Raw genomic sequence first — 57,308 nt, forward strand, 5'->3', positions numbered from 1 at the left:
TGGGGCCGGAAGGGCTGGGGAGCGCGAGCGCGCCGCTGGCCGACGCGGTGCGCGCGGCCGGGGCGCCGGGGATGATCCCGGTGGTGCGGGTGGGGGCCGCCGTGGCGGCGCTGGGGTCACTGCTGGCGCTGATCCTGGGCGTCTCGCGCACCACGCTGGCCATGGCCCGGGACGGGCACCTGCCCCGTCCTCTCGCCACCGTGCATCCGCGTTTCCAGGTGCCGCACCGGGCGGAGTTGACCGTGGGTGCGGTGGTCGCGGTCCTGGCCGCCACGGTGGACGTCCGGGGCGCGATCGGTTTCTCCTCCTTCGGTGTGCTGGCGTACTACGCGGTGGCCAACGCCTCCGCCTGGACCCTCGACGCCGCTCCGGTCCGGCGGGTCGTGCCGGCGCTGGGTCTGGTCGGGTGCGTGGTGCTGGCGTTCGCGCTGCCGTGGATCTCCGTGGTCGTGGGCGCGGCGGTGCTGGCGGTGGGCGTGGCCGCGTACGGCGTACGGCGGTGGGTGACGGCGGCGCGGTAGACGGGCGCGCGAGTCCGGGTTCGGTGGCCGTGCGCTCGGGCGTCGGTGCCGCGGTCGCTGTGGCTCGGGTGCGGTGCGGGTGCGGTGCGGGTGCGGTGGCCGTGCGCTCTGCGGGGCGGGCTCAGGACGTCCGGGCGGGCCCCGTGCGTATGCGGAAGTCGGGCCAGGGGGCCATCTCCGGCTCCTCGTTCATCTCCTCGTACCAGCCCGTGCCGTCGACCCAGGTGTGCAGCCAGTCGGCGAGGCTGGGGGCGTCGACGAACCAGGCGTGGTCGGGGTCGCCCGGGTTCGGCTCGAAGAGCAGCACGGTGGCTTCCGGGGCCCGGCAGTCCACGCACGCGTACATGGCGCAGCCCCAGTGGGATATCGGCAGCACGCCCTCGGGCCAGGGCCACTCCGGGTCCCTGCGTCCGGATTCACGCTGAGACAGGTAGTGCGGGACGGCGGCGGGTTCACCGGCCGGCGGGCTGTCGAGCAGGGGCAACAGCCCGTACTCGGGGCCGAATCCGCCGTCTCCTACGCGTAGGTAGAGCTGGGCGAGCAGCGGGGGCAGGCGGAACCCCAGCGCGGCCTCGGCCCGGGCCAGCGTGGCGGTGTCCACAGGGGCGGGAAGCGAAGTCCAGCCGTACGGACGGGTGTCGCGGGCCTTGGCCTCCACCCGTGTCAGCAACTGCTCGTGCGCGGTCATGGGTTCATGATGCAGGCCGCCACCGACAGTCGGGCGGACCTGTGGACAACCGGCGCGATGTGGACAACCGGGTCAGCCCGTCAGCGGGTCGGCCCATCAGCGCGTCGCGAACGGCTCGTCGGTGCGGACGATCTCGCGGCCCAGCGGGAACAGGGAGACCGGAATCAGCTTCAAGTTTCCGATGCCGAAAGGGATGCCGATGACCGTGAGGCACAGGGCGATGCCCGTGGTGATGGGAGTGAGCGCCGGCCACCAGCCCGCGAGGACCAGCCACAGGAAGTTGCCGATGCACGAGGAGCGCCCGCGTCGCGTCGCTCGACCGTGGTGTACCGAAAGGGCCAGAGGGCGTAGACGCCGATCCGGGAGGCCGCGAGGCCGAACGGGATCGTCTCCGAACGTTCCCGATCACGCTACAACGGCGCTGCGGTTCCGCCTGAACGCGTGAACAGCTGATACTTGTGTCAGCAGGGAGTGCCGGCGGAGCGACCTGGAGAGGTGCCGATCATGAAGCTGTTCAACCTGCTGCTCAACATCCTGTGGCTGGTCTTCTGCGGCATCTGGATGGCGATCGGCTACCTGATCGCCGCGCTGATCTGCTTCATCTTGATCATCACCATCCCGTTCGGCATTGCGTCGCTGCGTATCGCCGGCTTCGTACTGTGGCCCTTCGGCCGCACCACTGTGGAGCGGCGGGACGCCGGGGCGGGATCGTTCATCGGCAACGTGATCTGGGTGATCTTCGCAGGCTGGTGGTTGGCTCTGGGCCACCTGATCACGAGCATCCCGCTGTTCCTGTCGATCATCGGCATCCCCTTTGGATGGGCCAACCTGAAGCTCATCCCGATCTCGCTCATGCCGCTCGGGCGTGAGGTGGTCGCGACCGATCTGGAGTTCGGCGGGCGCTGAGGTGGCCCCACTCTGCGGTAGCACCTGCACGCGCTCGGAGGGGAGGCGATGTACTCGGGCTGGTGATCGAGGCCTTGCAGGAAGCGAGTGACGACGAGGTGACCGCTGGAGTGGCTGTTACCCGCCGTCCAACGCCTGGCCCGCCATGTCCTGCTCCAGTGCCAGCCGGATGAGGTCAGCCCTGCGGCGAGATCCGGTCTTCCTGCCCAGCCGGTCAAGATGTGAGTGAACGGTGTGCTCACTGATGTTCAGCTTGGACGCGATTTCACGGTCGGTGGCGCCATTCGCGACGAGCACCAAGACCTGTCTCTCCCGTTCGGTGATGTGGCCAGAGTGCACGGGTGGACTCTGATTTTTGAAGCTCGTGGAGAAATAGCTGCGCCCGGAAGCTACGGTACGAACTGCTTTCAGCAGCTCCGATTCTCCGATTTGCTGGCTGAGGTAACCCCGGGCACCGGCCTCAATCGATGAGAAGAGCTCATTCTGCGCCTCAGAAGGCGACAGCACCACAACCGCATGCCCCCGCCGATGCAATCGAGTGATCAGATCGGCTGTGCTCCCGATGGAGACCTGCAGGTTGAGAAGGGCGATGTCTGCACCGTCCATCTGGTAGTCATACTCACAGATGCGCCTGACGGAGGTAACTCTGCGCAGGTCCGGCGCGGCATCGATCACGTTCTCGAGGCCACGCCGAAGAAGCGGGCAGTCGGAGAGAACTGCTACATGCGTCGGTTGTGAGCTCATCGAAATCCCATGGTAGACGGGACACCAGCCACGCGGCGGGCGTAGGACCAGACGACCGGGGGGAAGCGACCGCATCAGCCCCAGAATCGCCGCGTTGCCACCTGTAGGCATCCTGACCTAGCCCGTTTGGGATGAGGAGCCTCGACTGCGAGCCCTGCCAGTCCAGGTGACCCAGTCCGCCGACCGGTGAACGCTGGGCCCGAGGTTCCATTCGCTGTTCGTCGGTCGCGGCTGTGCGACCAGAGCCGCTGCGTTCGGCCCGGGGCGGTGACGCCCACCCGTCACTGCGACGACGGACTGCGTCCAAGGCCCCCTGCGATGACCAAGAGGCGCTTGCCGTCATGGAGCGGCGCGAAGTCCCGCGCCTCGAAGTGCGCTCGGGGGCCTGGCCCAGGGACTGGCCAGCAGATATATGCGGCGGGGTCGGGGTTGACGTGTTTGCATCAGATGGCACAGGCCGTCGAACCGTGACTGGCGGCGATCTTCCAGTCGAGGCGAAGGAGCAGTGCTCCGTTGTTTGACTGGTGCGCCACTGGTGCAGAGCACAGTCCGATGACCACGCCGGTAACTCCTTCCCCATTACGGTCGGTAATTGACGGGCTCGGCCTTTTTCTGGGCCGTCGGGACTGTGGCCGCCACAACTCGCCTCCGGGGCACTGTGCACGCCAAGCGGTCGCCCGCCCACCGCAGAAAGGCGGTTGGGAGGAAGACCGCGTCCGCGGCGATCATCACCAATGCGAAGAAGGGCAGGCCAAGCAGAATCCCGATGCCCGCATGCAAGGACATCATGACGGTGACCATCACGGTCCTCACTCGGCTGTTGAAAAGCGTGAACGGAAAGGCGACCTCGACGATCACCGTGCCGTAGGTGAGCAGCAAGACCAGCAGGCTGCTGCTTGCGACAGCGTTGGACAGAGCGGGCCACGGGGTGAAGACCGCGACGTGCAGCGGGTAGTACAGTGCCGTGCCGTCCTGCCAGACGGAACCCTGAATCTTGTACCAACCGGCGGTCGCGTAGATCAGGCACACCTCGACCACGATCACGAACATCGCGCCCGCGTGCACCACGTTGCCGACCGCCTCCATGACGGTACGAGGCTCCCCGGGTGCGTAGCGCCGTACGAGCCACCACGCAACCTGTGCGAAGAGGAAGCCCCAGAGCAGCAACGCCCAGCCTGTGCTCAGTCTGCCCATCCCGGTGACAATTGCCAGCAAGGCGGCAGAGAACACCCACATGACGACCCCGACCGTGTCCCGGCCGGCGTCGCTGCCGCGCGCGGCACGCCGCGCGTCCAACGACCACACCTGGCCGCACCGAGTGAACACCAGGTATATCGCCATGACGTGCATGACATTGTCGCCACCGTCCCCCACGAAGGGACTACGGTTCAGGAGCGCCAGCGCACCGATCATGAAAAACAGGGAGGCGGTACGCGTCCGCCACCCGAGGAGCAGCATCACCGACGCAGCGATCGCCGCAGCGTAGACGATCTCGAACCACAGTCGACCGTCATTCCACATGAGCACGGTGAAGGCATGGTCGTTGGCGATCAGCTCACGGGCCATGGACCAGCTCCAGGGGCTGTCCGGCCCGTAGAGCTCATTGCGGTGCACCCGCTCGCGCAGCAGAAAGGCGAGCCAGGTGAACGAGAAGCCGATGCGTATGACGGCCGCTTGGTACGGCGCGATGGCACCGCTGGTGATACGCGCGAGGTCTCGCCTGATCGCCGCAACGACGCGCTGCCACAGACCGGCGAGAGGCGGTGGCTCGGATTCCCTGCCGAGCGTGGCCCGGGTCACTTGAAGTCCTCCGCCTGGACAACCCACCACGGCTGAACCAGATAGCTGGTCCTGGTGTCGGTTTTCTGATTGCTCCACGGGGGCGCCCCCACCGGGTTGGTAGCCGTGCGCACCTGGACGACGATTACGGTGCCGCCGTCAATGTTCTGTCCGAGACGATGGGCGACGATGCGCAACAGGTACTTCTGCGTCAGGTTTCCGATTGATCCGATCGGGCGACCCTGACCATCACGCGTGTCGACGAAATTGGCCCAGCCAAGCCGAAGTTCGTTCTGTTCTACGTGACTGGGGAAAGGGTTGTGCAGGACCTTCTTCTGATCCCTTGCGGTCAAGTCCACCCAATCGGTGTCTCTGAGACTTCCGTCAGGCATCAGGACCTTCGCGCGCGCCTGAACCTGGGTATTTTGTGCCGGTACGTTGGGGGCGAAGAGCCTCCAGCCCTGTGTGAACTCGGGCACAACGTAATTGTTGATACCTGCGGCGTGACGCTGCGAGAAGGCGTTCGCGGGGGCGATGCTGAGGAAGAGTATCGCTAAATGCACGACAGCTCCAACCATGACGCCCACCACCGCGAGCGCGATAACGCTCACCGATATCGGCGAGAGGCCTGATACCCCACTCAGCCTGCCGACGTGATTCGGCGGCGATCCGCCGCCTCGCAACGCGCCGTCCGGAGTTTCTCCGGCCGGCGCGTTCCCGTCATTCCCAGTCCGCATGCCTCACCCCGCGTTCCCCTGGACGTTGCCCTGGGCGTTGCCCTGGGCGTTGCCCTGTGCATTGCCCTGTGCATTGCCCTGAGCGTTGCCCTGAGCGTTGCCCTGTGCATTGCCCTGCACGTTGCCCTGCACGTTGCCCTGGGCATTGCCCTGAGCGTTGCCCTGAGCATTGCCCTGCACGTTGCCCTGTGCATTGCCCTGTGCATTGCCCTGTGCATTGCCCTGTGCATTGCCCTGCACGTTCCCCTGCACGTTGCCCTGAGCATTCCCCTGCGCATTCCCCTGCGCATTCCCCTGCACGTTGCCCTGGGCGTTGCCCTGGGCGTTGCCCTGCACGTTCCCCTGCACGTTGCCCTGAGCATTCCCCTGCGCATTCCCCTGCGCATTGCCCTGCACGTTGCCCTGTGCATTGCCCTGCACGTTCCCCTGCACGTTGCCCTGGGCATTGCCCTGCACGTTCCCCTGCACGTTGCCCTGGGTATTGCCCTGCACGTTCCCCTGCACGTTGCCCTGGGCGTTGCCCTGCACGTTCCCCTGGACATTACCCTGCACGTTGCCAGGCCCTATGGGCTTTCCGCGAGGAACAACAACGAAGCGGACGGGGTTTGGCGCGCCGATGGTTCGCGTGGCGAAGCAGTTCTCCACCTTCTGTGCCACCCCTGGCCTAATGAAGCACAGGAGACGATTCGGAAGCCCCGAGCGGGCAGCACCATGGACGTTGCTCTGCGCTGCAGTTTCGGCGCGGACAGTCTGTGGTGGGCCGCTGGAGTAGGCGGCTGTGACACCATATGTGCTTGCCGCCAAGCAAGCTGCCGATGCGACACCGATACTCTGCCATAGCCTCTTCTTCATGGTAATCCCCACGAAAATTTGGTGATCTTGAGTGGGAAGTCGCCCAGCTTCGTGATCAACGGCTGAACACCGGTGACGAGAAGCTTCCGCCTGAGCGCCCCAGTAGCGTGACCTCTACGCCACGCAATATGCCGTCGGCGCTTTTTCGCGCCGTCATTACACAATGCTTACCTCATCCCCTTGGGGGATCAAGGGGCAGAATGGCTGCACCCTATGGGTAGAACTCCCCCAAGGAATAATACATTTCAACTTTTGTCGTGAAGCCTGACTCTTTCCGGCCGCCCTCGCACGCAACCTCGTCAGCGCCGCCGCCACCCCTGCCCGCCACCTTCCATACCAGGGCCCGCAGCGGAACCATCCGCCGCCACCTCATGGCCGTCCCGGCCCGTCTGGCCGCACCCACGGCACGGAGGACCTTCTACGACCCGCCGCCGGTGCGGAGCTGACCCGTCGCGGGGAGAACGCGCTGTTTCGCCGGGCCTCCGTGCCGATAAACGTGCGAGTGGCCGGGGGGAGTGGCTGCCCAAGGCTCGTAGGGAACGTGCCGTGTCACGTTGGCTGACGGGTGATGGATCCCTTGGCGACTCGAATAGCGTGCCCTGCGCGGCTCCTGACGGCAGATCGACGCGACGTTCAAGAGGTATCCGAAATGGCTCTTCATCGGGGTCACCGACGAGGACTCGACACCCCGCCGCTTCCGGCAACTGAGTCGCTTTCCACGGTCTGGTGGGAGGTCTGGAGGCGGCTTTGCCGGATACCGGCCAGGGCCGGGTTGACCAGCCGTTACCTGGATCAGGGCGGAGACAGACACGGGCAACGGCACGCGGGCGCCGACCGTCTCGGTCCGGGACAGCTCGTGTCCGTCTTGAGCGAGCAGCCAGTAAACGGCGGCTGGACGCTTGCACGGCTCCTGCGCGCGTCCCGGTACCTGGGTCGATGAGAGTCGGTTGCAGCCCAACAGGTCTTTTTCCGAGCCGGGTTGGAGAAGTCAGTCACCCGGTGGCACCGTGGTTCGGGCGTGGTAGGTGCCAGTGGTCATCGTAGGGAGAGTCGCCCGGAGCGGGATGCTGCACGTAGCGGAAGTATCCCGAACGGGATGCCGATGACGGTGAGGCACAGCAGCACGCCCGCCGGGAGCTAGCGGAGGAAACAGCCGGAAGCCGCTGAGGATCAGCTAGACGACGTTGCGGAGTGTCTTCACTGTTGGCGACCTGCCATCTGTTCGAGTCGGGCGATGCGCTCCGCCATCGGCGGGTGGGTGGAGAACATCCTGGAAAGCCCCTGCCCCGGGCGGAACGGGTTCGCGATCATCATGTGGCTCGCGGTCTCGATGCGCGGCTCCGGGGGCAGCGGCAGCTGCTGGGTGCCGATCTCCAGCTTGCGCAGGGCGCCCGCGAGGGCGAGGGGGTCGCCGGTGATCCGGGCGCCGGAGGCGTCCGCCTCGTACTCCCGGGAGCGGCTGATGGCCAGTTGGATGAGTGAGGCCGCGAGGGGCCCGAGAATCATGATCAGCAGCAGGCCGAGGAGGCCGGGGCCGTCGTCGTCGTCCGAGCGGCCCACGGGGATGAGCCAGGCGAAGTTGACCAGGAACATGATCACGGAGGCCAGGGCGCCGGCGACGGACGAGATCAGGATGTCGCGGTTGTAGACGTGACTGAGCTCGTGGCCGATGACCCCGCGCAGTTCGCGCTCGTCGAGCAGGCGCAGGATGCCCTCCGTGCAGCACACGGCGGCGTTGCGCGGGTTGCGGCCGGTGGCGAAGGCGTTCGGTGCCTCCGTCGGGGAGATGTACAGGCGGGGCATGGGCTGGCGGGCCTGGGTGGAGAGTTCGCGGACCATCCGGTACAGGGCCGGGGCCTCGAACTCGCTGACCGGGCGGGCGCGCATGGCGCGGAGTGCGAGCTTGTCGCTGTTCCAGTACGCGTACGCGTTGGTGCCGATGGCGACGAGGACCGCGACGATCAGGCCCGTACGGCCGAAGAGGCTGCCGATGACGATGATGAGTGCGGACAGTCCCCCGAGGAGTACTGCGGTCCTGAGCCCGTTGTGCCGGCGGTGCACGGTACGCCCTCCAAGTGGTGCGGCAGGGGAACCCTTCGCTTGCTGTGCTGCGGTGCCCCTGGTGCCGTGGTGTCACGTCCAGTGGACCCTTCCGTACTGGTCAACGCCAGGCGGGGGCCGCTGGTTCCCTAGTGCGTGCGTCGGCGCGCGGGCCGTCCGGGTGAGTGGGACACCGGTCGGCACGCGCGCGTGGAGGGTGAGTGCCCCGTGGGCGCGTGCCGACGCCCGGGTGCCGAGCCGGGTCATGGGCTTCCGGTGCCGGGCGGGGCCCCGGCATCGGCCAGGGGCTCAGAACAGGGTCGTACCGGCGAAGCGGAGCACGAGCTGGGGGGCGCCGGACAGGGCGATGCCGAGGACGGCCGTGAGGGTGATCGCGGCCGTGAGGGGTGCTGGGAGGCGGTGCGCGGCCGGCTCGCCCTCGGGGGCGCGGAACAGCAGGGCCGTCCACTGGAGGTAGTAGAACAGCGCGACGACGACGTTGACGGCCATGACGACGGCGAGCCAGCCGAGTCCGGCGTCGACGGCCGCGGAGAAGACCGTGACCTTGGCGAAGAGGCCGATGACGCCCGGCGGGAGCCCGGCGAGGCACAGCAGGAAGAAGGCCAGGAGGAGTGCGGTCAGCGGGTTGGTGGCGTACAGGCCGCGGTAGTCGGTGAGGCGGTTGCGGGTCCTGGTGCGGCCGACGAGCGCGGCGACCGCGAAGGCGCCGAGGTTCACTGCGGTGTACATGAGGGCGTACGCGACGGTGGAGCCGATCGTCTTCTGGGGGTCCTTCGCGTAGCCGGCGGCGGCGATCGGGACCAGGAGGTACCCGGCCTGGCCGACGGAGGACCAGGCGAGCAGCCGTACCGCGCTGTACGCGCGCGTGGCCTGCTGTCGCAGGGCACCGACGTTGCCGACGGTCATGGTGAGCGCGGCGAGGACCGCGAGGGCCGGGCCCCAGACGTCCGCGTACGACGGGAAGGCGACGACCGTGACGAGGATCAGGCCGGTGAAGCCGACCGCTTTACCGACGACCGACAGGTAGGCGGCGATCGGCAGGGGTGCGCCGACGTAGGTGTCGGGGACCCAGAAGTGGAAGGGGACGGCGGCCGTCTTGAAGGCGAAGCCGACGAGGGTGAGGACGACGCCGGTCTGGGCGAGTGTGTGGAGCTGTCCGTCGACGTGCTGGATGCGGTCGGCCACCTGTGTGAGGTAGAGGGTGCCGGTCGAGGCGTAGACGAAGCTGATGCCCATGAGGCTGACGGCGGTGGCGGTGACCGACGACAGGAAGAACTTCAGGGCGGCGTCGGAGGACCTGCGGTCGCCCTGCCGGATGCCCACGAGCGCGAAGGCGGGCAGGGAGGCGACCTCCAGGGCGACGATCAGGGTGGCCAGGTCGCGGGACGCGGGCAGCAGCGCGGCGCCCGCGGCCGAGGACAGCAGCAGGAACCAGTACTCGCCTTCGGGGAGCGCCGTGCGGGCGTCCTTGAGGGTGGTGACCGACAGCAGGGCCACGAGGAGGGCGCCGCCGAGGACGAGGAACTGGATGACGAGGGTGAAGCGGTCGGCGCTGTAGCTGCAGAGGTCGGCGTGGCCGGTCAGGCAGAAGGTGGTGCGGTCACCGTGGAGCAGGGGCAGCAGGAGCAGCGTGGAGGTCGCGAGGCCGGCGACCGAGGTCCAGCCGAGGAGCGGCTTGCGCGCGTCGGGGACGAAGAGGTCGGCGACGAGGACGACGAGGGCGGCCACCGCGGCGAGGGTGGGGGGCGCGATGGCGAGCCAGTCGACGGACTGGACCGCCGATTCGGCCAGGGGCTGGGCCACGGCCTGCGCGGTGTGCTGGGCCAGGGCGCTCATCGGGTCCCTCCTGCGAGGAGTTGTTGCACGGCCGGGTCGGTCAGGCCGAGCAGGGCCTTCGGCCAGAGGCCGGCGACGACGGTGAGGGCGACGAGCGGGGTCCAGGCCGCGAACTCGTAGGTGTGGACGTCGGCGAGTCGCGGTGCCTGTTCGGGGACGGCGCCCATGCAGACGCGGCGGACCACCACGAGCATGTACGCGGCTGTCAGCAGGGTGCCGAACGCGCCGATCGCCATGAAGGTGAGGAAGGCGGGCCGGCTGAGGCCGGCGGCGGGCTCGAACGCGCCGAACAGGGCCAGCATCTCGCCCCAGAAGCCGGCCAGGCCCGGCAGTCCGAGCGAGGCGACCGCGCCGAAGGCGAGCAGACCGCCGAGGCGCGGGGCCTTGCCGTACAGCGCGGCGCCGGTGTCCTCGGCGATGGTGTCGAGGTCGGTGCTGCCGGTGCGGTCCTTCAGCCCGCCGACCAGGAAGAAGAGCAGGCCGGTGATGAGGCCGTGGGCGATGTTGGCGAACAGCGCGCCGTTCACGCCGGTCGGGGTCATGGTGGCGATGCCGAGCAGCACGAAGCCCATGTGGCCGACGGACGAGTAGGCGATGAGCCGCTTCAGGTCGCCCTTGGCGCCCCGCTTGGCCAGGGCGAGACAGGCCAGGGATCCGTAGATGATCCCGACGACGGCGAGGGCGGCCAGGTAGGGCGCGAAGGTGCGGAAGCCGTCGGGCGCGACCGGCAGCAGAATCCGGACGAACCCGTACGTACCCATCTTCAGCAGTACACCGGCCAGCAGGACCGAGCCGACGGTCGGAGCGGCGGTGTGGGCGTCCGGCAGCCAGCTGTGCAGGGGCCACATCGGGGTTTTGACCGCGAGCCCGATCCCGATCGCCAGAACGGCGATGACCTGCACGGATGTGGTCAGCGACCGGCCGTTGTCAGTGGCGAGTGCCACCATGTCGAACGTGCCCGCCTTGATTCCGATCAGGAGCAGGCCGAGCAGCATGACGACCGAACCGAGCAGGGTGTAGAGGATGAACCGCCAGGCGGCGGCCTGCCGGGCCTCTCCGCCCCAGCGGGCGATGAGGAAGTACATCGGGACGAGCACCGTCTCGAACGCGAGGAAGAACAGCAGCAGGTCGAGGACGGTGAAGGTCGCGAGGGTGCCGGACTCGAGGACGAGCACCAGCGCGACGAAGGCCTTCGGGGTGGGTCCCGAAGGCATCTTGAAGTAGCTGTACAGCGCGCAGAGGAAGGTCAGCAGCGCGGTCAGGACGACGAGGGGGAGGGAGATGCCGTCGATGCCGAGGTGGATGCGCACGTGGAGTGCGGGGATCCAGCTGATGTCGGTCGTGGCCTGCATCTTCGACGGGTGGTCGTGGTCGAAGCCGAGCGCCAGGGCGATCGCGGCGAGAAGGACCGCGCCGGTCACGGTGACGCCGTGCCGCAGCACGGCCTGCTCGGGCGACTTCCCCTTCAGCCCGGGCGGGGCCGGCAGGAGAGCGGCGAGCGCGCCGAGGAGCGGTGCGACGACGACGAATGCCAGAAGGAACTGCATCACGGACTCGCTGATATCGATCACGCCTGCTCACGCTCCCGTGGCGACGAGGACGGCGGCGACCGCGAGGACGACGGTGCCGGCGAGCAGCGCGCTCACATAGGTCTGCACATTGCCGGTCTGGGCGCGCCGTACGGCGGCCCCGAGCAGCCGGGGTAGGGCCCCGGCACCGCGTACGTAGGTCTCGACGACCTCGCGGTCCAGGAACCGGACGAGACTCGCTCCGGCGAGGACCGGCCGGACGAAGAGGGCCGCGTACACGGCGTCGAGGTGGAAGCCGACGGCGGCGTGGCGGTGCAGCGGGCCGAGCAGCAGCCGTCCGGGGTCCGCGGGGTCGGGCGCGTAGGCGATGTCGCCGTAGGCGGGCGCGTGGCTGGCGATGGCCTCGGCCTCGACGACTCCGGCGTCGGCCTCCGGGTGGGCGGCGACCGCACCGAGGGGGACGCGGGCGGCGAGGGCGGTGGTGTGCCGCCAGGCGCCGTAGGTGACGATCCCACCGGTCAGGGCCAGGCCGGTGCCGAGCACGGAGGTGGTGAGGGTCGGGGTGAGGTCGCCACCGCCGAACCAGTCGGGCAGCAGCCGGAAGGCGAGGCCGCCGAAGGCGAGGGAGGGCACGGCGAGCACCCACAGCACGGCATTCATGACCAGGGGCTGCCTGCCGTGGTCGGGGGCCTCGGCGCCCCGGCCGCGGAAGGCCAGCAGCCACAGGCGCATCGCGTAGGCGGCGGTCAGCAGGGCCGTGAACAGCGCGGAGACGAGGACGACCCAGCCCGCCGCGCCGGGGGCGCGGCCGGAGTGGCCGGTGGCGACCTGTTCGGCGGCGCCGAGGACGGACTCCTTGGAGAAGAAGCCGCTGAACGGCGGGACCGCGGCGAGCGCGAGCAGCGCCACGGTCATCGTCCAGTAGGCGTCGGGGACGCGGTCGCGCAGGTGGCTCATGCGGGACATGGCGGCCAGCGAGTTGGTGCCGGCGGCGTGGATGATCACGCCGGCGGCGAGGAACAGCAGCGCCTTGAAAGCGCCGTGGGACAGGAGGTGGAAGACGGCGGCACCGCGGTCGCCGACGGCGAGCGCGCCGGTCATGTACCCGAGCTGGCCGATCGTCGAGTAGGCGAGGACCCGCTTGATGTCGTCCTGTGCGAGTGCGGCGACGGCGGAGCCGGCCATCGTGACCGCGGCCATGACGGCGAGGACGACCATCGCGGCCGAGGAGGCCTGGAAGACGGGGAGGAGACGTGCGACGAAGTAGACACCGGCGGCGACCATCGTCGCGGCGTGGATCAGCGCGGAGACGGGGGTCGGGCCCGCCATGGCGTCGGGGAGCCAGGTGTGCAGCGGGAACTGGGCCGACTTGCCCGCCACGCCGGCGAGGAGCAGCAGGGCGACGAGGGTCGGGTGGTGCAGCCCGCCGCCGGCGACGGTGCCGAGGATCTTGGTGATCCGGAAGGAGCCGGCGTCGGTGCCGAGCGCGAACAGCCCGATCAGGAAGGGCACGTCGCCGAGCTTGGTGACCAGGAAGGCCTTGAGGGAGGCGGCGCGGGCCTCCGGGGTTTCCCAGTAGTGACCGACGAGGAAGTAGGAGCAGATGCCCATGACTTCCCAGCCGACCAGCAGCACGATCAGGTCGCCCGAGTAGACGACGAGCAGCATCGCGGAGGTGAAGAGGGAGACGAGAGCGGCGTACGAGGAGTAGCGCGGGTCGTCGCGCAGGTAGCCCGTCGAGTAGATCTGAACGCAGCCGCCGACCAGGCCGACCAGGACGGCGACGAGCGCGGCGAAGCCGTCGATGTGCAGGGCCAGGTAGATCGGGACCGAGCCGGTGGGGGTGAGTTCGGTGGCGGCGTCGATGGCCGGGCCGCCGCCCTGCTGGGCGGCGACCAGCACGGCGAGCGTGAAGGAGGCGAGGACCGGCAGGACGGCGAGCGGGCGGACGAACCCGGGGGCGGTGCGGCCGAGCAGCAGGCCGGCGACGGCGCCCAGGAACGGAAGGAGGGGGACGAGGACGGCGAGGGTGGTCGTGGTCACGCGGTGGCCTCAGCCTTCTTCGCGGCCGTCGTGGGGGCGTCACTGTCGGGGCCGTCGTCGTGGCCTTCGGCGGCGTCGCGGAGGCGGTCGATGTCCGAGGTGCCGCGGTTGCGGTAGACGGCGAGGACGATCGCCAGGCCGATGCCGATCTCGGCGGCGGCGATGGCGATGGTGAACAGGGTCAGGGCCTGGCCGGAGTGCAGGGTCTCCGCGGCGGTCCTGCTGAGCCAGACGTCGAAGGCGACGAGGTTGAGGTTGACGGCGTTGAGCATCAGCTCGACCGACATCAGGACCAGGATCGCGTTGCGGCGGGCGAGGACGCCGTACAGGCCCGTGCAGAAGAGGAGGGCGGAGAGCACGGCGGGATAGGCGAGGTGCATCAGCGGACACCTTCCTGGGCGGCCCGGTCACCGGGGGCGCCCGGGGACTCCGGAGCACCCGCGGACCCGGAGGCCGAGGCGTCCAAGGGTTCCGGGGCTGTGGCGTCCCCCTTCGCCCTGCGGGAGAGCACGATCGCGCCGACCAGCGCGGCGAGGAGGAGGACGGAGAGGGCCTCGAAGGGCAGGACCCAGTTCTGGAAGAGGCTCTCGCCGGTGACCCTGGTCGACCCGGCGGGGGCGCCGTCCAGGTCGATCCAGGTGGTGCGGAAGGCGTCGACGACGACCCAGACCAGAGCGGCCGCGGCGGCGACGGCCACGGTGAGGGCAGCCCAGCGGTTGCCGGAGTCGGCGTCCGGGGAGCGGCCGATGGGGGCCCTGGTGAGCATCAGGCCGAACAGGAGGAGGACGACCACGGAACCGACGTAGATGAGGACCTGCACCCAGGCGATGAACTCGGCGCTGAGCAGGAGGTACTCGACGGCCAGGCCGCCGAGGGTCACCACCAGCCACAGGGCGGCGTGCACCAGCTGGCGGGTGGTGACGGTGACGAGCGCGGCGCCGAAGGTGACCAGGCCGACCAGGAGGAAGGCGATCTCGACACCGGTCGGGGAGAGGAAGCCGTGGCCCGGGGCGGCGGCGGTGGTCGTGACGTGGGCCGTCGCGGCGGCTGCGGAGAGGATCACGCGTCTCCCTCCTGGGGCTCGGCCTGTGCCGCGGCGAGCTTCTCGGCGGTCTTGCGAGCGGCGGCGATCTCCTTGGGCTCCTCCGCGCCGGGGTCCAGGGCGGGCGGGGCCGGGACGGTCCACATCCACTCGCGCAGCTTGTCGCGCTCGTGGGTGAGGTCGCGGATGTCGGTCTCGGCGTACTCGAACTCCGGGGACCAGAACAGGGCGTCGAAAGGACAGACCTCGATGCAGATACCGCAGTACATGCACAGGGAGAAGTCGATGGCGAAGCGGTCGAGGACGTTGCGGCTGCGTTCACGGCCGCCGGGGGTCGCCGCCGGGACGGTCTCCTTGTGCGAGTCGATGTAGATGCACCAGTCCGGGCACTCGCGGGCGCACAGCATGCAGACCGTGCAGTTCTCCTCGAACAGGCCGATCACCCCGCGGGTGCGGGGCGGCAGGTCCGGCTGGACGTCCGGGTACTGCTCGGTGACGGTCTTCTTCGTCATCGTGCGCAGGGTGACGGCCAGGCCCTTGGCGAGGCCGGAGCCGGGGAAGGGCGACATCAGGAGATCACCACCTTGACGATGCCGGTGAGGGCGATCTGGGCGAGGGAGAGAGGGACCAGGAGGGTCCAGGAGAGCTTCTGGAGCTGGTCCTCGCGCAGGCGGGGGTAGGTCACGCGGAGCCAGATGACGACGAAGGCGAGGACGGCCGTCTTCAGCAGGGTCCACACCCAGCCGAGGCCCTCGGCGCCCCACGGCCCGTGCCAGCCGCCCAGGAAGAGGACCGTGGTCAGGCCGCACAGGACGACGATCCCGGCGTACTCGGCGAGGAGGAACAGGGCGAAGCGCAGGCCGGTGTACTCGGTGTACGCGCCGAAGATGATCTCCGAGTCGGCGACGGGCATGTCGAACGGCGGGCGCTGCAGTTCGGCGAGGCCGGCGACGAAGAACACGATCGCGCCGACGATCTGCCAGGGCAGCCACCACCAGTGGAAGGCGTGGACGATGCCGGGGAGGGACACCGTGCCCGCCGCCATCGCCACGGAGGCGGCGGTGAGCAGCATCGGGAGCTCGTAGGCGAGGAGCTGGGCGGCGGTGCGCAGGCCGCCGAGGAGGGAGAACTTGTTGGCGGAGGCCCAGCCGGCCATGAGGGAGCCGAGAACGCCGACGCCCATGACGGCCAGCACGAAGAACACACCGGCGTCCAGGACCTGCCCGACCGCGCCCTCGCCGGGGCCGATCGGGATGGCGAGCAGCACCAGGAGGTACGGCAGCAGGGCGACGGCGGGGGCGAGCTGGAAGATGCGGCGGTCCGCGCCCGCCGGGACCACGTCCTCCTTCTGCGCGAACTTCACGCCGTCCGCGACGAGCTGGGCCCAGCCGTGGAAGCCGCCGGCGTACATCGGGCCGAGGCGGCCCTGCATGTGCGCCATCACCTTGTGCTCGGTCTGGCCGACGATCAGCGGGAAGGTGAGGAAGACGACGAAGACGACCAGGAGTCGCAGGGCGACGTCGACCGCGTCGTTCACTGCGGGCCTCCTTCGGGGGCGTCGGGGGTCGGGGTGTCCGTGGGGTCGTTCGGCCGGTCGCGGTCGCTGGTCCGGGCATCGGTCCGGTCGTTCGTTCGATCGCCGGTCCGGTCATCCACCCGGTCATCCACCCGATCGTCCGTCCGGTCGCCCTGGGGCTGCTCGGGCGCGTCGCCGCCGGGCCGGTCGGGCTCCTTGGCGTGCCGCTCCGGCTCGGGGGCGGGCTCCGGCCGCGCCTCGGCGCTCTGCTCCGGCTCGGGCTCGTCGAACGCCGGACGGGCGTGGTGCCAGGGGGCGTCCGAGCTGCGGGGGGCCGCGGGGGCCCGCGGCGGGGTGGGAGCCTCCGGCCGCGACCGCTGGGAGGCCGAGCCCTCGCTCACGCTGCGGGCGCGGCGGGGTCCGGAGGTGCCGGGGCTGCCGGAGGTGCCGGGGGTGCCCGCGCGTTGGGAGGCCGAGCCCTCGGACGCGCCGCGGGCGCGGCGTGGGCCGGCCGGGGCACCGGAGGCCGGTCCCCCTGGCGGAGAGGCCGCGTCCGCGGAGGCCGGAGGCGGCGCGGTGGTGCCGGCGCCTGTGCCGGTCTCCGTACCGGCGCCGGTGCCGGTGTCAGTGTCGCCGTCCGTCGTCGCGGGCGGGCTGACCGGCTCGCGGGCCGCCGAGTCCTCCGCCGCGGGGCCTTCCGCCACGGCGGGTCCCTCCGCGGCCGGGGCCCGCGTCGACGCGCCCTCGGCCGCCGACCGCCCGGCCGACCGCTTCTCACCGGCCTGCTGTTCTGCTGTCGGCCCCTCTGCCGTCTGCCCCTCTGCCGTCTGCCGCTCCGCCGTCCGCTGCTCTGCCGTCTGGCTGGCCGAGCCCTCCGCCGCCGTGCGCATGCGCCGCGCCGGACGCTCCCCGGCCGCGCGCACGGGACGGTCGCCCCCCGCGGTCGCGGTGCCCTCGGCTGCTCCGCGTGCCGCACGGGCCGGACGTTCGCCCGCGGCGCGGGCCGGGCGCTCTCCTGCCGCGCGGGCGCCACGGGCCGGGCGGGCCGGGGCGGGTGGGAGCTGGCCCTTCTGAGGGCCCCACTCGTTGGGGTCGGGCACGCCCGGGGGCAGCATCTGGCGGCGCTTGGGGCCGCCGTGGTCCGACTCCCCCGGCTCCTTCGCGCCCGGCCACGCCTTGGCGACGCGGGCCGCGAGGACGAAGTCCTTGCGGAGAGGGTTGCCCTCGAAGCTCTCCGGGAGGAGAAGGTGGTCCAGGGCCGGGTGGCCCTCGAAGACGACGCCGAACATCTCGTGCGTCTCGCGCTCGTGCCAGGCCGCGCCCGCGTAGACGTCGACGGCCGTGGCGAGGGCCGGCGCCTCGTGGGGGACCGTGGTGCGCAGGAGCAGCCGGCGTACCGGGGCGAGGGCGACGACGTGGGCGGAGACGCGGAAGCCGGTGCCCGGTTCGTCGACCGCGCTCAGCCAGTCGAAGTAGGTGCAGCCCAGTTCGTCACGGGCGGTCCGCAGCGCGGAGACCCAGGACGCCGGCGGTACGTCGACGGTGAGGACCTCGTAGGACTCCTCGGCCGTGGCGTCGGGGCCGAACAGTTCCTCGGCGGTGGCGGGCAGCCATCCCACGGCGGTCATCGTCCCTCCTCGGCGGCGGGGGCGGGCGGTCGCATGAGTCCGCTCCGCAGCGCGGCCGTCGAGGGACGTGCGGTCCCGGTCGCGTACCGCTCCCCCAGCGACTCGCGCGCGATCTTCTCCTGGAGCTTGAGGATGCCCTGGAGCAGCGCCTCGGGACGCGGCGGGCAGCCGGGGACGTAGACGTCCACCGGGATGATCTGGTCGACGCCCTTGGTGACGGAGTAGGAGTCCCAGTACGGACCGCCGCAGTTGGAGCAGGCGCCGAAGGAGATGACGTACTTCGGCTCGGGCATCTGCTCGTACAGGCGTTTGACCGCCGGGGCCATCTTGTCGGTCACCGTGCCGGAGACGACCATCAGGTCGGCCTGGCGCGGACCCGGCGCGAAGGGGATCACGCCGAGGCGGATGAAGTCGTGCCGGGCCATCGACGCGGCGATGAACTCGATCGCGCAGCAGGCGAGGCCGAAGTTGAAGACCCAGAGCGAGTAGCGGCGGCCCCAGTTCAGGACGACCTTCATCGGCTCGGGGGCGAGGCGCGCGAGGGCGCCCAGCCGCTTCGGCTCCGGAAGGAGCACGGGACCGGGAGCGGCGGCCTCGGAAGCGGCAGGAGGGACGGACTCGGAGACCGAGGCGGACTCGGGAGCCGAGACGGGCCCGGAGGCCGAGGGGGTCTCGGGGGCCGAGGGGTTCACGTCCATGCCAGGACGCCCTTCTTGTATGCGTACAGCAGGCCCACGGCCAGGAAGCCGAGGAAGATGAACATCTCCACGAGCGTCGCCGCGCCGTAGCCGGGGGCGGCGAAGACCGTCGCCCAGGGGAACAGGAAGATCGAGTCGACGGCGAAGATGACGTACAGGAACGCGTAGACGTAGTAGCGGACCTGGGTGTGGGCCCAGCCCTCGCCGACCGGGTCGACGCCGCACTCGTACGTCAGGAGTTTCTCCGGGGTGGGCACGACCGGGCGCAGCAGGCGGCCCGCGCCGAAGGCGACCGCGACGAAGAGCACGCCGACGACGGCGAGCAGTCCGACGACCGCATAGGACTGGAAGTAGTCGGCCGCGATGACGACGGTCGACCCCCGCAACGTCTCCCGCACCGTCCGTTCCTCGCTCCCTGTCCTCGAGACCCGGACGACCTTCGTGGTCTCCGTGGCCTTCGTGGTCCTGTCCGTGGCTTTCGTGGTCTTCGTGACCGCCGCGTACCGTCGTGAACCCTGTGTTCGACGATCTGTACGCACGGGAGTCTAGGCCCTGATAAAGGCGCGGTAAGAAGCCAGTACACGCCTTGGGACGCGGGGTGGGGTTTTCCCCCGTCGACCGGGGCGGCCGACCTCATGGCGCGGGGCCGCGCCGCACGGCACGCTGACCCCCATGACCGCACCCACCCCCGCCGCCGGTCCGGCGGCGCCCGGCGACGAGGATCGCCCGCCCCCGGCCCGTCTCGCCTACGACCTGCCCACCTGGAAGGAGATCACGCATCTCCTGGCGAACCTGCCCGTGTCACTGCTCGGGTTCGTCTACGTCGTGGTCGTGCTCACCACCGGCGCCGGGCTGACGCTCACCGTCGTCGGGCTGCCGCTGCTCGCGGCCGGGCTGCTGGGGGCGCGGCAGTTGGGCCGGCTGGAGCGCGCCCGGCTCCGGTCCCTGCTCGCCCTGCGGATCGACGAGCCGAGTCCGCTGCCGCTGCACCGGACGAAGGGGTGGTTCAACCGGCTGTGGTTGACGCTGGGAGACCCGGTGGCCTGGCGCACGGCCCTGTACGAGGTCATACGGCTGCCGTGGGGCGTCCTCACCTTCGCCGTGACCCTGACCTCGCTGTTCGTGCTGTGGCCGGTGCTGCCGTTCATCGCGCGGGCGCTGACGAACGCGGACCGGGCCATGGCACGCGCGCTGCTGTCGCCGTCCGACGAGCTGGAGCGGAGGATCGCCGAACTGGAGTCCGACCGGGGTGTGGTGGTCGACACCGCGGCCGCCGACCTGCGGCGCATCGAGCGGGACCTGCACGACGGGGCACAGGCCCGGCTGGTCAATCTGGCCATGGGGCTGGGGCTGGCCAAGGAGAAGCTGCTCGAGGACCCCGACTCCGCCGCCTTGATGGTCGAGGAGGCGCACGGCGAGGTGAAACTCGCCCTGCAGGAGCTGCGCGACCTGGCCCGCGGCATCCATCCCGCGGTGCTGACCGACCGGGGCCTGGACGCGGCCCTCTCCTCGGTCGCCTCGCGCTGCACGGTTCCGGTGAAGGTGACCGCCGACCTGGACGAACGCCCGGCCGCGGCCATCGAGGGCATCGCCTACTTCACCGTCTCCGAGCTGCTGCAGAACGTCAGCAAGCACAGCGGGGCGCGGTCCGCCTCCGTCGACGTGTGGCGGACCGACGGCCGGCTGCTCATCCAGGTGTGGGACGACGGCCGCGGCGGAGCGCGCCTGGACGGCGGCACGGGGATGCGGGGACTGGCCGAGCGGCTGGACGCCGTCGACGGCCTGTTCGTGGTCGAGTCTCCGCCGGGCGGCCCCACGACCGTCACGGCCGAGCTGCCCTGGCGGGACCGGACCGAGGTCCCCGGCCGGCGGTAGGTGGGGAAAACCCCCCGGCCGGGACGCCGACGCGCTCCATGGTCCCGTGGCCCGGACCCGAGCAGGCTGGAGACCGCACACAGAGCGCACGCACCGCAGGCCGCGGCTCGCAGACGGCGACTCGCAGACGGCAGACGGCAGTGCAGACGACAGACGGCGCGGACCGCGGACCGCGGAACGCACACCACAGACCGCCTGGCGCGGACCTCAGGACGGACGAGGGGAACGGGACGAGACCGATGGCCACCGGATACGGACAGGGGTACGGACAGACCTCGGGAACGGGTGCGAGCGCACGGACGGACCGGCGCACGGACCCATGGACCGGCACGGGGGCCGGCCCCGGGCGGCACCGCCTGCCCGCCGGACTTCGGGCGCCCTTCGAGGGCCGCAGCCTGCGCGAGTTCGGGTACGTCCTGCTCGGCCTGCCGATCGGCATCCTGCTGTTCACCTACACCGTCACGATGGTGTCGCTGGGCGCCGGCCTGCTGGTCACCTTCCTCGGCGTACCCGTGCTGGCGGCGGGTCTGACGGGCTGCCGCGGCTTCGGCGCGATGGAGCGGGCGCGGGCGCGCGGGCTGCTCGGCCTGGAGGTGGGCGAGCCGCAGCCGTTGCGTCCACGGGACCGGGGCCCGGCGGCCTGGATGGGGGCCGTCCTGAAGAGCGGCACGTCGTGGCGGGCGATGCTGTACGCGGTGCTGCACTTCCCGTGGGCGGTCTTCTCCTTCACGGTGGCCGTGACCGTCTGGACGCTGGGCTGGTCGCTGCTGACGTATCCGCTGTGGTTCTGGGTGTTCCCGATGTGGGCCGGACAGGGCGGCCTTCAGCTCTACGGCGACGAGCACCACCGCGTCTTTCTCGACAACCCGTTCGAGATCACGGTGACCGCGCTCGTCGGGATGCTGTTCACGCTGGCCGCGCCGTGGATCGTGCGGGCGCTGACGACGGTGGACCGGCTGCTGGTGCTCGGGCTGCTCGGACCGTCGCGGCTGTCGGCGCGGGTGGTGGAGCTGGAGTCCGACCGGGGGGTCGTCGTCGACACGGCCGCCGCGGACCTGCGGCGCATCGAGCGGGACCTGCACGACGGGGCGCAGGCCCGGCTGGTGGCGCTGGCGATGGATCTGGGGCTGGCGAAGGAGAAGCTGGCGGAGGATCCGCGGGCGGCCGCGCGGATGGTGGGCGAGGCGCACGGCGAAGTGAAGACGGCACTGCAGGAGCTGCGGGACCTGGCGCGCGGGATCCATCCGGCGGTGCTGACGGACCGCGGGCTGGACGCCGCGCTCTCCGCGGTCGCCTCCCGGTGCACGGTTCCGGTGCGGGTGGAGGTGGACCTGGCCGAGCGGCCGGCCCCGGCGATCGAGGGGATCGCGTACTTCACCGTCTCCGAGCTGCTGCAGAACATCAGCAAGCACAGCGGGGCGCGCTCGGCCTCCGTGGACGTGTGGCGCGCGGAGGACCGGCTGCTGCTGCAGGTGACGGACGACGGGGTCGGGGGCGCCGACACGTCCGGGGGCTCGGGGCTGGCCGGGCTGGCGGAGCGGCTGGACGCGGTGGACGGGATCCTGGTCGTCGACTCCCCGGCGGGCGGGCCCACCCGGGTGACCGCGGAGCTGCCCTGGCGGCGCTGAACGGCGTCTCTCTCCCCGGTTCACCTCTCACTCGCCCCTCGCGGCCGGCTCTCACTCCCCGCCCGCCCGCCTCCTCTCGACCTCCCCTCTCGACCTCCCCTCTCGCCCGCCCGCCTCTCGACCTCCCCCTCTCGCCCTCCCTGTATCAGCTCACCCTCTCGCCCTCCCTCGATCAGCTCACCCCTCGCGAACAGGCCACCGAACGGCCGGAATCCGCACCACTGTTCCCCCGATCTCCCGGCTCGGGCGCGCCCGGGCCCGAGTACTGGAATGCTGGACCATGTCGTAGTCGAAGCCGCGGCCGCAGGGACGGGCGTGGCACGAGGCGGGGGGCCGGCGAAGGTGGAGGACAGGGTGCGGGTGGTCATCGCCGAGGACTCGGTGCTGCTCAGGGAGGGCCTGACCCGGTTGCTGACCGACCGCGGGCACGACGTGGTGGCCGGTGTCGGCGACGCGGACGCGCTGATCAAGACCGTCACCGCGCTGCACGAGGAGGGCGCGCTGCCGGACGTCGTCGTGGCGGACGTGCGGATGCCGCCGACGCACACCGACGAGGGGGTGCGGGCCGCGGTGCGGCTGCGGAAGACGCACCCGGATCTGGGCGTGCTCGTGCTGTCTCAGTACGTGGAGGAGCGGTACGCCACCGAACTGCTGGCCGGTTCCAGTCGCGGGGTCGGCTATCTGCTCAAGGACCGCGTGGCCGAGGTGAGGGAGTTCGTGGACGCGGTGGTCCGGGTGGCCCAGGGGGGTACGGCGCTCGACCCCGAGGTGGTCGCGCAGCTGCTCGGGCGCAGCCGCAAGCAGGACGTCCTCGCGGGGCTGACCCCGCGGGAGCGCGAGGTGCTGGGGCTGATGGCCGAGGGGCGGACGAACTCGGCGGTCGCCCGGCAGCTGGTGGTGAGCGACGGCGCGGTCGAGAAGCACGTCAGCAACATCTTCATGAAGCTCGGTCTGTCTCCGAGCGACGGGGACCACCGGCGTGTTCTGGCCGTGCTCACCTATCTGAACTCGTGAGGGGCCGACACTGGTCGGACACCGGGATCGAGCGAGATACGAACGCGGCGAGAGGCGGAGGGACGAGCCTAGAACCGTACAGCCGAGGGAGGGCGTCTCCCTACGTGCGCAGAGGGGCACGGAAGATGGACACATCAGGGCATCGGGGCGTCTCATGAGTGCGTCCACGATGCGAACGGCACAAGGAAGGCGACCCTCACGGTCGTAGGGTTGATTTTGGGAAGGTCTTCGGGAAGGCCGCTCCCGCACAGCCGCCTCGAAGGAGGTCCAGTTCAGTGACCAGCCAGGTCAGCAGTCCAGCGGAGCAGGCCGACGGAGCCGTCGTGGGAGAGCAGCGCGGGGCGGCCGGGACGAAGGACGTCCGGCGTCTGGACCGGGTGATCATCCGGTTCGCGGGCGACTCGGGCGACGGTATGCAGCTCACGGGTGACCGTTTCACCTCCGAGACCGCGTCCTTCGGGAACGACCTGTCGACGCTGCCGAACTTCCCGGCCGAGATCCGGGCGCCCGCCGGCACCCTGCCGGGCGTGTCGTCCTTCCAGCTGCACTTCGCCGACCACGACATCCTCACCCCGGGCGACGCGCCGAACGTGCTGGTCGCGATGAACCCGGCCGCCCTGAAGGCCAACATCGGCGACCTGCCGCGCGGCGCGGAGATCATCGTCAACACCGACGAGTTCACCAAGCGCGCGATGCAGAAGGTCGGCTACGCCGCCTCCCCTCTGGAGGACGGCTCGCTCGACGGCTACCACCTCCATCCGGTGCCGCTGACCACGCTGACGGTCGAGGCGCTGAAGGAGTTCGAGCTCAGCCGCAAGGAGGCCGAGCGCAGCAAGAACATGTTCGCGCTGGGCCTGCTGAGCTGGATGTACCACCGGCCAACCGAGGGCACCGAGAAGTTCCTGAAGTCGAAGTTCGCCAAGAAGCCGGACATCGCGGCCGCCAACATCGCCGCCTTCCGCGCGGGCTGGAACTTCGGCGAGACGACGGAGGACTTCGCGGTCTCCTACGAGGTCGCCCCAGCCGCCCAGGCCTTCCCGGTCGGCACCTACCGCAACATCTCCGGCAACCTGGCCCTGGCCTACGGTCTGGTCGCCGCCTCCCGCCAGGCGGACCTGCCGCTGTTCCTGGGCTCGTACCCGATCACCCCGGCCTCGGACATCCTGCACGAGCTGTCCAAGCACAAGAACTTCGGTGTGCGGACCTTCCAGGCCGAGGACGAGATCGCCGGCATCGGCGCGGCGCTGGGCGCGGCCTTCGGCGGTTCGCTGGCGGTGACGACCACGTCCGGGCCGGGTGTCGCGCTGAAGAGCGAGACGATCGGCCTCGCGGTGTCGCTGGAGCTGCCGCTGCTGGTGATCGACATCCAGCGCGGCGGGCCGTCGACGGGCCTGCCCACCAAGACCGAGCAGGCGGACCTGCTGCAGGCGATGTACGGCCGCAACGGCGAGGCCCCGGTCCCGGTGGTCGCCCCGCGCACCCCGGCCGACTGCTTCGACGCGGCGCTGGAGGCGGCCCGGATCGCGCTGACCTACCGCACCCCGGTCATGCTGCTGTCCGACGGCTACCTGGCCAACGGCTCCGAGCCGTGGCGCATCCCCGAGCTGGACGAGCTGCCCGACCTGCGGGTGCAGTTCGCGCAGGGCCCGAACCACACGCTCGCCGACGGCACCGAGGTGTTCTGGCCGTACAAGCGGGACGCCAGGACGCTGGCCCGCCCGTGGGCGATCCCGGGCACCCCGGGCCTGGAGCACCGCATCGGCGGCATCGAGAAGCAGGACGGCACGGGCAACATCTCCTACGACCCGGCCAACCACGACTTCATGGTGCGCACCCGTCAGGCCAAGGTCGACGGCATCGAGGTGCCCGACGTGGAGGTCGACGACCCGCACGAGGCACGCACCCTGGTGCTGGGCTGGGGCTCGACGTACGGCCCGATCACCGCCGCCGTCCGCCGGCTGCGGGCGGCCGGGGAATCCGCCGCCCAGGCGCACCTGCGCCACCTCAACCCCTTCCCGAAGAACCTCGGCGCGGTCCTGAAGCGCTACGAGAAGGTGGTGATCCCCGAGATGAACCTCGGGCAGCTCGCCACGCTCGTGCGAGCGAAGTACCTGGTGGACGCGCACTCGTACAACCAGGTGAACGGCATGCCGTTCAAGGCGGAGCAGCTCGCCAAGGCTCTCAAGGAGGCCATCGATGGCTGAGACGTCCATGGAAGGCACGGGCACGGTCGAGGCGCTCACTCTGGTGCCCAAGGCCGAGGCCAGGCAGTCCATGAAGGACTTCAAGTCCGACCAGGAAGTGCGCTGGTGCCCGGGCTGCGGCGACTACGCGATCCTGGCGGCGGTCCAGGGCTTCATGCCGGAGCTGGGCCTGGCCAGGGAGAACGTCGTCTTCGTCTCGGGCATCGGCTGCTCCTCCCGCTTCCCGTACTACATGAACACCTACGGGATGCACTCCATCCACGGCCGCGCGCCCGCCATCGCCACGGGCCTCGCGACCTCGCGGCGCGACCTGAGCGTCTGGGTGGTCACCGGCGACGGCGACGCGCTGTCCATCGGCGGCAACCACCTCATCCACGCTCTGCGCCGTAACGTCAACCTCAAGATCCTGCTGTTCAACAACCGGATCTACGGCCTGACCAAGGGCCAGTACTCCCCGACCTCCGAGGTCGGCAAGATCACCAAGTCGACGCCGATGGGCTCGCTGGACGCGCCCTTCAACCCGGTCTCGCTGGCGATCGGCGCGGAGGCCTCCTTCGTGGCCCGCACCATCGACTCCGACCGCAAGCACCTGACCGAGGTGCTGCGCGCCGCGGCCGCGCATCCGGGCACCGCGCTGATCGAGATCTACCAGAACTGCAACATCTTCAACGACGGCGCCTTCGACGCCCTGAAGGACCGGCAGCGGGCCGAGGAGGCCCTGATCCGGCTGGAGCACGGGCAGCGGATCCGCTTCGGCGCGGACGGCGCGCGCGGTGTCGTACGGGACCGGCAGACCGGCGACCTCAAGGTCGTCACCGTCACCGCGGACAACGAGGCCGACGTCCTGGTCCACGACGCCCACGCGGACTCGCCGACCACGGCGTTCGCGCTGTCGCGGCTCGCCGACCCGGACACGCTGCACCACACCCCGATCGGCGTCTTCCGGTCCGTCGACCGGCCGGTCTACGACACGGCGATGGCCGACCAGCTGGACACGGCGGTCGAACAGCGTGGCAAGGGCGACCTGGCCGCGCTGCTGGCCGGCGGCGACACCTGGACGGTCGTCGGCTGAGCGCGTCGGCTCTCCGTCACGAGGCCCGGGCCCGAGGCGCCCGGGCCTCGTCGTATGCCCGGCGGGCCTGCTCCACGTCCGTCAGACGGTCCTCGGTCCAGCGCGCCAGCGCCCGCACGTGCTCGGCCGCCTCGCGGCCGAGATCGGTGAGGGAGTAGTCGACGCGGGGCGGGATGACGGGCTTGGCGTCCCGGTGGACCAGGCCGTCGCGCTCCAGGGTCTGAAGCGTCTGGGTCAGCATCTTCTCGCTGACGGTCCGCCCGCGTCCCCGGCCGACGGCCCGGCGCAGCTCACCGAAGCGGCGGGGGCTCTCCAGCAGCTCGATCAGGACGAGCACGCCCCAGCGGCTGGTGACGTGGTCCAGGACCAGGCGGTGGGGGCACATCGCCGCGTCGCCGTCGCGCCCGGCGCTCCTCGTCGAAGCACTTACTGTCATGCCAGTACCTTACTTCAAAGTGGGTACTTTCCAAGAGTTAGCGCCCCTTCTAGGGTGAGTGTCAGACACCCCCTTCAAGGAGATTCGTCATGAGCATCGTCGTCACCGGAGCCACCGGACACCTCGGCCGCCTCGTCGTGGAGCAGTTGCTGGAGAAGGTTCCGGCCGGACACGTCACCGCGGTCGTGCGCACCCCCGAGAAGGCCGCCGACCTCGCGGAGCGGGGCGTGCGGATCGCGGTCGCCGACTACAACGCGCCGGAGACCTTCGACGGCCTGTTCGCGGCCGGCGACAAGGTCCTGCTCGTCTCCGGCAACGAGATCACCGACGACCGGGTCCGGCAGCACCGTGTCGTCATCGACGCCGCCGAGGCGGCCGGCGTGGCGCTGCTCGCGTACACCAGCGCCCCCGGCACCCTGCGGGCCGCCCTCGCCGACGACCACCGCGGCACCGAGCAGGCGCTGAAGGCCTCGGGCCTGCCGTACTCGCTGCTGCGCAACGGCTGGTACCACGAGAACTACACCGAGCAGCTCGCCCCGGCGCTCGCGCACGGCGTCCTCGTGCACGCCGCCGGAGAGGGCCGGGTCTCCTCCGCCGCCCGCGCCGACTACGCGGCCGCCGCGGTGGCGGTGCTGACCGGCGACGGCCACGAGAACACGACGTACGAGCTGGGCGGGGACGAGGCGTGGAGCTTCGCCGAGTTCGCCGCCGAGCTGAGCCGGCAGGCCGGCCGGGAGATCGCGTACACCCCGGTCTCCGTCGCGGAGTACGAGGCCGTCCTGACCGGCGCCGGGCTGCCCGCGCCGCTCGCTGCGATCCTGGCGGGCGTGGACGCCCACATCGAGAAGGGCGAGCTGGTCGTCGGCTCCGGGGACCTGTCCCGCCTGATCGGCCGGCCGGCCACCCCGGTCGCCGAGGCGATCACCGCCGCGCTCAAGGGCTGACTCCCCGGCGGGACTCTCCGGCTCCCCTCCTCCGCCTGTCATGACCGTATGGCGATACGGGCATGACAGGCGGGGGTGTTCGGCGTTACCTTCGTCCTTGCTGCACGGGACGCAGTCACGCACGAAGGAGGGGCCCGTGTCCGAGAGGTCGAGCGGGGAGCGGCGCACAGGACTGCTGAACGGCTTCGCGGCCTACGGGATGTGGGGGCTCGTCCCCCTGTTCTGGCCCCTGCTGAAGCCGGCCGGGGCGGCGGAGATCCTCGCCCACCGGATGGTGTGGTCCCTCGCCTTCGTCGCCGTCGCGCTGCTGGCCGTACGGCGCTGGGCCTGGGCCGGCGAGCTGCTGCGGCAGCCACGCCGGCTGGCACTCGTCGTCCTGGCGGCCGGGGTGATCACCGTCAACTGGGGCGTCTACATCTGGGCCGTCAACAGCGGCCATGTCGTCGAGGCCTCCCTCGGCTACTTCATCAACCCCCTGGTCACCATCGCCATGGGCGTCCTGATCCTCAAGGAGCGGCTGCGGCCCGTGCAGTGGGCCGCGGTCGGCGTCGGCCTCGCGGCCGTGCTCACGCTCACCGTCGGGTACGGCCGTCCGCCGTGGATCTCCCTGTGCCTCGCCTTCTCCTTCGCCACCTACGGCCTGGTGAAGAAGAAGGTCGGCCTCGGCGGCGTCGAGTCGCTGGCCGCGGAGACCGCGATCCAGTTCCTGCCCGCGCTCGGCTATCTGCTGTGGCTGAGCGCCCAGGGCCACTCGACCTTCGCCGCTGAGGGCGCCGGGCACGCCGCCCTGCTCGCCTCGACCGGCTTCGTCACCGCGCTGCCGCTGGTCCTCTTCGGCGCCGCCGCGATCCGCGTGCCGCTGTCGACGCTGGGGCTGCTCCAGTACCTCGCGCCGGTCTTCCAGTTCCTGCTGGGCATCCTCTACTTCCACGAGTCCATGCCCGTCGAGCGCTGGGCCGGGTTCGCCCTGGTGTGGCTGGCGCTGTCCCTGCTGACCTTGGACGGGCTGCGCGCCGCGCGCCGGGCGGCCCGGTTCCGGGCGACGCTCGGCATCCCGCCGCGGACGGTGGCGGGCTCCGGGGCGGCCGGGTCCGGAGTGGCCTCCGGGGCGGCGGACACCCTGCCGGCTTCCGCTGTGGTGGCCGCGCAGGTCGTCCCGGGAGCGGTGGCCCCTGAGCCGGGCCTGGGAGCGGTCCCAGCCCAGGCGGGCTCGGGGGCGGTTGCCGGTGAGCCGGGTACGGGGCCGGTGGCCGGCTCGGCAGAAGCCTAGGGAGCATCTGCCCGGGCGTGCCGCTCGGCAGGAGCTGCCGTCGCAGGAGTGCGGTGTCAGGCCGGGTGGGGATTCCGGCGTTTCCCTGGTCCGCGGCTCACGCAGCCCATATGACTGGTGACATGACTCAGACGCCCGCGGCGACCCCGCTGCACTGGAAGCTCGTCATCGACGCCGCCGACCCGCACGCGCAGGCCGACTTCTGGGCCGGCGCGCTGCACTACGAGGTCGAGGACAACAGCGCGCTCGTCGAACGGCTGCTTGAACTCGGCGCGCTGCCGGGCGCGGCCACCGTGGAATTCCACGGTCGCGCCGCCTTCAGGGACCTGGTCGGCGTACGCCACCCCGACGACCCCTACGACCAGGAGCGCGGCACCGGACTGGGGCGGCGGCTGCTCTTCCAGCGCGTGCCGGAGCCCAAGAGCGGCAAGAACCGGCTCCACCTCGACCTGCACCCCGGCGAGGACCGGCGCGCGGAGGAGGTGGAGCGGCTGGAGAAGCTCGGGGCGAGCGTGCTGCGGCACGTGCGGGAGCCCGCCGGGGAGTGGGTGGTGATGGCTGATCCGGAGGGCAACGAGTTCTGCGTGTGCTGACGAATTCCGCGTGAGCCGACGAATTCCGCGTGAGCTGACGAGTCCCGTCCCCGTGAAGGGAGCCGCGGGGGCGGGGCCGGGTCAGCGCGCCGGGGGTTCCGCCCTGCCGGCCCGCTCGGCGAGACGGCCCATCCGGGCGCGGGCCGACTCCAGTTGCTCGATGTCGTCGGCGGCCGGACCGTCCTCGACGGTGAGTTCGGTCCACAGCCCGATCAGATCGCGGCCGAGCCGCAGGCCCTGCTCGGGGTCACGAACCGCGCGCCAGGCGGCGGCCGCGCTCTGCACGTTGCCGTAGGCCGCCTCCGCGTCGCCGGCGCGGCGCCGGATGCGGGCCAGGTCGAGGGACAGGCCGAACGAGCGGACCGGGTCGGTCGCCAGATAGGCGATGTACGCGGTGAGCTCGCGCAGGCGCAGCACCTCGGCGTGCTCCGGGCCGAGCGTGGCCGACGCCTCCGTGACGGTGCGCTCGGCCAGCGTCGCCGCCTCTTCGATCCGGCCCGACTTCACGGCCCCGTTGATCCGCGCCATGGGCTCGGCGAGCAGGACGGTACCGCCCTCGCCGGCCGCGGTCCTGGGATCGTCCCCGAGCACCGCTTCGGCCACGGCGTCGAAACCGCGGGCGGGAGTGGGCTTGGGATCGGGGTCGGGCTCGGAGGCGGCTGCGGGCTCGGGCTTGGAGGCGATTTCGGGCTTGGAGGCGGCTTGCGGCGCGGATGCGAGTTCGGGTGCGGGTACGCGCTCGGGCCGAGCGACGGGGGCGGGCGCCGGTTCCTGGTCGGACGGCTCGGCGGGGGGCGCGGGGGCGGCCGCGGACGTCGGTGCGGCCGCGGGGCCGGGTGCGGCGGTGGGCCGCGCGTCCATCACCGGGGGCGGCCCGAACTGCCCGGTCGGGGCGCTCACGGTGCCGGGGGTCACGGTGCCGGAGTCCGGCCGGTCGGCCGGCGTGGCGGCCGTGCCGGAGTCCGGCCGGTCGGTCGGCTCCGGTATGGCCCGCAGCGGGAAGGTCGGCGCGGGTTCGGCGGACGGCTGCGGCTCGGGCACCGCGCGCAGCGGGAAGGTCGGGGGCGTCTCGCCCCGCGGTTCCGGCACCGCCCGCAACGGGAACGTGGGGGCGGACTCCCGCACCGGCTCCGGCGCCTTCCGCAAGAGGTGCGTGCGCCGATCGGTCGACGACCGTGGCGCGTCCGTGCCGGGCTCGGACTCGGGCTCCTCGGGCGCGGGGCCGGGAGCACCGGAGGGCGCGGCGGAACCGGACGACGGCGCGGGCGGCGGGGCCCCCTCGTTCGGCGCGGCGGGTTCCGCCGAGGCTGTCGCGGAGACCGGCCTCGGCGGACGCGGGGGCTGGGGCGGGGTCGTGCGCAGTGGCTCGGCGGTGAAGTCGCTGGACCCGTCGCTCTGGACGCGCAGGGGGACGACGTAGCCGATGCGTTCGTCGGTGACCGTGGCGAGGACGGGGTGGCCGGTGGCGAGGGCGAGGCGGTGCAGGTGGTTCAGGACGGCGTGCTGGATCTCCTCGCCGGCGGCGGTACGGACCGGTACGCCTCCGACCGAGGCTCCCGCGCCGTCCGCGGGCACGTGCACGGAGATCGGTGTGGCCGCGGGTGCCGCCGCACGAGCGGCACGCTTCAGTTCCCGCTTCTTCTCGCGGCTCAGTCGAGACATCGGCTCCCTCACTCGGATGCGCGCGATCCGGTCGTACGCGTACTGTCGAGTCTCTCCGCTCGCCTGCGGTTCTCACGTCACCACGACGTCACAGACTCGCACCAGGAACTCCGCCGCCGTGTCGTCGGTAACGCGCCGAGCGTGAAGATCGTCGGGATGACGGAGGAGGGGAACGGGCATGGGGACAGTTGTGCGGCAGGGACCGGAGATCTGGATTCGCGGGCCGGTGGCCGAAGCCGACGCTCGGGAGGGTACGCCCGAACGGCCTGTCGGCGGGCCGGTCACGCCCCGGCGCTTCTCGTGGGTGGCCACCCACGGCGGCGCGGGCACGACGACGCTGGCGGCGGTGTACGGCGGTCACGACTGCGGCCGCGGCTGGCCCGGTCCCGACGCCGCCCGCTCGGTCCTGCTCGTCGCCCGGACGCACGCGGCCGGGCTGGACGCCGTGATCCGGACCCTGGAGGTGTTCCGCCGGGGCGAGGCACCGGCCGGGCTGGATCTGGACGCCGTCGTCCTGGTCGCGGACGCGCCGGGGCGGCTGCCGCGGCAGCTCGCGCAGCGTGTGAAGCCGATCGAGGCCGTCATCGACGTGTACCGCGTCCCGTGGGTACCGGCCTGGCGCGTGGGCGAGCTCGGCGGGCGGCCCCCGCGCGAGACGGAGGCGCTCACCCGCCTCACGGGAACGGTGACGCGGTGACGCGGTGACGCGATGACGCGATGACGCCCTCCGCGACGACGCCCGACGCTGTGGTGCCTAGGCGGTTATGTCCTTCGCCGTGAAGCGCGCCCAGGCCGCCGAGCCGAACACGGCCGCGTACACGGCCTGCAACTGAAGGTTCTTCACCAGGTCGTCCCAGTAGACCGGATCGCGCATCAGGTCGGCGAAGGACAGCCAGTAGTGCGGGAAGAGGTACGGCTGGATCGCGTGGAGCTGCGGGATCTGGTCGAGGATCTGCACGGTGATCAGCAGGCCCACGGTCGTCGCCATCGCCGCGATGCCGCTGTCGGTCAGTGCCGAGACGAACAGTCCGAGGGCCGCGAGGCCGGTCAGGGAGGCCGCGACGAGCAGGGCGATCAGCAGGGCACGGCCCAGTCCCTCGGCGAAGTCGATCTGGGTGCCCGAGATGGTGGTGAGGTCCCCGAGCGGGAAGAGCAGCGCACCGACGGTGAGCGCCGAGACGGCGACGACGAGCGTGGCGACCAGGCAGAAGGCCATCGTCGTGGCGTACTTGGTGAGCAGCAGGCGGGTGCGGCCGGCCGGGGCGACCAGGAGGTAGCGCAGCGTCCCCGCGTTCGCCTCGCCGGCGATCGCGTCGCCCGCGACCACGCCGACGGCCATCGGCAGGAAGAACGGCAGGGTCGCCGCCAGCGCGGTGAAGACCAGGAACAGGCCGTTGTTGGTGACCTGCGCGATGAACGCCGGGCCCTGACCGCCCCCGCGCCCGGCCGGGGCACCGTCCCTCGTCTCGATCCGGACGGCGATCCCGACCAGGACCGGTACGGCCGCCAGCACGCCCAGCAGGGCGAGGGTGCGCCAGCGACGGAAGGTGGTCACCAGCTCGCTGCGCAGCAGCCCGAGCGTCCACAGCGGGTGCGGGGCGCGGTCCCCTGCCCCGGCCGGCCCTACGGGGGTCTCAGCCGGTCCTCCGGGTTTTTCGGCCGTCTCCGGCGGTGTGTCAGCCCGCGACATCGAACCCCTCCCCCGTGAGGGCCACGAACGCGTCCTCCAGGGAGGCGCGTTCGAGGCCGAAGCCGCGGACGCGCACGCCCGCCGCGACCAGCGCCGCGTTCAGCTCGGCGAGGTCGCGGTCCGGCGGTTCACCGGTGACCCGGTCGCCGTCGACGACCACGTCGCCGACCCCCTGCTCCTTCAGCACCCGGGTCGCGTCCCCGGTGTCGGGCGTGGTCACCACGAGCCGGCCCCGCATCCCGGCGGCCAGCTCGGCCACCCGGCCCTGGGTCACCAGTCTGCCCCGGGCCATGACGGCCGCATGGGTGCACACCTGCTCGATCTCGTCCAGCAGGTGGGAGGAGAGGAAGACGGTCGTGCCGTCGCAGGCCAGTTCCCGGACCAGGGAGCGGATCTCGCGCATCCCCTGCGGGTCCAGGCCGTTGGTCGGCTCGTCCAGGACGAGCAGCTTCCGGGGCCGGAGCAGCGCGGCCGCCAGCCCGAGGCGCTGCTTCATGCCGAGGGAGTACGCCCTGGCCTTCCTGCCGGCCGGCGCCGTCAGCCCCACCCGGTCCAGGGCGGCGGCGACCCGCGCACGCCGGGTGCGCGGGTCGGCGGACGGGTCGGCGGCGTCGTAGCGCAGCAGGTTGTCCCGGCCGGAGAGGAAGCCGTACAGCGCGGGCCCCTCGATCAGGGCTCCGACGTGCGGCAGCACGGCCCGCGTCGACCGGGGCATCGGGCGGCCCAGGACGCGTGCGGTGCCGGAGGTGGGCTCGATCAGCCCCATCAGCATGCGGATGGTGGTGGTCTTGCCCGAGCCGTTCGGGCCGAGGAAGCCGAAGACGCTGCCCGCCGGGACGGTCAGGTCGAGACCGTCGACGGCGAGCTGTCCGCCGCGGTAGCGCTTGGTGAGGCCGCGGGTGTGGATGACGCTCGGCCCCGCGGCCCCCTCCTCCGCCTCCGGACCCGCGCCCGCCTCCGGCCCCACGGCCCCCGGCTCCGCGTCCGGGCCCGGGGCGGGCGGACGGGCGGCGGGGCCGGCCGGCGGGCCGGCGAGCGGCTTGGCGGACGCCTCGTCCATCGGCTCCCTCGATTCGTCGTGCCCGCGTTCCGGACGGTTACTACCCGGCGTCCGCCGCCTTCACCAGTGCGCCCTTGGTGACGGCACCGACGTAGACCTTGCCGTCGTCCGTGATCAGCGCGTTGATCAGGCGCGTGGAGAAGACCGTGCCCTTGCCGAACTTGCCGGTCACCTGGTCGCCCAGCGAGCCGAGCATGCCGCCGAGGTCTCCGCTGCCGGAGTCCGACGGGGCGCCACCCCTGCCGCCGGTGTCGAAGGTGGCGATGGAGTTCCAGCCCTTGCCGAGCACCTTCGGGCCCTCCTTGGCGAAGTCCTCCCGGCCGCCCTTGGCGAGGTCCTTCCGCGAGGGCATTCCGGGCAGGAGGCCGTGCTCGGGCGCCTTGGCGCCGTCGTGTGCAGCGTCCTTCTCGTCGGTGACCTTCGCGCCCTTGGGCGGGGTGAAGGCGAAGGTCGAGGCGGCCGGCCTGGCGAAGCTCACCTGGGTGAAGCCCGCGTCCACGACGGCGGCCCCGCCGCTCGCCGGCGTCAGCGTGAACTTCAGCGGCAGCCCGGTCTTCGCGTCCACCGCGATGCTGATCGCACCGACCGTGGTCCCGGACTGCTTCGGCTTCACGACCAGCTTGTAGGCGTCCCGGCCGGCCACCCGCGCGGTGCCGTCGACCGTCACCGACGTGGTGTCGTCGACCGACTTCAGGGCCTGGTCGGCGAAGTCCTTCGGCGTGGCGGGGACCTGGTCGTGCCGCTTGCCGCCGTCCTGGGAGGCGGTGCCGTGGTAGACCTCGTTCGACTTGCTGTCGTAGCCCCAGACGTCCTTGCCGTTGTGGATGAGGCTGTACTCGGCGGCGCGCTCGATCAGCGACACCTTCTGCCGGTCCTCGCCGTCGGACGCGACGCGCAGGGTGTGCGTGCCGGAGGCCAGCTCGGTCAGCCTGGACGTCGGATCGGCCGACGAACCGTCACCGCCCCCGGCCGCACGGGAGGCGAGGCCGCTCTCCAGGCCGCCCAGGTCCGGCAGACCGAGGTCCGTGCTGACCTTCACCGTCCCGGAGAGCTGCTGGACGTCCGACTTGGCGATTTTCTCGATGAGTTGCTGCGCGGTGATCTTCGGCAGGTCGGGGTCGCCGGAGTCCGCGAGCGCCGGGACCAGCCCGATGGTCGCCGCCGCGACCCCAACCACCGCGGCCGGTACGACGTAGCGCGCGGCCCTGCGCCGTCCCGAGCGCAGTTCGTCGGCGTCCTCGACGCCGGTGCTCTCGTCGGATTCGTACGGTGCCATCTGTGCCTTACCTCCGTCGTCGGCGGCGGCTGCTCGTCCGCGCTCTCCCCGGTGCTCCCGGCATTGCGCGAGTGGGGCGGTGCACCCACCACCCCGAGCCGCCATTCTCACCCGAATCGGTGAGGAGTGGTGTTGTCCGTGTGTTCCATCTGACCAAATCGGCCGTGAGGATGCGTCAGACCGCGGACTCAACTCCGCCTACGACTGGGGTATGACGCCGGAGGGCTGCGTCTCCCCCGCCCCGTAGGGGGTGGTACGGAGCGGCGGGGCGGGGGTCGAGGCGCCCACGGGACGGCAGGGAGCGCCGACCTGCCGGCGCTGCCTGCACCGGCCTCCCGGGACTCGTTGGACAGAGATCCCACCCGTCACTCAGGGTGAACATCGTGAACAACGCCGTACTGCGGGGACCTGCTGAGGCCACAGAGTCGCGGGGCGCGGAGCTTTGAGGTCGCGGAGCTTTGAGGTCGCGGGGTCGTGAGGTCGCGGGCCCGGCTCCGTGCGGGGGCCGTCGCTAGCCGGCCCGGTGCACCACCGCGTCGCACAGCTCCATCAGCGCCGCCTTGGCGTCGCACTCCCGCAGCGGGGCCAGCGCGGCCCGCGCGTCCTCCGCATACCGCACGGTGTCCTTGCGGGCCTGCTCCAGCGCCGGGTGGGCGCGCAGCGCCGTCAGCGCCTCCGCGAGCCGGTCGTCGTCGGTCAGGTCGGAGTCCAGCAGCTCGCACAGCGCGACGTCCTCCGCCAGACCGAGCCGCGCCGCCCGCTCCCGCAGCCGCAGCACCGGAAGCGTCGCGACCCCCTCCCGGAGGTCCGTCCCCGGCGTCTTGCCCGACTCGTGCGAGTCCGAGGCGATGTCCAGCACGTCGTCCGCCAGCTGGAAGGCGACGCCGAGCCGCTCCCCGTACTGGGTCAGCACGTCCACGACGTTCTCGTCGGCACCGGACATCATCGCCCCGAACCGGCAGGACACCGCGACCAGCGATCCGGTCTTGCCGCTCAGCACGTCCAGGTAGTGATCGACCGGGTCGCGGCCGTCCTGCGGCCCCGCCGTCTCCAGGATCTGCCCGGTGACCAGCCGCTCGAACGCCACGGCCTGCACGCGCACCGCCTCGGGACCGAGATCGGCGAGGATCTGCGAGGCCCGGGCGAACAGGAAGTCGCCGGTCAGGACGGCGACCGAGTTCCCCCAGCGGGTGTTCGCGCTGGCCACTCCACGGCGCACCGCGGCCTCGTCCATCACGTCGTCGTGGTACAGCGTCGCCAGGTGGGTGAGCTCCACGACCACGGCCGAGGGCACGATCCCCGGCGCCTCCGGGTCACCGAACTGCGCCGCGAGCATCACGAGCAGCGGCCGGAACCGCTTCCCGCCCGCCCGTACGAGGTGCTGGGCGGCCTCCGTGATGAAGGGGACCTCGCTCTTGGTGGCCTCGAGCAGCCCTTCCTCGACAGCCGCCAATCCGGCCTGGACATCGGCTTCCAGAGCCTGGTCCCGCACGCTCAGCCCGAACGGCCCGACGACGGTCACGAGGGGTCTCCTGTCTGCTGGTGTCTGCTGGCGATTACACGGTTTGTCGATAGGTCGCTGCCCTCACTCAAGTCAGCGTATCCGGTCACGTTTCGATCACCGCTAGCGCCCACCTATACAGGCCAGGCGGTATCGGATCACGCCCGGTATGCAAGTGATCCATACATATGAGCGCATAAATATTGACTCGCCCCTTCTGATCCCCACACGCCACGTTCATACACACTCGTACGTCACCCTCCCGCCGAACGACTCACAGCGCGGCACGCTCGTGGCACCCGGGTGACACGCGAGCCACCCGCCGACGGCGTCCGACAGCACCCGGGTGGACGCGTGCGGAAGGAGTCCGATTAGTCCATCTTGGGACCTCAAGTCCCCTTGGTCGCGATTGCTCTTCGCTCACTTAAACCGTGAGTTGGGTCACACCCCTTCCTCGCTCTCACTCTGGCCGCATACCCGCGCTTCCCCTTTCCTCACGGGCGAGTTGACCCTGTGCGGACGCAAAGGATCAAGCACCCTATTAGCCGCACATCAAGGTCAATAGGGACGAGCTGTGAATCGCCTACTTGTTCAGGACATGTGCTCTCGCATACGTTCCCGGCCACCGGGCGGACGCCGAATCCTGCCGCCGCCCGCGAACCCATCGAACGAACCACGCATGGCAGGAGCGGGGGACCCAGGTAAGTCGCCGGACCGGACGCCGTACGTCGCACACCGCATGTCGTACGCCGCGCCGGAACGGCTCGGGGTGAAGCCGTGCCCTCAGGGGGCACGGCCGGGCGCCTCCCCGCCCGAATCCGACAGCTCACCTCGCAGGCGACGGAGAGGAATTCACCATGCCTGCCCAGGGTCTGCTCCGCCGTCCCCGCGCCACCCGCCTCGCCCGCGCCCTCGCCGCCGTCGGCACCGGTGCCGCCGTGCTCGCCCTCCCGCTCATCGGCGCGACCAACGCGTCCGCGGCCACCGCATCCGCCCCCGCCACCGCGAGCACGCTCGGGTACCCGAACAACCTCGACGGCTGGATCCGCGCGTCGCTCGGAATCATGACCAAGAAGGGCATCCCGGGCACGTACAACGGCATCTACCGCAACGTCATGCGCGAGTCCTCCGGCAACCCGCTGGCCATCAACCTCTGGGACTCCAACGCACTCGCGGGCATCCCGTCCAAGGGCCTGCTCCAGGTCATCGACCCGACGTTCACCGCCTACCACGTGCCGGGCACGGCGTGGAACATCTACGACCCGGTCGCCAACATCACGGCGGCCTGCAAGTACGCGGCCACCCGCTACGGCTCCATCGACAACGTCTTCGGCGCCTACTGACGGACGACGGCGGGTGCTCCGACGACGGTGGGCGCCCCGGCGGCGCCCACCGGCCGACGGGGCGGCCGCCCAGCGGCACCCGAGGTGCCAATGGGTGGGCGGGCCTCCGGGAGCGCCTACCGCTCCGGGAACAACCGGTCGAGGACGACGGCGATGCCGTCGTCCTCGTTCGACAAGGTGACCTCGTCGGCGACCGCCTTGAGTTCGGGGTGGGCGTTGGCCATGGCGACACCGTGGGCGGCCCACTGGAACATGGGGATGTCGTTCGGCATGTCGCCGAAGGCGAGGGCGTGTTCGCGGCTCAGCCCCAGGTGTTCGGCGGCCATGGCCAGCCCGGTCGCCTTGGTGATGCCGCAGGGCTGGAGCTCGACGGTTCCCGGGCCCGACATGGTGACCGTCGCCAAGGAGCCGACCACCCCGCGCGCGGTGGCCGCCAACTCGTCGTCGGACAGCACGGGATGGCGCAGCAGCACCTTGCTGATGGGCGCGCTCCACAGGTCGTCGCGCCGGTCGACCCGCACCGCGGGCAGCGTCGGGTGCGGCATGAGATACCCGGGCTCGATCAGAGTCAGCCCGTCCACCCCGTCCTGGTCGACCGCCGCGTACACCTGCCCCACCTCGGCCTCGATCTTGCCGAGCGCGGTCTCGGCCGGCTCCCGGTCCAGGGTGACCGACCACAGCAGGCGGTCCGCCCCGGCGTCGTAGAGCTGCGCGCCCTGGCCGCACACCGCGAGGCCCGTGGTGCCCAGGGCGTCGAGCAGCGGCCGCACCCTCGGCGCCGGCCTCCCGGTCACCACGAGGTGCCGGGCACCGGCGGCCGCCACCCGCGCGAGCGCGGCGAGGGACCGCTCGGACGGGGTGTCGTCGCCGCGCAGCAGCGTTCCGTCCAGGTCAGTGGCGATGAGGGCATATGCGAGGGAGGCGGCCATGATCAGAGAATACGGATCCGCCGCGCCGCCGACTCGACGGGAACCGGACGACGACGGCGGCCGCCTCATTCCCGCCCGCCCCTCCTGAACTCCTTTGTACGCGGCGGTTCTTCCTCCCGTGCCGGTCGGCGCGACCGTGCGGGCGTGAGGGGGGCGCGGCAGCGGCCTGGGGCTCAGGGTGAGCGAGATCACGGCACCACTCCCCGCCCCCGCACCGCTTCCCCCGCACCGCTCACGCCCCGTGCGCTCAGCTCCGCACTCCCGCGGCGTGTGCTCAGCCGTGTGCTCCCGCCAGGTGGGCGGCCAGCCTCGGGGAGGCGAACTCCGTCCCGCACACGAAGCGCATCACCGGCCCGTAGGAGGCGGCCGCGGGCAGACCCGTGAAGCAGAGACCGGGAACCGAGGAGACGTACCCGGCGCCCAGCTTCGGGGTGCCGCGGCTCAGCGCCAGTCCGGTGCGCAGCTCGTGGCCGAGGAAGTCCATGGCGGCGATGTCGACGCGGTAGCCGGTCGCGGCTATGACGTGGTCCGCGGTGAGGTCCCGCGTACCGCCGCCGAGGGTGCGCACGGTCAGCGCCGGGCGGCCGTCCCCGGCCTCTGCGCGGACGACGGCGGCGACCTCCTGGACCGGCACCTCGCCCTCGAAGCGGTCGCGCAGCCACCACGCGCCGAGCGGCCCGAGGACGCGGCGGACCAGGTAATGGCGGGTTCGGGCCGGGAGGTGGCGGTAGGGGTGCGGGTAGTGGCTGAGGGCCCACAGGGACCAGGCGCGGCCGAAGGGCGACTCGGGGCGCAGTCGCGACTGCCGCCACGGGGGCGCGCCGAAGGCGACCTTGCCGCGGCCCCGGGACACCAGCCGCACCCGCGCGCCGGCCTCCGCCGCCAGCACCGCCGTCTCCAGCGCGGACTGGCCCGCGCCGACGACGACGAGTTCCCGGCCGGCGAACCGGGACAGGTCGTGGTGCTGGGAGCTGTGGGAGAGCGGGCCGGTCGGGGTGGGACCGTCGGGCGCCGCCCCGGCCAGCTCCGGCGGCAGGTGGGCCAGGCCCGACAGGCCGGTCGCCACCACGACCGCGCGGGCGGCGAACTGCTCCCCCGAGTCCAGCTTCAGCTCGAATCCGCCAACCGGCCGCCGGTCGGCCGAGACCACCCGCACCCGCTCCAGGTCGGGCACCAGTCGCTGCTGGAACCACTCGCCGTAGGCGATGAAGGTCTCGACCGGGATGATGTCCTCGTCCGTCACCAGCCGTCGTGTGCCGGCCGCGTCGCAGTAGTCGGCGAGGGTGTGGCCGCGCTGCGGGGCGTCGATGTTCGAGGCGGCCGGGGTCGACTTCAGCAGCATCCCGGCGGGCATGTGGTCGCGCCAGCTCACCATGGGTTCGCCGAAGACGCGGACCGGGATGCCGCGCCCCCGCAGATGCGCGGCGGTGGACAGGCCGTACGGCCCGGCACCGATGACTGCTACCGGTTGGTTCACGAAGTCCCTCCCCAGGACGGACTGTTCGTCACTTCGTGGGCCGGCCCGGGCCGCGAGCAGCGGGCAGATGGGTGAACGAGCAGGTCAGCCGCCCGAACCGGTGGTACTGCCGCGGCGGTTGGTCCGCCACAGCTGATAGAGGTGCTTCGCGCCCGGCCGCACGAAGCGCGCGAGCATCGTGAGGAACGGCAGCGGGTCGTCACCCGCGAACCAGGCCAGCTCCGTCCCGCTCGGCCGGGCCGGCGCGTGCGGCGTCGTGTAGCCACTGCGGCGGTAGGCGAGCAGGGCGGGCAGGTCGATGTTCTCCACGACGTACCGGTGGCCGGCCCGCTGTTCCCCCTCCGGAACGGCGCGCCCGGTCAGATCGAGGTGCATGGCCCGGACGACGTCCACCCCCGACTCGTTCTCGAAGAGCCGGAACTGGGCGCCCATGCGCGGGTTGAAGTCGAGGAGCTTGTACTGTCCGTCGCGCCGGTCGAAGCGCAGGTCGAGGTCGATGATGCCGCTGAAGCCGATCTGTTTGATGAAACGTGCGGCGAGGTCCGCGAGTTCCGGGTTGTCGACGACGTAGGCATTGGCGGTCATGCCCGCGTGCGGCGGCCAGGAGCGGACCTTCACGCCGGTGAACATCGCCAGCGGGGTCGAGTCCGCGCCGAAGTAGGCGTGCACGATCCAGTCCTCGGCCTCCTCCCGCGGCAGGTACTCCTGGAGGATCACCCCCGGCTCCTCGCCCCAGTCACGGGCGAGCCTCAGCAGGCCCTCGCGGGTGGTGATCCGCGTGGTGCCGCTCACGGCGGGGCGGCTGCGCCGTACGAACGCCTCACGGTTCTTGGCCACCACCGGGAAGCGGGCCTTCTCGGCGAACGCGGCGATGTCGTCGTACGACCCCGGGAAGGCGGCCGCGGGGCTCGGGATGCCGTGTTCCCCGCACAGTTCGTGCAGCCCCTGCTTGCTGGCCAGGCGGCGCGGGAGGCCGGGGGCGACGGGCGGGAAGAGGAAGTGTCCCTCGAGCTCCTCCTGGTGCTCTGCGATCAGGACGGCGGCCTCCTCGTCGGTCGGTACGAGGACGGTGGGCCGGCCGATGCGGCGGCCGATCCGCAGCAGGCCCTCGACCAGACGGTCCGGCTCCTCCGTGCCCCTGGTCGGCCAGACGAACGCGCGGGTGAGGTAGCGGGAGGAGGCGGCGGGCGTGCAGCGGTCCTCCGTGATCGCGTACATGGGGATGCCCAGGCGGCCCAGGCTGCGGATCGCTCCGACGCCTCCGTGGTGCAGCGGGTAGTCGCCGAACTTCACGATCAGGCCCGGCACATCACGGTCCGCCTCGAAAGGCACACCGGCGGCATTCCTGGCCACGGGTCCCCCCACGTGTCCCCCCTACGGAGCGGACCCACCCCGCCCGCGTCCCCCAAAGGACGCTAAGCCGGAATTGACTGCTCCGACAACCCCAAACCGGACATTGCAAACTCTTTAGGCACTGCCCAAGACGGCCGACTCGGCCGTAACGTGTGGCGCGACCACATGGAAGACGTCCCGTGCCCTGCGCGCACGAGAGAGCACGAGAGGAAGGCAAGCACTCCATGCCCCCCTTCGAGGTCCCCGAGGGCGACCCCTTCGGTCCGCACAACCTCCCCTACGGCGTCTTCTCCCGCGCCGGGTCGCAGAGTTCGCAGAACCCGCACGGTTCGCAGGCTCCGCAGAGTCCGCAGGGCTCGCGGGGCTCGCAGGAGAGGACCGTCGGCGTCCGGCTCGGCGACCACGTCCTCGACGCGGGCGCGGCGGCGCGGGCGCTCGGCTCGCCGTACGCCTCCCTGCTCGCCCAGCCCACGCTCGGCCCGCTGCTGGCGGCGGGCCGCACCGCGTGGTCGGACGTCCGGCGGGCGCTGACGGCGTGGGTGACGGTGCCGTCCCACCAGGAGGCCGTCGCGCCGTTCCTGTACCCGCTGGACTCGGTGACCCTGCACCTCCCCTTCGACGTCGCGGACTACGTCGACTTCTACGCCTCCGAGAACCACGCCCGGAACGTCGGCCAGATCTTCCGCCCCGACGCCGAGGACTCCCTCACGCCCAACTGGAAGCACCTGCCGATCGGTTACCACGGCCGCTCGGGCACGGTGGTGGTGTCGGGCACCGACGTCGTACGGCCGTCGGGCCAGCGCAAGGCCCCGTCCGACCCCGCGCCGGTCTTCGGTCCGTCCGTCCGGCTGGACATCGAGGCGGAGGTCGGTTTCGTGGTGGGCGTGCCCTCGCGGCTCGGCACGCCGGTGCCGCTCGGCGACTTCCGCGAGCACGTCTTCGGGCTGTGCCTGCTGAACGACTGGTCCGCGCGTGACGTCCAGGCCTGGGAGTACGTCCCCCTCGGCCCGTTCCTCGGCAAGTCCTTCGCCACCTCGGTGTCGGCGTGGATCACCCCGCTCGACGCGCTGGAGGACGCCCGGGTCGCACCGCCTCGGCGCACCCATCCGCTCCTGCCGTACCTCGACGACGCCGACGAGGAGCCCGGCGGCTACGACCTGCGGATCTCCGTCGCGATCAACGGGCACGTGGTGTCCGAGCCTCCCTTCTCCACCATGTACTGGACGGCGGCGCAGCAACTCGCGCACATGACGGTCAACGGCGCCTCGCTGCGCACCGGCGACCTGTACGGCTCCGGCACCGTCAGCGGCCCCGAGCCCGCCCAGCGCGGCTCCCTGCTGGAGCTGACCTGGAACGGCCGCGACCCCCTCGAACTGCCCGACGGCAAGCGCACGTTCCTGGAGGACGGCGACGTCGTGACCCTGACGGCCTGGGCACCGGGGCCGGACGGCGTCCGGGTGGGCCTGGGGGAGGTGACCGGGCGCATCGTGGCCGGATGAGCGGTCCGAACCCCCGCGCGGAGGACGGACTCGTACGCGAGGCCGGGATGTACGCGAAGCAGAGGCGCACGCGAGGTACGCAAGGCCGGGACGTGCGCGAGGCGGACACGTGGGGGCGGTGGGGTGCGGGAATCGGTTGCCGCCGAACCCTCACCCCCCGCCGCCCGACGCCGTCATACTGACGGCAGGCCGTGCGCGCACCGCGCCGGCCGCCCCCACAGCACGACCCGACACCCGCCCCCCTCCGATCAGGATGCGGAGTCCGTGGCATGACCGTCTGCCTGCTCCTGCTGAGCGTCGTCGCCCTGACGGCCGCCGTGCCGGCACCCCGCGCGCTGACCCGCGCCGCCTGGCCCGAGCGGGAACCGGTCGTCGCGCTGTGGGTGTGGCAGTGCCTGGTCGCGACCGTTCTGCTGTGCTGCCTGACCGCCCTCGTCCTGGGGGCCGCGGCCGTCTTCCACACCGTCCGCGACCGGGTCTTCGCCCCCGCGCCGCCCGCGGTGACCGCCGCCTACGACCTGTCGGCCACCCCGCTCTGGTCGGCCGCCCTCACCCTGCTGCTGGCCTGCGGCGCCGCCTGGACCGCGGCGATGCTCGCACGGGAGGTGGCCGAGGCGCGCCGGCGCCGCGGCCGGGCCCGTGCGCACCTGCGTGAACGCGCCCCCGACCTGCCCGCGGGCCTGCCGCCCGCCCGCGGCCCCCTGCTGGTGCTGGAGGACGAGTACCCCGACGCCTGGTGGATGCCCGGCCATCCGCCGCAGCTCGTGGTCACCACCGGCGCCCTGCACCGTCTCACCGGCCATCAGCTCGACGCGGTGCTCGCCCACGAACGCGGTCACGCCCGCGCCCACCACGACTGGCTGCTGCATCTGTCGACGGCCCTGGCGACCGGCTTCCCGCGTGTGCCGCTGTTCGCCCACTTCTGCGACCAGACCCACCGGCTGGTCGAACTGGCCGCGGACGACACGGCGTCACGCCGCTACGGCCATCTGACCACGGCCCTGGCCCTGATCGAGCTCAACCAGCACCGCGGGGTCCTCTCCTGCGCCTCCAGCCACCGCCTGCTCGGCGAGCGCGTGGACCGCCTCCTGGAACCCCCGCCCCGCCTGGGCCGCCGGCACCGCGCCCTGACGACGACAGCGGCGGCGCTGGTGCCCCTGCTGCCCCTGCTGATCACCTTCGCTCCCGGGCTGACGGCACTGGGCTGACGGTCCTGGACTGGCGGGGCTCGGACGCTGACGGTCCTGGACTGACAGGGCTCGGACAGAGGGGGTCGGCCGGCGCCCTCGGGCTTGCTGCGGGCGGGACGGAGAAGACGCCGTGGACGCCTCAGGCCGTCCCGGCGGTGGTCATATCCAGTCGTCCGGCCCGCCGGGCTCGCCCGGCTCCGGCTCGGACTCCGGCCAGTCCTCGTCCGCCGTCAGGGGGGACCTGCGGGCGGTTGCCCGGTCCGGACCGTCGCCGGGCGAGCCGGACTCGGGCGGGCCTTCCCCGGAGGGGCCTTCCCCGGACGGGCCGTTCAGCGACTCCAGGACTTCCAGCACCCCTTCCCCGTACGTCGCGAGCTTCTTCTCGCCGACGCCGCCGACCGAGCCCAGCTGTGCCACCGACGTGGGCCAGACCGAGACGATCTCCCGGAGCGTGGCGTCGTGGAAGATGACGTACGCCGGGACGCCCTGTTCGCGGGCCTGTTCGGCGCGCCAGGCGCGCAGGGCCTCGAAGGCGGGCAGGAGTGCCTCGGGCAGCTCGGCCGCGGCCGTCTTCGGCTTGCGGTCGGAGCGGGTGGCCGATCCCCGCGACGCGGTCAGCTTCTTCGGCTCCTTGCGCAGCGGCACCTCCCGCTCCCGCCGCAGCACCGAGGCGCTCGCGTCGGTCAGCACCAGCGTGCCGTACTCCCCCTCGACCGCGAGCAGCCCCTGCGCCAGGAGCTGACGCACCACGCCCCGCCACTCGCCCTCGGTCTGCTCCTCACCGATGCCGAACACGGACAGCTGGTCGTGGTCGAACTGGATCACCCGGCCGGTGCGCTTGCCGAGGAGGATGTCGATGATCTGGCCCGCGCCGAACTTCTGGCCCCGCTCCCGTTGCAGCCGTACCACCGTCGACAGCACCTTCTGGGCCGCGACCGTGCCGTCCCAGGTCTCCGGCGGTGTCAGGCAACTGTCGCAGTTGCCGCAGCCCGCCGGGTCCGGGTCCTGGCCGAAGTAGGCGAGCAGCTGGCCGCGACGGCACCGCACCGTCTCGCACAGCGCGAGCATCGAGTCGAGGTGGGCCGCGGCCCGGCGGCGGAACGCCTCGTCGCCCTCGCCGGACTGGATCAGCTTGCGCTGCTGGATGACGTCGTTCAGCCCGTACGCCATCCAGGCCGTGGAGGGCAGTCCGTCACGGCCGGCGCGGCCGGTCTCCTGGTAGTACCCCTCGACCGACTTCGGCAGGTCCAGGTGGGCGACGAAGCGGACGTCCGGCTTGTCGATGCCCATGCCGAAGGCGATCGTGGCGACCACGACCAGGCCGTCCTCGCGCAGGAAGCGGGACTGGTGCGCCGCGCGGGTGCCCGCGTCGAGGCCCGCGTGGTAGGGGACCGCCTCGATGCCGTTGGCGGTGAGGAACGCGGCCGTCTTGTCCACCGAGTTGCGCGACAGGCAGTACACGATGCCCGCGTCGCCCGGGTGCTCCTCGCGCAGGAAGCTCAGCAGCTGCTTCCTGGGGTCCGTCTTGCCGACGATGCGGTACTGGATGTTGGGCCGGTCGAAGCTCGCCACGAAGTGACGGGCCCGCGGCATGTTCAGCCGCTGGGTGATCTCCTCGTGCGTCGCGTGGGTGGCGGTCGCGGTGAGCGCGATCCGCGGGACGTCCGGCCAGCGCTCGCCGAGCAGCGACAGGGCGAGGTAGTCGGGGCGGAAGTCGTGGCCCCACTGGGAGACGCAGTGGGCCTCGTCGATCGCGAAGACCGCGATCTTGCCCCGGGACAGCAGATCCAGCGTGGCGTCCACGCGCAGGCGCTCCGGGGCGAGATAGAGCAGGTCGAGCTCGCCGGCCAGGAACTCCGCCTCCACCACGCGCCGCTCGTCGAAGTCCTGGGTGGAGTTGATGAACCCGGCGCGCACGCCCAGCGCCCGCAGTGCGTCCACCTGGTCCTGCATCAGCGCGATCAGCGGCGAGACCACGATGCCCGTGCCGGGTCTGACCAGGGCCGGGATCTGGTAGCAGAGCGACTTGCCGCCGCCGGTGGGCATGAGCACGACGGCGTCGCCGCCCGCCACCACGTGTTCGACGACCGCTTCCTGCTCGCCCCGGAAGGCCTCGTATCCGAAGACACGATGCAGCGCGGCCAGCGCTTCACTCTGCGTCACTGGCATCTCGGTGATACCGCCCGTCCCGCCCATCGTCTCGTCCCCCGCACGTCGTCCCTCGACCACAGCCTCCACCATAGGGGCCGACACCGACAGCACCGGAGTTTTCCACAGGCCCGCTCGATGCTCGCGCTGTACACCCGCACACGCCACTGCCCGGCACCTGAGGGAGGTGCCGGGCAGAGTGCTGGGTGAGGGGTGGCTCAGCGGACGAAGACTCCTGCCTGGCTCGCCAGGTCCAGGAAGTACTGCGGGGCCACACCGAGTACGAGGGTGACCACCACGCCGAAGCCGATCGCGGTCATCGTCAGGGGTGACGGGACGGCGACCGTCGGGCCCTCGGGCCGCGGCTCGCTGAAGAACATCAGTACGATCACCCGGATGTAGAAGAACGCCGCGATCGCCGACGAGATCACACCGATCACGACCAGCGGGGCCGCGCCACCCTCGGCCGCCGCCTTGAACACGGCGAACTTCCCGGCGAAGCCGGAGGTCAGCGGAATGCCGGCGAAGGCCAGCAGGAACACCGCGAACACCGCCGCCACCAGCGGCGAGCGGCGGCCGAGACCGGCCCACTTGGACAGGTGCGTCGCCTCGCCGCCCGCGTCGCGCACCAGCGTCACCACGGCGAAGGCGCCGATGGTCACGAAGGAGTACGCGGCCAGGTAGAACAGGACGGAGGAGACACCGTCCTTCGAGGTCGCGATGACACCGGCGAGGATGAAGCCCGCGTGCGCGATCGACGAGTACGCCAGCAGCCGCTTGATGTCGGTCTGCGTGATCGCGACGATCGCACCCACCAGCATGGTGACGATCGCGACGCCCCACATGACCGGCCGCCAGTCCCAGCGCATGCCCGGCAGCACCACGTACAGCAGCCGCAGCAGCGCGCCGAAGGCCGCCACCTTGGTCGCCGCCGCCATGAACCCGGTCACCGGGGTCGGAGCGCCCTGGTAGACGTCGGGCGTCCACATGTGGAACGGCACCGCGCCCACCTTGAACAGCAGGCCCATCACGATCATGGCCGCACCGACGAGCAGCAGCGCGTCGTTGCCCATGGTGTTCGCCAGCGCCGGGTCGACGCTCGCCACGTTCCCGTCGACGACCTGCGCGATCGTCGCGTACGACACCGAGCCCGCGTACCCGTACAGCAGCGCGATGCCGAACAGCGTGAACGCGGAGGCGAAGGCGCCGAGCAGGAAGTACTTGACCGCGGCCTCCTGCGAGAGCAGCCGCTTGCGGCGCGCCAGCGCGCACAGCAGGTACAGCGGCAGCGAGAAGACCTCCAGGGCCACGAACAGGGTCAGCAGGTCGTTGGCCGAGGGGAAGACCAGCATTCCGGCGACGGCGAAGAGGAGGAGCGGGAACGCCTCGGTGGTGGTGAATCCGGCCTTCACCGCGGCCTTCTCGCTGTCGCTGCCCGGCACGGACGCGGCCTGCGCGGCGAAGGAGTCGACCCGGTTGCCGTGCGCGACCGGGTCCAGCCGCCGCTCGGCGAAGGTGAACAGGCCCACCAGGCCCGCCAGCAGGATGGTGCCCTGCAGGAAGAGCGACGGGCCGTCGACCGCGATGGCACCCATCGCCGCGATGTGCGCCTTGGTGGTGCCGTATCCGCCGGCCGCCAGCGCGATCACCGCGGCGAAGGCGGCGGCGAGCGCGACGGCGGAGACGAACAGCTGGGCGAAATAACGCGACTTGCGCGGGACGAAGGCCTCGACCAGCACCCCGATGATCGCCGCGCCCACGACGATCAGGGTGGGCGAGAGCTGCCCGTATTCGATCTTCGGCGCGTCGATCTTCGAGATCGGGTCGGCCGCGGTTGTCCACAGGCTGTGGACGGCTGCTGCGCTCACTTGGCCGCCTCCACCTCGGGCTTGGGGTCGGTCTGGTGTACGTCCGACATGGTCTGCTTGACCGCCGGATTGACGATGTCCGTGACGGGCTTCGGGTAGACGCCCAGGAAGATCAACAGCACGATCAGCGGGGCGACCACCACCAGCTCCCGCACCCGCAGGTCCGGCATCGCGGAGACCTCCGGCTTCACCGGGCCGGTCATCGTCCGCTGGTAGAGGACGAGGGTGTACAGCGCGGCGAGCACGATGCCGAAGGTGGCGATGATCCCGATCACCGGGTAGCGGGTGAACGTGCCCACCAGCACCAGGAACTCACTGACGAACGGCGCCAGACCCGGCAGCGACAGGGTCGCCAGACCGCCGATCAGGAAGGTGCCGGCGAGTACCGGGGCGACCTTCTGCACGCCGCCGTAGTCGGCGATGAGCCGGGAGCCGCGCCGGGAGATCAGGAATCCGGCGACCAGCATCAGCGCGGCCGTCGAGATGCCGTGGTTGACCATGTAGAGCGTCGCCCCGGACTGGCCCTGGCTGGTCATCGCGAAGATGCCCATGATGATGAAGCCGAAGTGCGAGATCGACGCGTACGCCACCAGGCGCTTGATGTCCCGCTGGCCCACCGCGAGCAGCGCCCCGTAGACGATGCTGACGAGCGCCAGGACGAGGATGACGGGCGTCGCCCACTTGCTGGCCTCCGGGAAGAGCTGGAGGCAGAAGCGGAGCATCGCGAACGTGCCCACCTTGTCGACGACCGCCGTGATGAGCACGGCGACCGGCGCCGTGGACTCCTGCATGGCGTTGGGCAGCCAGGTGTGCAGCGGCCACAGCGGCGCCTTCACCGCGAAGGCGAAGAAGAAGCCGAGGAACAGCCAGCGCTCGGTGCTGGTCGCCATGTGCAGCGAGCCGTTGGCGCGGGCCTGCACGATCTCGGTGAGCGAGAAGTTCCCGGCCACCACGTACAGGCCGATCACCGCGGCCAGCATGATCAGACCGCCGACCAGGTTGTAGAGGAGGAACTTGACCGCCGCGTACGACCGCTGCGTCGCCGCCGCCTCCTCGCCCCGCGCCGCGGTAGTGGCAGATCGATACGAGCCGTGGGCACGGTCGCCGAAGCCGCCGATGAGGAAGTACATCGGGATGAGCATGGCTTCGAAGAAGATGTAGAAGAGGAAGACGTCGGTGGCCTCGAAGGAGAGGATCACCATCGCCTCCACGGCGAGGATGAGAGCGAAGTAGCCCTGAGTCGGCCGCCAACGCCTGTTGCCCGTCTCTTCGGGGTCCGCGTCGTGCCAGCCCGCGAGGATCACGAACGGCATCAGCAGGGCGGTCAGCGCGATGAGCGCCACCGCGATGCCGTCCACGCCCAGCTCGTACCTCACCCCGAAGGCCGCGATCCACGCGTGGGACTCGGTGAGCTGGTAGCGGGCGCCGCCCGGGTCGAAGCGGACCAGGACCGTGGCGGCCAGCGCGAGCGTGGCGAGGGAGACGACCAGCGCCAGCCACTTGGCGGCGGTGCGCCGCGCGGCCGGGACGGCGGCCGTGGCGAGCGCCCCGATGGCCGGGAGCACCGCCGTCGCTGTCAGCAGAGGAAAGGACATCGGTATCAGACCGCCCTCATCAGCAGGGTCGCGGCGACGAGGAGTGCCGCACCGCCGAACATCGAGACCGCGTAGGAGCGCGCGAAGCCGTTCTGCAGCCGGCGCATCCGTCCGGACAGGCCGCCGACCGAGGCCGCCGTGCCGTTGACGACTCCGTCGACCAGGGTGTGGTCGACGTACACCAGGGACCGCGTCAGGTGCTCGCCGCCGCGGACGAGGACGACGTGGTTGAAGTCGTCCTGGAGAAGGTCGCGCCGGGCGGCCCGGGTGAGCAGCGACCCGCGCGGGGCGACGGCCGGGACCGGCTTGCGGCCGTACTGGGCGTAGGCGATGGCGACGCCGACGACCAGGCAGACCACGGTGGCGCCGGTGACGGTCAGGGCACTGACGGGCGAGTTCCCCTCGCTGTGCCCGGTGACCGGCTCCAGCCAGTGCAGGAAGCGGTCGCCGAGGTGGAAGAAGAAGCCGGCGAAGACCGATCCCACGGCCAGCACGATCATGGGGATCGTCATGACCTTGGGCGACTCGTGCGGGTGGGGTACGGCGTGGTCGCCGTGTTCCTCGGCCGCGGGTTCCACCCCGGGCTCGGCCGGGGACGGGGTCGGCCGGTTCCTCCAGCGCTCCTCCCCGAAGAAGGTCATCAGCATCACGCGCGTCATGTAGTACGCGGTGATGGCCGCGCCGAGGAGGGCCGTGCCGCCGAGGACCCAGCCCTGGGTGCCGCCCTTGGCGAAGGCCGCCTCGATGATCGCGTCCTTGGAGTAGAAGCCGGACAGGAACGGGAAGCCGATGATGGCGAGGTAGCCGAGGCCGAAGGTGATGAACGTGATCGGCATGTACTTGCGCAGGCCGCCGTAACGGCGCATGTCCACCTCGTCGTTCATGCCGTGCATGACCGAACCGGCGCCGAGGAACAGCCCGGCCTTGAAGAAGCCGTGCGTCACCAGGTGCATGATCGCGAAGACGTAACCGATGGGGCCGAGGCCCGCGGCGAGCACCATGTAGCCGATCTGCGACATGGTCGAGCCGGCCAGCGCCTTCTTGATGTCGTCCTTCGCGCAACCGACGATCGCACCGAACAGGAGCGTGACGGCGCCGACGACGGTGACGACGAGCTGTGCGTCGGGGGCGAGGTTGAAGATCGCGGCGGAGCGGACGATCAGGTAGACGCCCGCGGTCACCATGGTCGCCGCGTGGATGAGGGCGGAGACCGGGGTCGGGCCCTCCATCGCGTCCCCGAGCCAGGACTGCAGCGGCACCTGGGCGGACTTGCCGCAGGCGGCGAGCAGCAGCATCAGGCCGATGGCGGTGAGCCTTCCCTCGGAGGTGTCGCCGGCGTGGCTGAACACCGGCCCGAAGGCGAAGGACCCGAACGTCGTGAACATCAGCATGATCGCGATCGACAGGCCCATGTCGCCGACGCGGTTGACCAGGAAGGCCTTCTTCGCCGCGGTGGCCGCGCTGGGCTTGTGCTGCCAGAAGCCGATCAGCAGGTAGGAGGCGAGACCGACGCCCTCCCAGCCGACGTACAGCAGGAGGTAGTTGTCGGCGAGGACGAGCAGCAGCATCGCCGCGAGGAAGAGGTTCAGATAGCCGAAGAAGCGGCGGCGGCGCTCGTCGTGCTCCATGTACCCGACCGAGTACAGGTGGATCAGCGAGCCGACGCCGGTGATCAGCAGCACGAACGTCATCGACAGCTGGTCGAGGCGGAAGGTGACGTCCGCCTGGAAGCTCTCGACGGGGATCCAGGTGAAGAGGTGCTGGATCAGGGTGCGGTGCTCGGGGTCCTTGCCGAGCAGGTCGGCGAAGAGGACCAGGCCGATCACGAAGGAGGCGGCCGACAGGAGCGTGCCGAGCCAGTGGCCCACGGCGTCGAGACGCCGGCCGCCGACCAGGAGGACGGCCGCTCCGAGCAGGGGCGCCGCGATGAGCAGCGCAATCAGGTTGTCCACGATTCTTCCGACCCCTTACAGCTTCATCAGGCTGGCGTCGTCGACCGAGGCCGAGTGGCGGGAACGGAACAGCGACACGATGATCGCGAGCCCGACCACGACCTCCGCGGCGGCGACGACCATCGTGAAGAAGGCGATGATCTGGCCGTCGAGGTTGCCGTGCATCCGGGAGAAGACGACGAACGCGAGGTTGCAGGCGTTCAGCATCAGCTCGATGCACATGAAGATCACGATGGCGTTGCGCCGGATCAGCACGCCGGTGGCGCCGATCGTGAACAGCAGGGCGGCGAGATAGAGGTAGTTGACCGGGTTCACTTCGACGCCTCCTCGGGCCGCTTGAACGTCGCCGGCTCGATCTCGGTCCGCTCCAGGCGCTCCTCGGCGCGCTGCTCCAGGGCCCGCAGGTCGTTGAGCGCCGCGGCCGACACGTCACGGATCTGGCCGCGCTCGCGCAACGTCTTGCTGACCGTGAGCTCGGACGGGGTGCCGTCGGGCAGCAGGCCCGCGATGTCCACCGCGTTGTGCCGTGCGTACACACCGGGCGCCGGCAGCGGCGGTACGTGCTTGCCGTCGCGGACGCGCTGCTCGGACAGCTCGCGCTGAGTCCGGGCCCGCTCGGTGCGCTCGCGGTGGGTGAGCACCATGGCGCCGACCGCGGCCGTGATCAGCAGGGCGCCGGTGATCTCGAAGGCGAAGACGTACTTGGTGAAGATGAGGGCCGCCAGGCCCTCCACGTTGCCGCCGGCGTTCGCCCTGCCGATGCCGTCGAACTCCTTGAGGGAGGCGTTGGCGATCCCGCCCAGCAGCAGGACCCCGAAGCCGAGCCCGCAGAGAAGGGCCAGCCAGCGCTGGCCCTTGATGGTCTCCTTGAGGGAGTCCGCGGCCGTGACGCCGACGAGCATCACCACGAACAGGAAGAGCATCATGATCGCGCCGGTGTAGACGACGATCTGCACGACGCCCAGGAAGTAGGCGCCGTTGGCGAGGTAGAACACCGCCAGGACGATCATGGTGCCGGCCAGGCAGAGTGCGCTGTGGACGGCCCTCTTCATGAAGACGGTGCACAGGGCGCCGATCACCGCCACGGTGCCGAGGACCCAGAACTGGAAGGCCTCGCCCGTGGAGGTGGTGTAGGCGGCGAGCTGCGGGCTCATGCGTCGGCCCCCTGTTCCTGCGCGGCGCCCGAGGGGCCCGCCATGTGAGGCTGCTCCCCCTTGGAGACGGCGACCTGGCGCACCGTGCCGGGCGCCGCCTCCGTGACCAGGCCGCGGTAGTAGTCCTGCTCGTCCATCCCCGGGAAGATCGCGTGGGGCGTGTCGACCATGCCCTCTTCGAGGCCGGCGAGCAGTTGCTCCTTGGTGTAGATGAGGTTGGCCCGGCTGGAGTCGGCCAGCTCGAACTCGTTCGTCATCGTCAACGCGCGCGTGGGGCACGCCTCGATGCACAGGCCGCACAGGATGCAGCGGGCGTAGTTGATCTGGTAGACGCGGCCGTACCGCTCGCCCGGCGAGTAGCGCTCCTCGTCGGTGTTGTCGGCGCCCTCGACATAGATGGCGTCGGCGGGGCAGGCCCAGGCGCACAGCTCGCAGCCGACGCACTTCTCCAGGCCGTCCGGATGGCGGTTGAGCTGGTGCCGTCCGTGGAAGCGCGGAGCCGTGGTCTTCTTCTGCTCCGGGTACTGCTCGGTCAGCCGCTTCTTGAACATGGCCTTGAAGGTCACGCCGAAGCCGGCCACGGGGTTCAGGAAACCGGGCTTGGTCTCCTTGGGCTCCTCAGCCATCGGACGCCTCCTTTCCATCCAGAGTTCCGTCACTCTCAGTATCGGGCCCACCACTGACAATCAGCTCCCGCTCGCGGCGCGGACGCCGGCGCGGCACCGACGGAAGGTCCTGTCCCGGCAGCGGCGGTACGGGGAACCCGCCGGCCATCGGGTCGAAGGCGGCCGGTTCCTCGGCGGGCGGCTCGGCCTTCTTCGCCTTCTCGCGGAACATGTCGGCGACGAAGGACAGGAGCAGCAGGGCCAGGACGCCTCCGCCGACGTAGAGCGCGACGTCGGCGAAGTCGTAGTGCTCGTTGCGCAGGGTCCGCACGGTCGCAACGAGCATCAGCCAGGTCACGGAGACCGGGATGAGGACCTTCCAGCCGAGCTTCATCAGCTGGTCGTAGCGGACCCGCGGGAGCGTGCCGCGCAGCCAGATGAAGAAGAACAGCAGCAGCTGGACCTTGATCACGAACCAGAGCAGCGGCCACCAGCCGTGGTTGGCGCCCGCCCAGAAGGTGCTGATCGGCCAGGGTGCCCGCCAGCCGCCCAGGAAGAGCGTGGTCGACACGGCCGAGACGGTCACCATGTTGACGTACTCGGCGAGCATGAACATCGCGAACTTGATCGACGAGTACTCGGTGTTGAAGCCGCCGACCAGGTCGCCCTCGGACTCCGGCATGTCGAAGGGGGCGCGGTTGGTCTCGCCGACCATGGTGACGATGTAGAGGATGAAGGAGACCGGCAGCAGCAGGATGTACCAGCGGTCGTGCTGCTGCTGGACGATCGTCGACGTCGACATCGACCCCGAGTACAGGAACACCGAGGCGAACGCGGCGCCCATGGCGATCTCGTACGAGATCATCTGCGCGCAGGAGCGCAGGCCGCCCAGCAGCGGGTACGTGGATCCGGAACTCCAGCCCGCCAGCACGATGCCGTAGATGCCGACCGAGGCGACCGCGAGGATGTAGAGCATCGCGATCGGCAGGTCGGTCAGCTGCATCGCGGTGCGGTGCCCGAAGATCGAGATCTCGTTGTCCGCGGGCCCGAAGGGGATCACCGCGATCGCCATGAAGGCCGGGATGGCCGCGACGATCGGCGCGAGGACGTACACCGCCTTGTCCGCGCGCTTGACGACGAGGTCCTCCTTGAGCATCAGCTTCACGCCGTCGGCGAGCGACTGGAGCATGCCCCAGGGGCCGTGCCGGTTGGGGCCGATGCGCAGCTGCATCCAGGCGACGACCTTGCGCTCCCAGACGATGGAGAACAGCACCGTGATCATCAGGAAGGCGAAGCAGAACACCGCCTTGATGACGACCAGCCACCACGGGTCGGTGCCGAACATCGAGAGGTTTTCAGCGGCGAGGTACGGGCTCATGCCTCCACCTCCTTGGGGGCCTCGCCGGCGACGGTCGCCGGTCCGATGCGGACGAGGGAGCCGGGCAGTGCGCCGGTGCCGGAGGCGACGCCCCCGCCGACGGAGTTCAGCGGGAGCCAGACCACCCGGTCGGGCATCTCGGTGATGTGCAGCGCGAGTTCGACCGTCCCGGCGGGGCCGGTCACGGCGATGAGGCCGCCGTCGTCGACGCCCGCCTCGGCGGCCGTGGCGGCCGACACGCGCGCGTGTGCCGCGTGCCGCGTCCCGGCGAGTGCCTCGTCGCCCTCCTGGAGGACCCCGCGGTCGAGGAGCAGCCGGTGCCCGGCGAGCACGGCCTCCCCGGCGGCGGGCCGCGGCAGCACGCCCGACGTCTCCAGCGGGTCCGTGGCACGCGGGCCGTCCCAGGCACCGAGCCGGTCCAGTTCCGTGTGCGCGGTACGCAGGTCCGGCAGACCCAGGTGGACGTCCATGGCGTCGGCCAGCATCTGCAGTACGCGCGCGTCGGAGGGCGACAGCCGGCGGGCCATCTGGTCGGGCTTGAGCGCGGCCTCGAAGGGGCGCACCCGGCCCTCCCAGTTGAGGAACGTGCCGGCCTTCTCGGCGACGGCGGCGACCGGCAGGACGACGTCGGCGTGTTCGGTGACCTCGCTGGGCCGCAGCTCCAGCGACACCAGGAAGCCGGCCTCGGCGAGTGCCTCACGCGCGCGTGCCGGATCGGGCAGATCGGCGATCTCCACCCCGGCCACGAGCAGCGCCTGCAGTTCGCCCCGCGCGGCGGCCTCGACGATCTGGCCGGTGTCGCGGCCGTAGCGGTGCGGCAGGTCGGCGACGCCCCACACGGCGGCGACCTCCTCCCGCGCGCGCGGGTCGGTCGCGGGCCGTCCGCCCGGCAGCAGCGAGGGCAGCGCGCCCGCCTCGACGGCGCCGCGCTCGCCCGCCCGGCGCGGGATCCACACCAGGTGGGCGCCGGTCGCGGACGCGGCCCGTACCGCGGCGGTCAGACCGCCCGCCACACCGGCCAGCCGCTCACCGACGACGATCACCGCGCCCTCGCCGCGCAGCGCCTGAGCGGCCTGCGCGCCGCCGTCCTCGAGGCCGACGCCGCTCGCGAGCGCGTCCAGCCACTCGGTCTCGGTGCCGGGCGCGGCCGGCAGCAGGGTGCCGCCCGCCTTCTCCAGACCCCGGGTCGCGTGCGTGGCGAGTGCGAACACCTGCTGCCCGTGCCCGCGCCAGGCCTTGCGCAGCCGCAGGAAGACGCCGGGCGCCTCCTCCTCGGACTCGAAGCCGACGAGCAGGACGGCGGGCGCCTTCTCCAGCGAGGTGTACGTGACGCCCGTACCGTCGACGTCCCGGCCGCGTCCGGCGACCCGGGCGGCCAGGAAGTCGGCCTCCTCACCGCTGTGCACGCGCGCGCGGAAGTCGATGTCGTTGGTGTCGAGTGCCACGCGCGCGAACTTGCTGTAGGCGTAGGCGTCCTCGACGGTGAGCCGGCCACCGGTGAGGACACCGGTGCGGCCGCGCGAGGCGAGCAGCCCCTGCGCGGCGATCTGCAGGGCCTCCGGCCAGGACGCGGGTTCCAGGACGCCCTCGGCGTTGCGCACCAGCGGCGTCTGGAGCCGGTCCTTCATCTGCGCGTACCGGAACGCGAACCGTCCCTTGTCGCAGATCCACTCCTCGTTGACCTCGGGGTCGTTCTCGGCGAGCCGCCGCATGACCTTGCCGCGCCGGTGGTCGGTGCGAGTCGCGCAGCCGCCCGAGCAGTGCTCGCAGACCGAGGGCGAGGAGACGAGGTCGAAGGGGCGGGAGCGGAAGCGGTACGCCGCCGAGGTGAGCGCGCCGACCGGGCAGATCTGAATGGTGTTGCCGGAGAAGTACGACTCGAACGGGTCGCCCTCACCGATGCCGACCTGCTGCAGCGCGCCCCGCTCCAGCAGCTCGATCATCGGGTCGCCCGCGATCTGGTTGGAGAAGCGGGTGCACCGGGCGCACAGCACGCACCGCTCGCGGTCGAG

48 protein-coding genes, 1 pseudogene and 1 riboswitch (2 of these 50 only partly in view) are annotated in these 57,308 nt (G+C 71.3%); of the genes and pseudogenes, 14 read left to right on the plus strand and 35 right to left on the minus strand.

Annotation, left to right across the window (positions count from 1 at the left end; translation table 11 throughout):
* Positions 1-521 carry the end of an APC family permease gene (locus ACIQ9G_RS13810; protein WP_403608640.1) on the plus strand. It extends 733 nt beyond the left edge of the window, so 521 of the gene's 1,254 nt are visible here — the last part of the coding sequence; the start codon falls outside the window, past its left edge; its stop codon occupies positions 519-521.
* Positions 522-642: 121 nt separating this feature from the next.
* On the opposite strand, the gene ACIQ9G_RS13815 is transcribed toward ACIQ9G_RS13810, so the two are convergent.
* Entirely contained in the window at positions 643-1,209 is a 567-nt protein-coding gene (locus ACIQ9G_RS13815; RefSeq protein WP_403608641.1) for an SMI1/KNR4 family protein, read from the minus strand.
* 96 nt (positions 1,210-1,305) lie between these two features.
* Positions 1,306-1,595: pseudogene (locus ACIQ9G_RS13820) on the minus strand (YccF domain-containing protein); the annotation flags it as partial.
* Positions 1,596-1,713: 118 nt separating this feature from the next.
* Between ACIQ9G_RS13820 and ACIQ9G_RS13825 the strand changes: the two are divergent.
* Complete coding sequence (locus ACIQ9G_RS13825) at positions 1,714-2,115, plus strand: YccF domain-containing protein (RefSeq protein WP_403608642.1); 402 nt, start codon at positions 1,714-1,716, stop codon at positions 2,113-2,115.
* A gap of 117 nt (positions 2,116-2,232) precedes the next feature.
* Here the strand turns inward: ACIQ9G_RS13825 and ACIQ9G_RS13830 are convergent, their stop codons facing one another.
* The 15 genes from ACIQ9G_RS13830 to ACIQ9G_RS13900 form a co-directional block, all read right to left on the minus strand.
* Positions 2,233-2,790 carry a LuxR C-terminal-related transcriptional regulator gene (locus ACIQ9G_RS13830; protein ID WP_403608643.1) on the minus strand — a complete coding sequence of 186 codons (558 nt, stop codon included), beginning with the start codon at positions 2,788-2,790 and terminating at the stop codon, positions 2,233-2,235.
* Positions 2,791-3,438: 648 nt separating this feature from the next.
* Entirely contained in the window at positions 3,439-4,608 is a 1,170-nt protein-coding gene (locus tag ACIQ9G_RS13835; RefSeq protein ID WP_403608831.1) for an HTTM domain-containing protein, read from the minus strand.
* Positions 4,609-4,655: 47 nt separating this feature from the next.
* On the minus strand, positions 4,656-5,249 hold the full coding sequence (locus ACIQ9G_RS13840) for a DUF5819 family protein (RefSeq protein WP_403608644.1): 594 nt from the start codon (positions 5,247-5,249) through the stop codon (positions 4,656-4,658).
* Positions 5,250-5,378: 129 nt separating this feature from the next.
* Positions 5,379-6,032, minus strand: coding sequence for a hypothetical protein (locus ACIQ9G_RS13845; protein ID WP_403608645.1), 654 nt, complete (start codon positions 6,030-6,032; stop codon positions 5,379-5,381).
* A 1,392-nt stretch (positions 6,033-7,424) separates the two neighbouring features.
* Positions 7,425-8,288 carry a zinc metalloprotease HtpX gene (gene htpX, locus ACIQ9G_RS13850; protein ID WP_403608646.1) on the minus strand — a complete coding sequence of 288 codons (864 nt, stop codon included), beginning with the start codon at positions 8,286-8,288 and terminating at the stop codon, positions 7,425-7,427.
* A 288-nt stretch (positions 8,289-8,576) separates the two neighbouring features.
* On the minus strand, positions 8,577-10,124 hold the full coding sequence (locus ACIQ9G_RS13855) for an NADH-quinone oxidoreductase subunit N (RefSeq protein ID WP_403608647.1): 1,548 nt from the start codon (positions 10,122-10,124) through the stop codon (positions 8,577-8,579).
* Positions 10,121-11,695, minus strand: coding sequence for a NuoM family protein (locus ACIQ9G_RS13860; protein ID WP_403608648.1), 1,575 nt, complete (start codon positions 11,693-11,695; stop codon positions 10,121-10,123). Before ACIQ9G_RS13860 ends, ACIQ9G_RS13855 begins: the two co-directional genes overlap by 4 nt.
* A 6-nt stretch (positions 11,696-11,701) precedes the next feature.
* Positions 11,702-13,696, minus strand: a complete 1,995-nt coding sequence (locus ACIQ9G_RS13865; protein ID WP_403608649.1) for an NADH-quinone oxidoreductase subunit L — start codon at positions 13,694-13,696, stop codon at positions 11,702-11,704.
* Positions 13,693-14,076 carry an NADH-quinone oxidoreductase subunit NuoK gene (nuoK, locus tag ACIQ9G_RS13870; RefSeq protein WP_403608650.1) on the minus strand — a complete coding sequence of 128 codons (384 nt, stop codon included), beginning with the start codon at positions 14,074-14,076 and terminating at the stop codon, positions 13,693-13,695. Before nuoK (ACIQ9G_RS13870) ends, ACIQ9G_RS13865 begins: the two co-directional genes overlap by 4 nt.
* Positions 14,076-14,759, minus strand: a complete 684-nt coding sequence (locus ACIQ9G_RS13875) for an NADH-quinone oxidoreductase subunit J (RefSeq protein WP_403608651.1) — start codon at positions 14,757-14,759, stop codon at positions 14,076-14,078. The genes nuoK (ACIQ9G_RS13870) and ACIQ9G_RS13875 overlap by 1 nt, the downstream gene beginning before the upstream one ends.
* Positions 14,756-15,307, minus strand: a complete 552-nt coding sequence (locus ACIQ9G_RS13880; protein WP_403608652.1) for a NuoI/complex I 23 kDa subunit family protein — start codon at positions 15,305-15,307, stop codon at positions 14,756-14,758. Before ACIQ9G_RS13880 ends, ACIQ9G_RS13875 begins: the two co-directional genes overlap by 4 nt.
* Positions 15,307-16,275 carry an NADH-quinone oxidoreductase subunit H gene (locus ACIQ9G_RS13885; protein ID WP_403608653.1) on the minus strand — a complete coding sequence of 323 codons (969 nt, stop codon included), beginning with the start codon at positions 16,273-16,275 and terminating at the stop codon, positions 15,307-15,309. The genes ACIQ9G_RS13880 and ACIQ9G_RS13885 overlap by 1 nt, the downstream gene beginning before the upstream one ends.
* Positions 16,272-17,882 carry an NADH-quinone oxidoreductase subunit C gene (locus tag ACIQ9G_RS13890; protein WP_403608654.1) on the minus strand — a complete coding sequence of 537 codons (1,611 nt, stop codon included), beginning with the start codon at positions 17,880-17,882 and terminating at the stop codon, positions 16,272-16,274. Before ACIQ9G_RS13890 ends, ACIQ9G_RS13885 begins: the two co-directional genes overlap by 4 nt.
* Positions 17,879-18,580: an NADH-quinone oxidoreductase subunit B gene (locus ACIQ9G_RS13895; RefSeq protein ID WP_403608655.1), complete on the minus strand. Its 702-nt coding sequence runs from the start codon at positions 18,578-18,580 to the stop codon at positions 17,879-17,881. The genes ACIQ9G_RS13890 and ACIQ9G_RS13895 overlap by 4 nt, the downstream gene beginning before the upstream one ends.
* Complete coding sequence (locus tag ACIQ9G_RS13900) at positions 18,571-18,978, minus strand: NADH-quinone oxidoreductase subunit A (RefSeq protein WP_403608656.1); 408 nt, start codon at positions 18,976-18,978, stop codon at positions 18,571-18,573. The genes ACIQ9G_RS13895 and ACIQ9G_RS13900 overlap by 10 nt, the downstream gene beginning before the upstream one ends.
* A gap of 274 nt (positions 18,979-19,252) precedes the next feature.
* Here ACIQ9G_RS13900 and ACIQ9G_RS13905 point away from each other — a divergent pair, with 274 nt between their 5' ends.
* The 5 genes from ACIQ9G_RS13905 to ACIQ9G_RS13925 all read left to right on the plus strand — a co-directional run bounded on the left by ACIQ9G_RS13905 (position 19,253) and on the right by ACIQ9G_RS13925 (position 26,373).
* Positions 19,253-20,455, plus strand: a complete 1,203-nt coding sequence (locus ACIQ9G_RS13905; RefSeq protein ID WP_403608657.1) for a sensor histidine kinase — start codon at positions 19,253-19,255, stop codon at positions 20,453-20,455.
* Positions 20,456-20,694: 239 nt separating this feature from the next.
* Entirely contained in the window at positions 20,695-22,083 is a 1,389-nt protein-coding gene (locus tag ACIQ9G_RS13910) for a sensor histidine kinase (RefSeq protein ID WP_403608658.1), read from the plus strand.
* A 354-nt stretch (positions 22,084-22,437) separates the two neighbouring features.
* Positions 22,438-23,097 (plus strand): LuxR C-terminal-related transcriptional regulator, encoded by a 660-nt coding sequence (locus tag ACIQ9G_RS13915; protein WP_403608833.1) that lies wholly within the window; start codon positions 22,438-22,440, stop codon positions 23,095-23,097.
* Positions 23,098-23,372: 275 nt separating this feature from the next.
* On the plus strand, positions 23,373-25,301 hold the full coding sequence (locus tag ACIQ9G_RS13920; protein ID WP_403608659.1) for a 2-oxoacid:acceptor oxidoreductase subunit alpha: 1,929 nt from the start codon (positions 23,373-23,375) through the stop codon (positions 25,299-25,301).
* Positions 25,294-26,373, plus strand: a complete 1,080-nt coding sequence (locus tag ACIQ9G_RS13925; RefSeq protein ID WP_403608660.1) for a 2-oxoacid:ferredoxin oxidoreductase subunit beta — start codon at positions 25,294-25,296, stop codon at positions 26,371-26,373. The genes ACIQ9G_RS13920 and ACIQ9G_RS13925 overlap by 8 nt, the downstream gene beginning before the upstream one ends.
* A gap of 16 nt (positions 26,374-26,389) precedes the next feature.
* On the opposite strand, the gene ACIQ9G_RS13930 is transcribed toward ACIQ9G_RS13925, so the two are convergent.
* Positions 26,390-26,809: a winged helix-turn-helix transcriptional regulator gene (locus tag ACIQ9G_RS13930; protein WP_403608661.1), complete on the minus strand. Its 420-nt coding sequence runs from the start codon at positions 26,807-26,809 to the stop codon at positions 26,390-26,392.
* 89 nt (positions 26,810-26,898) lie between these two features.
* Between ACIQ9G_RS13930 and ACIQ9G_RS13935 the strand changes: the two genes are divergently transcribed.
* The 3 genes from ACIQ9G_RS13935 (at position 26,899) to ACIQ9G_RS13945 (ending at position 29,616) form a co-directional block, all read left to right on the plus strand.
* On the plus strand, positions 26,899-27,753 hold the full coding sequence (locus tag ACIQ9G_RS13935; RefSeq protein WP_403608662.1) for an SDR family oxidoreductase: 855 nt from the start codon (positions 26,899-26,901) through the stop codon (positions 27,751-27,753).
* A gap of 199 nt (positions 27,754-27,952) precedes the next feature.
* Positions 27,953-29,023, plus strand: a complete 1,071-nt coding sequence (gene rarD / locus ACIQ9G_RS13940) for an EamA family transporter RarD (protein ID WP_403608834.1) — start codon at positions 27,953-27,955, stop codon at positions 29,021-29,023.
* 122 nt (positions 29,024-29,145) lie between these two features.
* Positions 29,146-29,616 (plus strand): VOC family protein, encoded by a 471-nt coding sequence (locus tag ACIQ9G_RS13945; protein WP_403608663.1) that lies wholly within the window; start codon positions 29,146-29,148, stop codon positions 29,614-29,616.
* Positions 29,617-29,697: 81 nt separating this feature from the next.
* Here the strand turns inward: ACIQ9G_RS13945 and ACIQ9G_RS13950 are convergent, their stop codons facing one another.
* Positions 29,698-31,278 (minus strand): tetratricopeptide repeat protein, encoded by a 1,581-nt coding sequence (locus ACIQ9G_RS13950; RefSeq protein WP_403608664.1) that lies wholly within the window; start codon positions 31,276-31,278, stop codon positions 29,698-29,700.
* Positions 31,279-31,456: 178 nt separating this feature from the next.
* On the opposite strand from ACIQ9G_RS13950, the gene ACIQ9G_RS13955 reads away from it, so the two are divergent.
* Positions 31,457-31,975: a DUF6668 family protein gene (locus ACIQ9G_RS13955; RefSeq protein ID WP_403608665.1), complete on the plus strand. Its 519-nt coding sequence runs from the start codon at positions 31,457-31,459 to the stop codon at positions 31,973-31,975.
* 57 nt (positions 31,976-32,032) lie between these two features.
* On the opposite strand, the gene ACIQ9G_RS13960 is transcribed toward ACIQ9G_RS13955, so the two are convergent.
* The 4 genes from ACIQ9G_RS13960 to ACIQ9G_RS13975 all read right to left on the minus strand — a co-directional run bounded on the left by ACIQ9G_RS13960 (position 32,033) and on the right by ACIQ9G_RS13975 (position 36,826).
* Positions 32,033-32,968 (minus strand): ABC transporter permease, encoded by a 936-nt coding sequence (locus ACIQ9G_RS13960; RefSeq protein WP_403608666.1) that lies wholly within the window; start codon positions 32,966-32,968, stop codon positions 32,033-32,035.
* Complete coding sequence (locus tag ACIQ9G_RS13965) at positions 32,955-34,028, minus strand: ABC transporter ATP-binding protein (RefSeq protein WP_403608667.1); 1,074 nt, start codon at positions 34,026-34,028, stop codon at positions 32,955-32,957. Before ACIQ9G_RS13965 ends, ACIQ9G_RS13960 begins: the two co-directional genes overlap by 14 nt.
* 40 nt (positions 34,029-34,068) lie before the next feature.
* Positions 34,069-35,304 carry an outer membrane lipoprotein carrier protein LolA gene (locus tag ACIQ9G_RS13970; RefSeq protein WP_403608668.1) on the minus strand — a complete coding sequence of 412 codons (1,236 nt, stop codon included), beginning with the start codon at positions 35,302-35,304 and terminating at the stop codon, positions 34,069-34,071.
* Positions 35,305-35,815: 511 nt separating this feature from the next.
* Entirely contained in the window at positions 35,816-36,826 is a 1,011-nt protein-coding gene (locus tag ACIQ9G_RS13975; protein WP_403608669.1) for a polyprenyl synthetase family protein, read from the minus strand.
* Positions 36,827-37,528: 702 nt separating this feature from the next.
* A riboswitch (cyclic di-AMP (ydaO/yuaA leader) is annotated at positions 37,529-37,658 on the plus strand.
* A 4-nt stretch (positions 37,659-37,662) separates the two neighbouring features.
* On the opposite strand from ACIQ9G_RS13975, the gene ACIQ9G_RS13980 reads away from it, so the two are divergent.
* Positions 37,663-38,148, plus strand: coding sequence for a transglycosylase SLT domain-containing protein (locus ACIQ9G_RS13980; RefSeq protein WP_403608670.1), 486 nt, complete (start codon positions 37,663-37,665; stop codon positions 38,146-38,148).
* Positions 38,149-38,264: 116 nt separating this feature from the next.
* Here ACIQ9G_RS13980 and ACIQ9G_RS13985 read toward each other — a convergent pair whose 3' ends face one another.
* The 3 genes from ACIQ9G_RS13985 to ACIQ9G_RS13995 form a co-directional block, all read right to left on the minus strand.
* Positions 38,265-39,077 carry an HAD family hydrolase gene (locus ACIQ9G_RS13985; RefSeq protein ID WP_403608671.1) on the minus strand — a complete coding sequence of 271 codons (813 nt, stop codon included), beginning with the start codon at positions 39,075-39,077 and terminating at the stop codon, positions 38,265-38,267.
* A gap of 274 nt (positions 39,078-39,351) precedes the next feature.
* Positions 39,352-40,554, minus strand: a complete 1,203-nt coding sequence (locus ACIQ9G_RS13990) for an FAD-dependent oxidoreductase (protein WP_403608672.1) — start codon at positions 40,552-40,554, stop codon at positions 39,352-39,354.
* Between the two features lie 84 nt (positions 40,555-40,638).
* Positions 40,639-41,886 (minus strand): ATP-grasp domain-containing protein, encoded by a 1,248-nt coding sequence (locus tag ACIQ9G_RS13995; protein ID WP_403608673.1) that lies wholly within the window; start codon positions 41,884-41,886, stop codon positions 40,639-40,641.
* Between the two features lie 245 nt (positions 41,887-42,131).
* Here ACIQ9G_RS13995 and fahA point away from each other — a divergent pair, with 245 nt between their 5' ends.
* Positions 42,132-43,406: a fumarylacetoacetase gene (gene fahA / locus ACIQ9G_RS14000; RefSeq protein ID WP_403608674.1), complete on the plus strand. Its 1,275-nt coding sequence runs from the start codon at positions 42,132-42,134 to the stop codon at positions 43,404-43,406.
* Positions 43,407-43,675: 269 nt separating this feature from the next.
* A complete protein-coding gene (locus ACIQ9G_RS14005; RefSeq protein WP_403608675.1) occupies positions 43,676-44,614 on the plus strand; it encodes a M56 family metallopeptidase in 939 nt (312 codons plus the stop codon).
* 141 nt (positions 44,615-44,755) lie between these two features.
* On the opposite strand, the gene recQ is transcribed toward ACIQ9G_RS14005, so the two are convergent.
* The 9 genes from recQ to ACIQ9G_RS14050 form a co-directional block, all read right to left on the minus strand.
* The gene (gene recQ, locus ACIQ9G_RS14010; protein WP_403608836.1) at positions 44,756-46,792 is read right to left on the minus strand and encodes a DNA helicase RecQ; all 2,037 of its coding nucleotides are present in this window, start codon (positions 46,790-46,792) and stop codon (positions 44,756-44,758) included.
* Between the two features lie 170 nt (positions 46,793-46,962).
* Complete coding sequence (nuoN, locus tag ACIQ9G_RS14015) at positions 46,963-48,612, minus strand: NADH-quinone oxidoreductase subunit NuoN (protein WP_403608676.1); 1,650 nt, start codon at positions 48,610-48,612, stop codon at positions 46,963-46,965.
* Positions 48,609-50,207 (minus strand): NADH-quinone oxidoreductase subunit M, encoded by a 1,599-nt coding sequence (locus ACIQ9G_RS14020; protein ID WP_403608677.1) that lies wholly within the window; start codon positions 50,205-50,207, stop codon positions 48,609-48,611. The genes nuoN and ACIQ9G_RS14020 overlap by 4 nt, the downstream gene beginning before the upstream one ends.
* Positions 50,208-50,212: 5 nt before the next feature.
* The gene (gene nuoL / locus ACIQ9G_RS14025; RefSeq protein WP_403608678.1) at positions 50,213-52,159 is read right to left on the minus strand and encodes an NADH-quinone oxidoreductase subunit L; all 1,947 of its coding nucleotides are present in this window, start codon (positions 52,157-52,159) and stop codon (positions 50,213-50,215) included.
* Positions 52,160-52,174: 15 nt separating this feature from the next.
* Positions 52,175-52,474, minus strand: coding sequence for an NADH-quinone oxidoreductase subunit NuoK (gene nuoK / locus ACIQ9G_RS14030; RefSeq protein ID WP_392190643.1), 300 nt, complete (start codon positions 52,472-52,474; stop codon positions 52,175-52,177).
* Complete coding sequence (locus ACIQ9G_RS14035) at positions 52,471-53,313, minus strand: NADH-quinone oxidoreductase subunit J (protein WP_403608679.1); 843 nt, start codon at positions 53,311-53,313, stop codon at positions 52,471-52,473. Before ACIQ9G_RS14035 ends, nuoK (ACIQ9G_RS14030) begins: the two co-directional genes overlap by 4 nt.
* Complete coding sequence (gene nuoI, locus ACIQ9G_RS14040) at positions 53,310-53,939, minus strand: NADH-quinone oxidoreductase subunit NuoI (protein WP_403608680.1); 630 nt, start codon at positions 53,937-53,939, stop codon at positions 53,310-53,312. Before nuoI ends, ACIQ9G_RS14035 begins: the two co-directional genes overlap by 4 nt.
* Positions 53,932-55,296: an NADH-quinone oxidoreductase subunit NuoH gene (gene nuoH, locus ACIQ9G_RS14045; RefSeq protein ID WP_403608681.1), complete on the minus strand. Its 1,365-nt coding sequence runs from the start codon at positions 55,294-55,296 to the stop codon at positions 53,932-53,934. The genes nuoI and nuoH overlap by 8 nt, the downstream gene beginning before the upstream one ends.
* A protein-coding gene (locus tag ACIQ9G_RS14050) for an NADH-quinone oxidoreductase subunit G (RefSeq protein ID WP_403608682.1) crosses the window boundary here: on the minus strand, positions 55,293-57,308 show its 3' portion. Its footprint extends 513 nt past the window's final position; only the last 2,016 of its 2,529 coding nucleotides appear in the window; its start codon lies off the right edge, out of view; the stop codon is at positions 55,293-55,295. Before ACIQ9G_RS14050 ends, nuoH begins: the two co-directional genes overlap by 4 nt.

Origin of the sequence: Streptomyces sp. NPDC096152 (assembly GCF_044763235.1) — a bacterium.
Classification (GTDB): domain Bacteria; phylum Actinomycetota; class Actinomycetes; order Streptomycetales; family Streptomycetaceae; genus Streptomyces.

Excerpts from the sequence above, each read along its gene's own strand:
- fahA (WP_403608674.1), top strand. The coding sequence starts at position 42,132 with ATGCCCCCCTTCGAGGTCCCCGAGGGCGACCCCTTCGGTCCGCACAAC.
- ACIQ9G_RS13815 (WP_403608641.1), bottom strand. The coding sequence starts at position 1,209 with ATGACCGCGCACGAGCAGTTGCTGACACGGGTGGAGGCCAAGGCCCGC.
- ACIQ9G_RS13980 (WP_403608670.1), top strand. The coding sequence starts at position 37,663 with ATGCCTGCCCAGGGTCTGCTCCGCCGTCCCCGCGCCACCCGCCTCGCC.
- ACIQ9G_RS13985 (WP_403608671.1), bottom strand. The coding sequence starts at position 39,077 with ATGGCCGCCTCCCTCGCATATGCCCTCATCGCCACTGACCTGGACGGA.
- ACIQ9G_RS14020 (WP_403608677.1), bottom strand. The coding sequence starts at position 50,207 with ATGTCCTTTCCTCTGCTGACAGCGACGGCGGTGCTCCCGGCCATCGGG.
- recQ (WP_403608836.1), bottom strand. The coding sequence starts at position 46,792 with ATGGGCGGGACGGGCGGTATCACCGAGATGCCAGTGACGCAGAGTGAA.
- ACIQ9G_RS13895 (WP_403608655.1), bottom strand. The coding sequence starts at position 18,580 with ATGGACGTGAACCCCTCGGCCCCCGAGACCCCCTCGGCCTCCGGGCCC.
- ACIQ9G_RS13970 (WP_403608668.1), bottom strand. The coding sequence starts at position 35,304 with ATGGCACCGTACGAATCCGACGAGAGCACCGGCGTCGAGGACGCCGAC.
- ACIQ9G_RS13910 (WP_403608658.1), top strand. The coding sequence starts at position 20,695 with ATGGCCACCGGATACGGACAGGGGTACGGACAGACCTCGGGAACGGGT.
- ACIQ9G_RS13880 (WP_403608652.1), bottom strand. The coding sequence starts at position 15,307 with ATGTCGCCCTTCCCCGGCTCCGGCCTCGCCAAGGGCCTGGCCGTCACC.
- ACIQ9G_RS14005 (WP_403608675.1), top strand. The coding sequence starts at position 43,676 with ATGACCGTCTGCCTGCTCCTGCTGAGCGTCGTCGCCCTGACGGCCGCC.
- ACIQ9G_RS13925 (WP_403608660.1), top strand. The coding sequence starts at position 25,294 with ATGGCTGAGACGTCCATGGAAGGCACGGGCACGGTCGAGGCGCTCACT.
- ACIQ9G_RS13955 (WP_403608665.1), top strand. The coding sequence starts at position 31,457 with ATGGGGACAGTTGTGCGGCAGGGACCGGAGATCTGGATTCGCGGGCCG.
- ACIQ9G_RS13825 (WP_403608642.1), top strand. The coding sequence starts at position 1,714 with ATGAAGCTGTTCAACCTGCTGCTCAACATCCTGTGGCTGGTCTTCTGC.
- ACIQ9G_RS13935 (WP_403608662.1), top strand. The coding sequence starts at position 26,899 with ATGAGCATCGTCGTCACCGGAGCCACCGGACACCTCGGCCGCCTCGTC.
- ACIQ9G_RS13930 (WP_403608661.1), bottom strand. The coding sequence starts at position 26,809 with ATGACAGTAAGTGCTTCGACGAGGAGCGCCGGGCGCGACGGCGACGCG.
- ACIQ9G_RS13965 (WP_403608667.1), bottom strand. The coding sequence starts at position 34,028 with ATGGACGAGGCGTCCGCCAAGCCGCTCGCCGGCCCGCCGGCCGGCCCC.
- nuoK (WP_403608650.1), bottom strand. The coding sequence starts at position 14,076 with ATGCACCTCGCCTATCCCGCCGTGCTCTCCGCCCTCCTCTTCTGCACG.
- ACIQ9G_RS13950 (WP_403608664.1), bottom strand. The coding sequence starts at position 31,278 with ATGTCTCGACTGAGCCGCGAGAAGAAGCGGGAACTGAAGCGTGCCGCT.
- ACIQ9G_RS13855 (WP_403608647.1), bottom strand. The coding sequence starts at position 10,124 with ATGAGCGCCCTGGCCCAGCACACCGCGCAGGCCGTGGCCCAGCCCCTG.
- rarD (WP_403608834.1), top strand. The coding sequence starts at position 27,953 with ATGTGGGGGCTCGTCCCCCTGTTCTGGCCCCTGCTGAAGCCGGCCGGG.
- nuoI (WP_403608680.1), bottom strand. The coding sequence starts at position 53,939 with ATGGCTGAGGAGCCCAAGGAGACCAAGCCCGGTTTCCTGAACCCCGTG.
- ACIQ9G_RS14035 (WP_403608679.1), bottom strand. The coding sequence starts at position 53,313 with ATGAGCCCGCAGCTCGCCGCCTACACCACCTCCACGGGCGAGGCCTTC.
- ACIQ9G_RS13890 (WP_403608654.1), bottom strand. The coding sequence starts at position 17,882 with ATGACCGCCGTGGGATGGCTGCCCGCCACCGCCGAGGAACTGTTCGGC.
- ACIQ9G_RS13960 (WP_403608666.1), bottom strand. The coding sequence starts at position 32,968 with ATGTCGCGGGCTGACACACCGCCGGAGACGGCCGAAAAACCCGGAGGA.
- ACIQ9G_RS13945 (WP_403608663.1), top strand. The coding sequence starts at position 29,146 with ATGACTCAGACGCCCGCGGCGACCCCGCTGCACTGGAAGCTCGTCATC.
- nuoH (WP_403608681.1), bottom strand. The coding sequence starts at position 55,296 with ATGAGCCCGTACCTCGCCGCTGAAAACCTCTCGATGTTCGGCACCGAC.
- ACIQ9G_RS13905 (WP_403608657.1), top strand. The coding sequence starts at position 19,253 with ATGACCGCACCCACCCCCGCCGCCGGTCCGGCGGCGCCCGGCGACGAG.